The 55,817-nt window shown below is 59.0% G+C and carries 54 protein-coding genes, 1 tRNA gene, 1 other RNA gene and 2 pseudogenes (1 of these 58 running past the window's edge); 25 read left to right on the forward strand and 33 right to left on the reverse strand.

Going from position 1 to position 55,817, the window contains the following annotated elements; genetic code table 11:
- The first annotated feature begins 22 nt into the window (after nucleotides 1-22).
- Nucleotides 23-98 (forward strand) — tRNA-Ala (locus DESLA_RS0106990).
- Between the two features lie 189 nt (nucleotides 99-287).
- Nucleotides 288-1,115, forward strand: a complete 828-nt coding sequence (locus DESLA_RS0106995) for a tRNA1(Val) (adenine(37)-N6)-methyltransferase (protein ID WP_028571892.1) — start codon at nucleotides 288-290, stop codon at nucleotides 1,113-1,115.
- Between the two features lie 300 nt (nucleotides 1,116-1,415).
- Here the strand turns inward: DESLA_RS0106995 and DESLA_RS23775 are convergent.
- Nucleotides 1,416-1,922 (reverse strand): annotated as a pseudogene (locus DESLA_RS23775) (CBS domain-containing protein); the annotation flags it as partial.
- A 26-nt stretch (nucleotides 1,923-1,948) separates the two neighbouring features.
- Here DESLA_RS23775 and larC point away from each other — a divergent pair.
- Nucleotides 1,949-3,208, forward strand: a complete 1,260-nt coding sequence (gene larC / locus DESLA_RS19245; protein ID WP_084031947.1) for a nickel pincer cofactor biosynthesis protein LarC — start codon at nucleotides 1,949-1,951, stop codon at nucleotides 3,206-3,208.
- Here the strand turns inward: larC and thyX are convergent, their stop codons facing one another.
- From thyX to DESLA_RS0107035, 6 genes are all read right to left on the reverse strand, one after another.
- On the reverse strand, nucleotides 3,209-3,958 hold the full coding sequence (gene thyX / locus DESLA_RS0107010) for an FAD-dependent thymidylate synthase (RefSeq protein WP_028571894.1): 750 nt from the start codon (nucleotides 3,956-3,958) through the stop codon (nucleotides 3,209-3,211).
- A 9-nt stretch (nucleotides 3,959-3,967) separates the two neighbouring features.
- A complete protein-coding gene (gene ruvB, locus DESLA_RS19250; RefSeq protein WP_051434467.1) occupies nucleotides 3,968-4,993 on the reverse strand; it encodes a Holliday junction branch migration DNA helicase RuvB in 1,026 nt (341 codons plus the stop codon).
- 100 nt (nucleotides 4,994-5,093) lie between these two features.
- The gene (gene ruvA, locus DESLA_RS0107020) at nucleotides 5,094-5,699 is read right to left on the reverse strand and encodes a Holliday junction branch migration protein RuvA (protein WP_028571895.1); all 606 of its coding nucleotides are present in this window, start codon (nucleotides 5,697-5,699) and stop codon (nucleotides 5,094-5,096) included.
- 134 nt (nucleotides 5,700-5,833) lie between these two features.
- A complete protein-coding gene (gene ruvC, locus DESLA_RS0107025; RefSeq protein WP_028571896.1) occupies nucleotides 5,834-6,346 on the reverse strand; it encodes a crossover junction endodeoxyribonuclease RuvC in 513 nt (170 codons plus the stop codon).
- 36 nt (nucleotides 6,347-6,382) lie between these two features.
- On the reverse strand, nucleotides 6,383-7,126 hold the full coding sequence (locus DESLA_RS0107030; RefSeq protein WP_028571897.1) for a YebC/PmpR family DNA-binding transcriptional regulator: 744 nt from the start codon (nucleotides 7,124-7,126) through the stop codon (nucleotides 6,383-6,385).
- A gap of 295 nt (nucleotides 7,127-7,421) precedes the next feature.
- Nucleotides 7,422-8,009, reverse strand: a complete 588-nt coding sequence (locus DESLA_RS0107035; RefSeq protein ID WP_028571898.1) for an RlmE family RNA methyltransferase — start codon at nucleotides 8,007-8,009, stop codon at nucleotides 7,422-7,424.
- A gap of 64 nt (nucleotides 8,010-8,073) precedes the next feature.
- Between DESLA_RS0107035 and DESLA_RS19255 the strand changes: the two genes are divergently transcribed.
- Nucleotides 8,074-9,672: a glycosyltransferase family protein gene (locus tag DESLA_RS19255; protein ID WP_051434468.1), complete on the forward strand. Its 1,599-nt coding sequence runs from the start codon at nucleotides 8,074-8,076 to the stop codon at nucleotides 9,670-9,672.
- On the opposite strand, the gene DESLA_RS0107045 is transcribed toward DESLA_RS19255, so the two are convergent.
- A complete protein-coding gene (locus tag DESLA_RS0107045; protein ID WP_028571899.1) occupies nucleotides 9,667-10,719 on the reverse strand; it encodes a hemolysin family protein in 1,053 nt (350 codons plus the stop codon). The genes DESLA_RS19255 and DESLA_RS0107045 overlap by 6 nt on opposite strands.
- A gap of 149 nt (nucleotides 10,720-10,868) precedes the next feature.
- Between DESLA_RS0107045 and DESLA_RS19260 the strand changes: the two genes are divergently transcribed.
- Nucleotides 10,869-11,471 carry an HAD-IIIA family hydrolase gene (locus DESLA_RS19260; protein WP_035261487.1) on the forward strand — a complete coding sequence of 201 codons (603 nt, stop codon included), beginning with the start codon at nucleotides 10,869-10,871 and terminating at the stop codon, nucleotides 11,469-11,471.
- Nucleotides 11,472-11,490: 19 nt separating this feature from the next.
- Here DESLA_RS19260 and dapB read toward each other — a convergent pair whose 3' ends face one another.
- The 3 genes from dapB to galE form a co-directional block, all read right to left on the reverse strand.
- Complete coding sequence (gene dapB, locus DESLA_RS0107055) at nucleotides 11,491-12,285, reverse strand: 4-hydroxy-tetrahydrodipicolinate reductase (RefSeq protein ID WP_028571900.1); 795 nt, start codon at nucleotides 12,283-12,285, stop codon at nucleotides 11,491-11,493.
- 229 nt (nucleotides 12,286-12,514) lie between these two features.
- Nucleotides 12,515-13,006: a GNAT family N-acetyltransferase gene (locus DESLA_RS0107060; RefSeq protein ID WP_028571901.1), complete on the reverse strand. Its 492-nt coding sequence runs from the start codon at nucleotides 13,004-13,006 to the stop codon at nucleotides 12,515-12,517.
- Nucleotides 13,007-13,058: 52 nt separating this feature from the next.
- On the reverse strand, nucleotides 13,059-14,036 hold the full coding sequence (gene galE / locus DESLA_RS0107065; protein ID WP_028571902.1) for a UDP-glucose 4-epimerase GalE: 978 nt from the start codon (nucleotides 14,034-14,036) through the stop codon (nucleotides 13,059-13,061).
- Between the two features lie 213 nt (nucleotides 14,037-14,249).
- On the opposite strand from galE, the gene DESLA_RS19265 reads away from it, so the two are divergent.
- The 3 genes from DESLA_RS19265 (at nucleotide 14,250) to DESLA_RS19275 (ending at nucleotide 16,955) form a co-directional block, all read left to right on the forward strand.
- On the forward strand, nucleotides 14,250-15,071 hold the full coding sequence (locus tag DESLA_RS19265; protein WP_051434469.1) for a tetratricopeptide repeat protein: 822 nt from the start codon (nucleotides 14,250-14,252) through the stop codon (nucleotides 15,069-15,071).
- Complete coding sequence (locus DESLA_RS21600; RefSeq protein WP_028571903.1) at nucleotides 15,068-15,997, forward strand: cyclic di-GMP-binding domain-containing protein, MshE-related; 930 nt, start codon at nucleotides 15,068-15,070, stop codon at nucleotides 15,995-15,997. Before DESLA_RS19265 ends, DESLA_RS21600 begins: the two co-directional genes overlap by 4 nt.
- 106 nt (nucleotides 15,998-16,103) lie before the next feature.
- Entirely contained in the window at nucleotides 16,104-16,955 is an 852-nt protein-coding gene (locus DESLA_RS19275) for a glycosyltransferase family 2 protein (RefSeq protein ID WP_051434860.1), read from the forward strand.
- On the opposite strand, the gene DESLA_RS0107085 is transcribed toward DESLA_RS19275, so the two are convergent.
- Entirely contained in the window at nucleotides 16,924-17,292 is a 369-nt protein-coding gene (locus DESLA_RS0107085; protein ID WP_028571904.1) for a molybdenum cofactor biosynthesis protein MoaE, read from the reverse strand. The genes DESLA_RS19275 and DESLA_RS0107085 overlap by 32 nt on opposite strands.
- A 253-nt stretch (nucleotides 17,293-17,545) precedes the next feature.
- Here DESLA_RS0107085 and DESLA_RS0107090 point away from each other — a divergent pair, with 253 nt between their 5' ends.
- The 5 genes from DESLA_RS0107090 to DESLA_RS0107115 all read left to right on the forward strand — a co-directional run bounded on the left by DESLA_RS0107090 (nucleotide 17,546) and on the right by DESLA_RS0107115 (nucleotide 22,928).
- A complete protein-coding gene (locus DESLA_RS0107090; protein ID WP_028571905.1) occupies nucleotides 17,546-20,164 on the forward strand; it encodes a tetratricopeptide repeat protein in 2,619 nt (872 codons plus the stop codon).
- A 288-nt stretch (nucleotides 20,165-20,452) separates the two neighbouring features.
- Nucleotides 20,453-21,178, forward strand: coding sequence for a pyridoxine 5'-phosphate synthase (locus DESLA_RS0107100; RefSeq protein ID WP_028571906.1), 726 nt, complete (start codon nucleotides 20,453-20,455; stop codon nucleotides 21,176-21,178).
- Nucleotides 21,179-21,224: 46 nt separating this feature from the next.
- Nucleotides 21,225-21,626, forward strand: coding sequence for a holo-[acyl-carrier-protein] synthase (locus tag DESLA_RS0107105; protein WP_028571907.1), 402 nt, complete (start codon nucleotides 21,225-21,227; stop codon nucleotides 21,624-21,626).
- 13 nt (nucleotides 21,627-21,639) lie between these two features.
- Nucleotides 21,640-22,230 (forward strand): TrmH family RNA methyltransferase, encoded by a 591-nt coding sequence (locus DESLA_RS0107110; RefSeq protein ID WP_028571908.1) that lies wholly within the window; start codon nucleotides 21,640-21,642, stop codon nucleotides 22,228-22,230.
- A complete protein-coding gene (locus tag DESLA_RS0107115) occupies nucleotides 22,227-22,928 on the forward strand; it encodes an L-threonylcarbamoyladenylate synthase (RefSeq protein ID WP_051434861.1) in 702 nt (233 codons plus the stop codon). The genes DESLA_RS0107110 and DESLA_RS0107115 overlap by 4 nt, the downstream gene beginning before the upstream one ends.
- Nucleotides 22,929-23,271: 343 nt before the next feature.
- Here DESLA_RS0107115 and DESLA_RS19280 read toward each other — a convergent pair whose 3' ends face one another.
- From DESLA_RS19280 to DESLA_RS0107155, 8 genes are all read right to left on the reverse strand, one after another.
- Complete coding sequence (locus DESLA_RS19280; protein ID WP_035261489.1) at nucleotides 23,272-24,192, reverse strand: glycosyltransferase family 9 protein; 921 nt, start codon at nucleotides 24,190-24,192, stop codon at nucleotides 23,272-23,274.
- Nucleotides 24,189-24,491 carry a hypothetical protein gene (locus tag DESLA_RS0107125; RefSeq protein WP_028571910.1) on the reverse strand — a complete coding sequence of 101 codons (303 nt, stop codon included), beginning with the start codon at nucleotides 24,489-24,491 and terminating at the stop codon, nucleotides 24,189-24,191. The genes DESLA_RS19280 and DESLA_RS0107125 overlap by 4 nt, the downstream gene beginning before the upstream one ends.
- A gap of 119 nt (nucleotides 24,492-24,610) precedes the next feature.
- Complete coding sequence (locus DESLA_RS0107130; protein WP_028571911.1) at nucleotides 24,611-26,926, reverse strand: CehA/McbA family metallohydrolase; 2,316 nt, start codon at nucleotides 26,924-26,926, stop codon at nucleotides 24,611-24,613.
- Between the two features lie 14 nt (nucleotides 26,927-26,940).
- Complete coding sequence (locus tag DESLA_RS0107135; RefSeq protein WP_028571912.1) at nucleotides 26,941-28,827, reverse strand: aldehyde ferredoxin oxidoreductase family protein; 1,887 nt, start codon at nucleotides 28,825-28,827, stop codon at nucleotides 26,941-26,943.
- Nucleotides 28,824-29,285 (reverse strand): 4Fe-4S dicluster domain-containing protein, encoded by a 462-nt coding sequence (locus tag DESLA_RS0107140; protein WP_051434470.1) that lies wholly within the window; start codon nucleotides 29,283-29,285, stop codon nucleotides 28,824-28,826. The genes DESLA_RS0107135 and DESLA_RS0107140 overlap by 4 nt, the downstream gene beginning before the upstream one ends.
- A gap of 6 nt (nucleotides 29,286-29,291) precedes the next feature.
- Entirely contained in the window at nucleotides 29,292-30,236 is a 945-nt protein-coding gene (locus tag DESLA_RS0107145) for an ABC transporter substrate-binding protein (protein WP_028571914.1), read from the reverse strand.
- A 208-nt stretch (nucleotides 30,237-30,444) separates the two neighbouring features.
- Complete coding sequence (gene betA, locus DESLA_RS0107150; RefSeq protein WP_028571915.1) at nucleotides 30,445-32,100, reverse strand: choline dehydrogenase; 1,656 nt, start codon at nucleotides 32,098-32,100, stop codon at nucleotides 30,445-30,447.
- 35 nt (nucleotides 32,101-32,135) lie between these two features.
- Nucleotides 32,136-32,909, reverse strand: coding sequence for a FadR/GntR family transcriptional regulator (locus tag DESLA_RS0107155; RefSeq protein WP_051434471.1), 774 nt, complete (start codon nucleotides 32,907-32,909; stop codon nucleotides 32,136-32,138).
- A 288-nt stretch (nucleotides 32,910-33,197) separates the two neighbouring features.
- Between DESLA_RS0107155 and DESLA_RS19285 the strand changes: the two genes are divergently transcribed.
- From DESLA_RS19285 to DESLA_RS0107175, 4 genes are all read left to right on the forward strand, one after another.
- Nucleotides 33,198-33,716: a YeeE/YedE thiosulfate transporter family protein gene (locus DESLA_RS19285; RefSeq protein WP_156932900.1), complete on the forward strand. Its 519-nt coding sequence runs from the start codon at nucleotides 33,198-33,200 to the stop codon at nucleotides 33,714-33,716.
- Nucleotides 33,713-34,240 (forward strand): YeeE/YedE thiosulfate transporter family protein, encoded by a 528-nt coding sequence (locus DESLA_RS0107165; protein WP_028571917.1) that lies wholly within the window; start codon nucleotides 33,713-33,715, stop codon nucleotides 34,238-34,240. Before DESLA_RS19285 ends, DESLA_RS0107165 begins: the two co-directional genes overlap by 4 nt.
- 124 nt (nucleotides 34,241-34,364) lie before the next feature.
- Nucleotides 34,365-35,426, forward strand: coding sequence for an adenine nucleotide alpha hydrolase family protein (locus DESLA_RS0107170; protein ID WP_028571918.1), 1,062 nt, complete (start codon nucleotides 34,365-34,367; stop codon nucleotides 35,424-35,426).
- An 11-nt stretch (nucleotides 35,427-35,437) separates the two neighbouring features.
- On the forward strand, nucleotides 35,438-36,415 hold the full coding sequence (locus DESLA_RS0107175; RefSeq protein ID WP_028571919.1) for a calcium/sodium antiporter: 978 nt from the start codon (nucleotides 35,438-35,440) through the stop codon (nucleotides 36,413-36,415).
- A 210-nt stretch (nucleotides 36,416-36,625) separates the two neighbouring features.
- On the opposite strand, the gene DESLA_RS0107180 is transcribed toward DESLA_RS0107175, so the two are convergent.
- From DESLA_RS0107180 to DESLA_RS0107190, 3 genes are all read right to left on the reverse strand, one after another.
- Nucleotides 36,626-37,963, reverse strand: a complete 1,338-nt coding sequence (locus DESLA_RS0107180; RefSeq protein WP_028571920.1) for a type II toxin-antitoxin system HipA family toxin — start codon at nucleotides 37,961-37,963, stop codon at nucleotides 36,626-36,628.
- Complete coding sequence (locus DESLA_RS23295; RefSeq protein WP_211239040.1) at nucleotides 37,963-38,502, reverse strand: helix-turn-helix domain-containing protein; 540 nt, start codon at nucleotides 38,500-38,502, stop codon at nucleotides 37,963-37,965. Before DESLA_RS23295 ends, DESLA_RS0107180 begins: the two co-directional genes overlap by 1 nt.
- A 181-nt stretch (nucleotides 38,503-38,683) precedes the next feature.
- On the reverse strand, nucleotides 38,684-39,844 hold the full coding sequence (locus tag DESLA_RS0107190; RefSeq protein WP_211239041.1) for an aminotransferase-like domain-containing protein: 1,161 nt from the start codon (nucleotides 39,842-39,844) through the stop codon (nucleotides 38,684-38,686).
- A 164-nt stretch (nucleotides 39,845-40,008) separates the two neighbouring features.
- Here DESLA_RS0107190 and DESLA_RS19290 point away from each other — a divergent pair, with 164 nt between their 5' ends.
- Nucleotides 40,009-41,457 (forward strand): aminotransferase-like domain-containing protein, encoded by a 1,449-nt coding sequence (locus DESLA_RS19290; RefSeq protein WP_169732605.1) that lies wholly within the window; start codon nucleotides 40,009-40,011, stop codon nucleotides 41,455-41,457.
- A 203-nt stretch (nucleotides 41,458-41,660) separates the two neighbouring features.
- Here DESLA_RS19290 and DESLA_RS0107200 read toward each other — a convergent pair whose 3' ends face one another.
- On the reverse strand, nucleotides 41,661-42,671 hold the full coding sequence (locus tag DESLA_RS0107200; RefSeq protein WP_435050749.1) for a calcium/sodium antiporter: 1,011 nt from the start codon (nucleotides 42,669-42,671) through the stop codon (nucleotides 41,661-41,663).
- Nucleotides 42,672-42,774: 103 nt separating this feature from the next.
- Nucleotides 42,775-43,308, reverse strand: coding sequence for a DUF2087 domain-containing protein (locus DESLA_RS0107205; protein ID WP_028571924.1), 534 nt, complete (start codon nucleotides 43,306-43,308; stop codon nucleotides 42,775-42,777).
- Between the two features lie 542 nt (nucleotides 43,309-43,850).
- Between DESLA_RS0107205 and DESLA_RS22850 the strand changes: the two genes are divergently transcribed.
- Complete coding sequence (locus DESLA_RS22850) at nucleotides 43,851-44,075, forward strand: hypothetical protein (RefSeq protein ID WP_156932901.1); 225 nt, start codon at nucleotides 43,851-43,853, stop codon at nucleotides 44,073-44,075.
- On the forward strand, nucleotides 44,072-44,245 hold the full coding sequence (locus DESLA_RS22855; RefSeq protein WP_156932902.1) for a hypothetical protein: 174 nt from the start codon (nucleotides 44,072-44,074) through the stop codon (nucleotides 44,243-44,245). Before DESLA_RS22850 ends, DESLA_RS22855 begins: the two co-directional genes overlap by 4 nt.
- 386 nt (nucleotides 44,246-44,631) lie before the next feature.
- Here the strand turns inward: DESLA_RS22855 and DESLA_RS0107220 are convergent, their stop codons facing one another.
- Together DESLA_RS0107220 and DESLA_RS22335 are read right to left on the reverse strand one after the other, a co-directional pair.
- Nucleotides 44,632-44,985: a hypothetical protein gene (locus tag DESLA_RS0107220; RefSeq protein WP_028571925.1), complete on the reverse strand. Its 354-nt coding sequence runs from the start codon at nucleotides 44,983-44,985 to the stop codon at nucleotides 44,632-44,634.
- Nucleotides 44,986-45,073: 88 nt separating this feature from the next.
- Nucleotides 45,074-45,325, reverse strand: a pseudogene (locus tag DESLA_RS22335) (type I restriction-modification system subunit M N-terminal domain-containing protein); the annotation flags it as partial.
- A gap of 354 nt (nucleotides 45,326-45,679) precedes the next feature.
- On the opposite strand from DESLA_RS22335, the gene DESLA_RS0107230 reads away from it, so the two are divergent.
- The gene (locus DESLA_RS0107230) at nucleotides 45,680-46,819 is read left to right on the forward strand and encodes an ATP-binding protein (RefSeq protein WP_028571927.1); all 1,140 of its coding nucleotides are present in this window, start codon (nucleotides 45,680-45,682) and stop codon (nucleotides 46,817-46,819) included.
- Nucleotides 46,820-47,078: 259 nt separating this feature from the next.
- Here DESLA_RS0107230 and DESLA_RS0107235 read toward each other — a convergent pair whose 3' ends face one another.
- The gene (locus tag DESLA_RS0107235; protein ID WP_211239042.1) at nucleotides 47,079-47,312 is read right to left on the reverse strand and encodes a ribbon-helix-helix protein, CopG family; all 234 of its coding nucleotides are present in this window, start codon (nucleotides 47,310-47,312) and stop codon (nucleotides 47,079-47,081) included.
- Complete coding sequence (locus DESLA_RS0107240) at nucleotides 47,309-47,719, reverse strand: PIN domain-containing protein (protein WP_211239043.1); 411 nt, start codon at nucleotides 47,717-47,719, stop codon at nucleotides 47,309-47,311. Before DESLA_RS0107240 ends, DESLA_RS0107235 begins: the two co-directional genes overlap by 4 nt.
- A 324-nt stretch (nucleotides 47,720-48,043) precedes the next feature.
- Here DESLA_RS0107240 and DESLA_RS22340 point away from each other — a divergent pair, with 324 nt between their 5' ends.
- A complete protein-coding gene (locus DESLA_RS22340) occupies nucleotides 48,044-48,475 on the forward strand; it encodes an Lcl C-terminal domain-containing protein (RefSeq protein ID WP_084031950.1) in 432 nt (143 codons plus the stop codon).
- 291 nt (nucleotides 48,476-48,766) lie between these two features.
- Here DESLA_RS22340 and ssrA read toward each other — a convergent pair.
- Nucleotides 48,767-49,125, reverse strand: a transfer-messenger RNA (tmRNA) gene (gene ssrA, locus DESLA_RS22345).
- 202 nt (nucleotides 49,126-49,327) lie between these two features.
- Between ssrA and DESLA_RS0107245 the strand changes: the two genes are divergently transcribed.
- The 3 genes from DESLA_RS0107245 (at nucleotide 49,328) to DESLA_RS0107255 (ending at nucleotide 53,291) form a co-directional block, all read left to right on the forward strand.
- Nucleotides 49,328-51,586, forward strand: a complete 2,259-nt coding sequence (locus DESLA_RS0107245) for an SLC26A/SulP transporter family protein (RefSeq protein WP_028571930.1) — start codon at nucleotides 49,328-49,330, stop codon at nucleotides 51,584-51,586.
- A 110-nt stretch (nucleotides 51,587-51,696) separates the two neighbouring features.
- Nucleotides 51,697-52,593, forward strand: a complete 897-nt coding sequence (locus DESLA_RS0107250) for a DUF2156 domain-containing protein (protein WP_028571931.1) — start codon at nucleotides 51,697-51,699, stop codon at nucleotides 52,591-52,593.
- Between the two features lie 20 nt (nucleotides 52,594-52,613).
- Nucleotides 52,614-53,291 carry a Crp/Fnr family transcriptional regulator gene (locus tag DESLA_RS0107255; RefSeq protein ID WP_028571932.1) on the forward strand — a complete coding sequence of 226 codons (678 nt, stop codon included), beginning with the start codon at nucleotides 52,614-52,616 and terminating at the stop codon, nucleotides 53,289-53,291.
- Nucleotides 53,292-53,306: 15 nt separating this feature from the next.
- Here DESLA_RS0107255 and DESLA_RS0107260 read toward each other — a convergent pair whose 3' ends face one another.
- The 3 genes from DESLA_RS0107260 to DESLA_RS0107270 form a co-directional block, all read right to left on the reverse strand.
- Nucleotides 53,307-53,861, reverse strand: coding sequence for a WbuC family cupin fold metalloprotein (locus DESLA_RS0107260; protein WP_028571933.1), 555 nt, complete (start codon nucleotides 53,859-53,861; stop codon nucleotides 53,307-53,309).
- Entirely contained in the window at nucleotides 53,858-55,150 is a 1,293-nt protein-coding gene (locus DESLA_RS19295; protein ID WP_051434472.1) for a peptidase U32 family protein, read from the reverse strand. Before DESLA_RS19295 ends, DESLA_RS0107260 begins: the two co-directional genes overlap by 4 nt.
- A gap of 115 nt (nucleotides 55,151-55,265) precedes the next feature.
- Nucleotides 55,266-55,817 carry the 3' portion of a PHP domain-containing protein gene (locus DESLA_RS0107270; protein WP_028571934.1) on the reverse strand. The gene runs 309 nt beyond the window's last position, so 552 of the gene's 861 nt are visible here — the last part of the coding sequence; its start codon lies off the right edge, out of view; the stop codon is at nucleotides 55,266-55,268.

Below are 55,817 nucleotides of genomic sequence, written 5' to 3' on the forward strand. Positions count from 1 at the left end.
TAGGCTACTCTTCTTTCGAACAGGGGGCGTGGCTCAGTTGGGAGAGCGCTGCCTTCGCAAGGCAGAGGCCGGGGGTTCGAATCCCCCCGTCTCCACCAGAACTTCAAGGGGCAGAGGAGCTATCTTCTCTGCCCTTTTTGATTTTCGCCGGACGCACTCAGCAGACATACTCACCAGGCACACTCATAGGACACGCTCACCCAAGCTGTTCCTAGCATTACCGTGGTTCTTGAATACCGATCCAGCGAGCCGCCCATTTCGATTTCGCGGAAAGCAGGCAAGACTCCATGAGCTTCCAAGACGACCCCAATCCGCATCGTCGCTCCTTTCCGCGAGGACTGGTCCAGCCGAAGCAAGGCTTTCGATTTTCCATCGACGCCCTTTTGCTTGCCTGTTTCGCGGCCGGTCGCCAACATCGAAAGGTCATCGACCTGGGGACCGGGTGCGGCGTGATCAGCCTGGGCCTCCTCCTTATTGATCCGAAAGAGCGTTCCCCAGGGGAATCGTTTCATGTTCTCGGGGTAGACAGCAACCGAGAGATGGTCGCCGCGGCCCAAGCCAATACCGAGAAGCTCGATTTCGGGACCCGCTTCACTCCGGTTATCGGCAACGTCGCGGCCATGAACGAAATTCCGGGATTCCGACCCGGCAGCTTTGACGCAGCGCTCTGCAATCCTCCATATCGGCCGGTCGGCCATGGACGCATGCCGTCCAACCCGGCAAAACAATCCGCGATGTTTGAAACCGGCACACGCATTGAGGACTTCCTTAAAGCGGCGTCACTGGCCTTGGCGACCAGGGGGCGGCTCTACATGGTCCATCTGCCGGAGCATCTCCCACGGCTCCTCGGCCATCTCGCGGCCGCCAAGCTCGCACCGAAACGCCTGCGCCTGGTCCATCCCCACCAAAACAAACCGGCTTCCTTGCTTTTGCTGGAAACCAGAAAAGGGGGCAACCCTGGTTTGTCCGTCGAGGCCCCCTTGATTTTGTATCACCGCGACCGCTCTCCAGCTGGACACGTCGTCCATCGAACCACCGCCGAGGCGCTGGAGTTTTGCCCTTTCCTGGCCTCCAACAACTCACGCCCCGCATCAAAGCCGTCGGAGCGCCCGTGATCTCCGCATCTATTTTACGGGATGCAGATTTTCCCTAGCCCAGTACAACAATTCGAATTGTTTCAATTTCTCCAACAAGGCGTCCAGGACGTTCTTTTCAAGGTCTTGAATCCGGACGTACACCTGTCGATAGCCTTCTTCCTCCTGCTGACCGTAAGAGGTCAGGATGCTGATGATCCGAGCCTGTTCGTGGCGCAACGCTTCGAGCACTTCCTTGAGACTGCCCTCAGTGTTGGGCAGCTTGAACGCCAGCAGAACTCCACCGAAATGCGCTCCGGTTATGGCAATCAGCACCTTGAAGATGTCGCTCTCCGTAATGATCCCGGCAATCTTGCCCTGAGCGTCGACCACGGGTAGGCCGCCGACCCTTTTTTCCATCATGACCAGGGCCGCTCGTTCGATGGTGTCCTCCGGCAGGACGGTGAAGGGCTTTTTGGTCATGATGTCTTTGACCTTGATCTCCGAAAGGAGATAGTACAGCTCGTGGATGTCAAGGGTGGTGGCCTTGGACGGCGAGGCTTCCTTGATATCCCGGTCCGTGACGATGCCGAGCAATTTCTTGTCGGCATCCACCACGGGAAGGCGTCGGATGCGCTTTTCCTTCATGATCTTGGAAACCTTCATCATAGAGACGTCCGGTTCCACGGAAATGACCTCCCTGGTCATCCAGTCACTGATCAGCATGGATAGTTCCTCCTTGGAAGATGAGACATTGAGATCCGTGTCGTCGGGACGCCGTTGTTTCACGGACTGCGCGTCGCGCCCGCCACGGGCCGAAAGACCGACATCAACCGCATGAAAAGACATACCAGTTCAGCCTTGGAAAGGAAACCATGAAAGCACTGTATTTAGACTGCCCCAGCGGGATCAGCGGTGATATGCTGCTCGCCGGTTTGATTGATCTTGGATTGGGCATCACCGACCTGGAACGGATTTTTCACCAGGCCGGAATGGACGTAGACCTGCGCACGGTGCACGATGTCCGGTGCGGACTTGCCGGGAAACGATTGGAAATACGGTCGAATGCCACGCAGCCGTTGCGCCGTCTCCCGGAAATCCTGGAGCTTCTGGACGGCTTGGCCCTGCCTCCGGATGTGGGCCGACGCGCCAGGCGGGCCTTTGAGCGGCTGGCCGAAGTGGAGGCCAAGGTTCACGGCGTTGATCCGTCGGTCATCCATTTTCATGAAGTCGGCGCCGTGGATACCGTGGTCGATGTTGTCGGGACCTTCTGGGGACTGCACGAGTTGGAAATAACCACCGTTCATGCCGGACCGCTGCCCTGGTTTCGAGGCCAGGTGCGCTGCGCCCACGGCCTCTTGCCTTTGCCCGCCCCGGCGGTGGTGGAATTGCTCCACGGTAAACCCGTTTTCAGCACGGACCACACAATGGAGTTGATCACCCCCACCGGGGCGTTGCTTGTGGACCAACTGGTGGACGAATTTCGTCCCGGGCCTCAGGGCACACTGCTGCAATGCGGCATCGGGCTCGGCACCATGGACTTGCCCGCCCAGCCCAACGCTTTGCGCTGCCTGCTCTACTCCCCTTCCCTTTCAGGCAATGGGAAAGGATTGCCGAACGCGGGATTGGAGCGCACGGAAGAGATCGTCCAGTTCTCCACGAACATCGACCATCTGACCGGAGAGGAATTGGGGGGCTGTTTCGAGGCGTTATTCCAGGCCGGTGCGCTGGATGTTCTGTTTCTTCCGGGAATGATGAAGAAAAATCGTCCAGGCGGGCAGCTTCAGGTGCTCTGCCGACCAAAACACGCCGCCGCCGTGCAGCAAGCCGTTTTTCGGCAGACACTAACCCTGGGCGTACGTCGCCAACGCCTGGAACGGGTCGTCCTGGCCCGGCGCGAGGTCGTTGCCGAGACGCCCATGGGCGCGTTGCCGGTCAAGCAAGTGGGAATGGAAGGTGAACGATACGAACGGCCGGAATTCGAAGCTCTCCAGGAACTGGCTAGGCGGACGGGACGATCCGTAGCCCAGTTGCGCTACTTGCTGGGACCGGTCAACGCCGTGGATCAACACTGCGCGGAAAAAACTCTCGCAGGGAAGGACGATCGGAACGAAGGCGAAGAACGAGGGGAGTGATTATCCGCCGGATTGAGACGGCTTCGGCTGCAACGGGTAGCGGCCGCAGGTAAAGCGCTCCCCTTCAGGACAGTATCCCAGACCGACGCAGCGTGCCCCGGCGTGCTGGAACACGACCGGCAACTGCTCTTGGCAAATGACCAGCATTTTCTTGGCCATGGCCCGAATTTCCCACTGAGCGCGCTCGCAGCACCGCAGGGCGAAGAAGTGCAGCAGGCTGCGGCAGTTCATGGTCAGGACGATTTTGCTCTCCGCGGCCTGGGGCAGAACGAACCGGGCATCCTCGTTGGCCTTGGCCCCCTTGCGGCCATGGGCCTGGAGCAGTTCCCGCAAGCGCCCGTAGGTCTGGGCGGTCCGGGCCATGAATTCCTCGAACAATTCCCTGGCTTCCGGAATCTTGGCGATCTGGGGCGGCAGAACGTATTCGAACCCGCTCTCGTTCACGTAGCGCTGGCTTTGCTGGGAATAGGAGGCCAGCCGGTGACGCACCAGTTGGTGGGTCAAGGCCCGGGAAACCCCTTCCACGGCAAAGGTGAAGCTGACGTGCTCCACCGGGCTGTGATGGCCGGACTCCATCACGTCCGCGACGAAACGGGCCTGCTCCGCGACATCCACCTCCCCACCCACCAGCCTCGGCCAAAGCTCACCCACATACCCAGGGCTGTAACACTGCCGAAACGCGGCGTAGATCACGGACAACGCGTCGGGGGTCATGGACAGTAGGCGGACGTTAAGTCGGGCTTGAGACATGAATTTCCTTTATTCAAAATCCAGCGTTCCCTGCTCACGAGCGGCGAAGGCTTGAGGGACGCGTTCCTTGAGGTGGGCGAAAGCCTGGGCCGTGGCTACGCGGCCGCGGGCCGTGCGTTTGATGAACCCGCATTGGATCAGGTACGGCTCGTAGATGTCCTCGATGGTCCGGACCTCTTCGGAGCAGGCCACGGCCAGGGTCTTGACCCCCACCGGACCGCCCTGGAACTGCTTGATCAGAGCGCTGAGGATGCGCCGGTCCATCTGATCCAGGCCATGGGCGTCCACGTCCATCCGGCCCAGGGCCTCCTGGGCTAACCGGGCGTCGATTTGAATGCCGCCCTGCACCGAAGCGAAATCCCAAACCCGACGCAGCAGGCGGTTGGCGATCCGGGGCGTACCCCGGGCGCGGCGGCCGATCTCCAATGCGCCGTCGTCGGTGATCGTCGCGGACAGCAGGGCCGCGGCCCGCCGGATGATGGTTGCCAGCTCCGCCTCGTTGTAAAAATTCAGCCGGGAAATCACGCCGAAGCGATCCCGCAGCGGAGAGGTCAGTAATCCGAGGCGGGTCGTGGCCCCGACCAGGGTGAAGGGTTCCAGATCGATCTTCACGGTACGCGCGCCCGGCCCTTGACCGATGATCAGATCCAGCTTGAAATCCTCCATGGCCGGATAGAGAATCTCCTCCACGCTGGCCGGCATGCGGTGAATTTCATCGATGAACAGCAGATCCTGACGCCCCAGATTGGTCACGATGGCGGCCAAGTCCCCACTGCGCTCCAGAACCGGACCGGATGTGGTCACAAGATTCACCCCCAGTTCGTTGGCCATGATCTGGGCCAGGGTGGTCTTGCCAAGCCCCGGAGGACCGTAAAACAAAGTGTGGTCCAAGGCCTGTCCGCGATCCCGGGCCGCCTGCAGGAAAACCCGCAAATTAGCCCGCAGATCGTCCTGCCCAATGAAGTCATCCAGTCGCTTCGGACGGATGGTCTCTTCAACGGGCAACGTTTGGGGCAAGGCTTGAGCCTGGGTCATAGTGCTTCTTTGCGCGTCTGCCGCGCCTCTCCATAGTCGCCCCGGAACCATTGCAAAACGGTTCGGGAGCCTTCACCGTTGTTTCGGGTTGATCTCGAATTCATTTCTTGGACGCCATCCCTTTCAGCACAACCCGAATCACCTCGCCGGGAGCCAGGTCCGGTTCGTCCCGCAAGGCCGCGTCCACCAGCGGAGCGACTTCGGCTTCGCAGTAGCCAAGGTTGACCAACCCGGCCAGGATGTCGCCCCGAACCCAGGATGGGCCGGAAGCCGCTTCGGCTTGGCGCGGAGCCGCGGGCAGGATCTTCAGTTTGTCTTGCAGTTCCAGGAGAATGCGCTGAGCGGTCTTCTGGCCGATGCCCGGAACCTTGGCCAGGGAATAGCCGTCCTGCTTGGCCACGGTTTCCCGCAGGGAGGCCAGGTCGAAGTGGGAGAGGATCGCCAGAGCGGTTTTCGGACCCAGCTTGGAAATGCTCAGCATGACCTCAAAGGCGGCCCGCTCTTCCCAGGTCGCGAAGCCATACAGTTCCAGGGCGTCCTCACGGACCAGCGTGTAGACGAAATAGGCGGCCTCGTCTCCAGGGGCGGGTAGATTTTGAATCTCCCGCACCGGCAAAACCAGGGCGTATCCCACCCCTCCGGAGGTGGCCAGAATGCAGCCCTTAGGAACTTTTTGCAGAACCCGGCCTTGCAGGTATCCGATCATGAATGCCTCGAACGGGTGAAAAGAAGAAAAAAATGACGAAGAAACCGCCGAGGGAGGCGGCAACCGCGAACTGCTCAGTAGCCGGGCAAGCATGATCTGGATGCCCGCCTTCGCGGGGATGAAGAGTATGGGATTCAGCCATGAACTCGACTCCCGTCGGCCAGACGCAAAAAGCGCTGCTGGTTGACGTGACAGATGGCCACGGCCAGGGCGTCGCTGGCGTCCACGGCCCAGTCCGGCTTGGACACTCCCAGAAGCCGCGCCACCATGAAGGCCACCTGGGATTTTTCCGCCCGGCCCACGCCCACGATGCTCTTCTTGATCATGGTCGGCTCGTAACTGAACACCGGAACCCGTCCCTGGGCGCAGGCCGCGATGGCCACGCCCCTGGCCTGACCGAGCTTGAGCGCGGAAGACGGGTTGCGGGCCTGGAACACGTTCTCAATGGCGCTGTTGGCGGGCCGGTGCTGGGAGATAATCTCCACGAGTCCAAAAAAAATCTGGCCCAGGCGAACATCCATCCCAGCGTCCGCGATGGTCCGGATAGTCCCGGCGTCGACCAGGGAAAGCCGGCCGGAAACCTCGCGGATCAATCCGTACCCGGTGATCCGCGATCCGGGATCGATCCCCAGGACGATCAATCCCATTCCTCCTGATCCGACACGGGAATCGCCCTTGGTCGGCTATTCATCCTGCATTAATTCTTCCGGAAAGTCACAGTTGACGTGGACGTTCTGAACGTCGTCGTAGTCTTCCAGGAGATCCATCAGCCGGATGACCTTGCGTCCGGTCTCCACGTCCACCGGAACCAGATTCTGCGGGACCATGGTCACTTCTTCGCTGAGCGGGGTCAGTCCGGCCGCGGCAAAAGCCTCCTGCACGGCCTGAAAATGCTCCTGAGACGTGCTGACCTCCCAGACGTCGCCATCTTCGCGGATGTCCTCCACCCCGGCTTCCAGCCCGATCTCCAGCAGCTGTTCGTCGGTATGGTCGGCCCGGTTGAAGGTGAACAGGCCCTTCTTGTCGAACATCCAGCCCACACAGCCGGATTCGCCCAGGTTCCCGCCGTTCTTGGAAAAGATGTGCCGCACGTCCGCCACGGTCCGGTTGCGGTTGTCCGTGGCCGCGTCCACGAGAATAGCTACCCCGCCCGGCCCGTAGCCCTCGTAGGTGATCTCGTCCAGGGCCTCGCCGCCCAGTTCGCCGGTTCCTTTTTTCAAGGCCGTGTCGATCTTGTCCTTGGGCAGGTTAACGGCCTTGGCCGCGGAAATGGCCGTTCGCAACCGGGCGTTGCTGTCCGGATCACCGCCGCCCTGCCTGGCCGCGAGCATGATTTCCTTGGTCACCTTGGTGAATACCTTGCCCCGCTTCTTGTCCTGCACGGACTTGCGGGCCTGGATGTTCTTCCACTTGCTGTGTCCTGCCATGGAGTATCCTTCTCTAATCGATTGATTTGTGGAATGAAGTCTGCCGGGTAGCTGCCAAGCCCGCTTTGCTCTCTGCAAAACCTCTATAATTTCAAAGCTGTAGATTGCAGCATGTTCAAAGAAAACATCCAAGGGGGGCCAGCAATCATCCAAATCGAAATCACTATCGAAATCGGAAAGTTACCAGAAATCGATTTCAATCACGATTTCGATCACGATTCAGAGCGCCCGTAGTGAAAGGACAAAAATGCCCTGGGATAGCTGCAAAAAATCTTGAGATGTCACGAAAGGCCGCCTACTTCTTCCCGGTGGCAATGTAGAACATTTCCTTGCTTTCCGCCCGGGAGCTTTTGGGTTTGAAGCCTTGCACCCGCGAAAAGACGGTCCGCATTTCATCCAACAATTGCTTGGCTTCCTGGGCTTCGAAGAACTTGACCACGAACGAGCCGCCCTTTATCAGGCAAGCTTTACACAGTGCAAGGGCCTGATCGGCCAGGTCCAGGGAGCGGGCCTGGTCCGCGAACTTGACGCCCGTGGTGCGGGGCGCCATGTCGCTGAGCACCACGTCGAACGGGGCCGTTTCCAGGATCAGGCGATAGCCGTCCCCGGACTCGTCGAAAACGTCGCCCTGCATGAACAGCGCCTGTTCGGGCAGGTCGATGGTCAGCGGGTTCAGGTCCAGGGCCAGCAAACGGCCCGAGGGACCGACTTTCCCGGCGGCGTACAGCGACCACGACCCCGGCGACGCGCCCAGATCCAGCACCTTTTGACCGGGACGCAACAGCTTGAACCGTTTGTCCGCTTCCTTGAGCTTGTACACCGAACGGGCCGGGTAGTTGTCCTGCTTGGCCCGTTGAAAGTAGTGATCCCGATACGTTTTCATCCTGCCCACCTCTGTTTCCGCCGGGCAGCCTACCCGAAACCCGCTCCGGAGCCAAGCGCCCCCAATGACCGGCAAACCGACGCAAGACCGAAAGACACGCCCTCAACGCATTCAGGTCCTGGACCAGTTCGGACGCCGCAAATCCCTTCCCGGTGATCCAAAGCAGTATCGGATACTCTACGCTGGAGACGGGGCCGCAAACTCCGGCGTTCTCCTGCTGGGCATCGGGCCGGACCCGGACGTTGTCGTGGACATGCTTCGAGATCAAGGCGACGTGGCCTACCTGGAGTGCCCGGAGCTGCAACGCCAAATGCAACACCAGGCGCCCTCCGGTCACCGAGCCGCCCTACCCGCCCGGTGGCGGCCCGTCACCCTCCACGACCTGGACGATCCGGACCTGATCTCCAGGACCATCCTGTTCTACGGGCCGGGACTGACCCTTTTCCCGGATTTCTGGTCCCCGGCCCTGGCCCGGATCGCCCTGCGACGCCTTTCGCCTCCGACCGCCCAGGACAAAAACCTCGCCTGGCTGCCCGCTTCCGAGCACAGGTTGTTGGCCCGCGAACTGACCCGGGCCTTCACCTCCCAGGGCTTGACCGTACGGTTGGTACCGGAATCCATGTCGCCTCGGGAAACGCTCGGACGACTGAAGGAGGAGCGGCCGGACCTGTTCTTCAGCGTCAATTTCCAGGGGCTGGACCCTCAGGGCCAAAACCACGCCCTGCTTCGGCACGCCGGGGTTCAGGTCTGCGTCTGGTGCGTGGACAATCCGTTTCACCTGCTGACCGGGCTGCGCTCGGCCTATTGGAAACAATGCCGGTTGTTCGTCACGGACGACTGGTTCATTCCCCGCCTGCTGGAACAAGGCGCGACCCAAGTCGCTCATTTACCTCTGGCCGCGGCCGAACATTTTCTCCATCCGGCAACACCTTCTCCTTCGAAGGAAGACTGGTCCGAACTCCACCGAAGGGTCGTGTTCGTCGGACGCTCGGCCTTTCCGGGAAAAGAGCGCTTTTTCGCCGGTTGCGCGGTTCCGGAAAATCTGGAGCCAAGGGCCGCGGCCTTTATGGCCCAGGGCGGGCGTCCGGACTTTTCCTGGTGGTGGAAACAATTGCGCTTCCCGGCCTTATGGCCGGGACAAGCGGCGCGCCAGGTGGGGTTCGCCGCCGAGGAGTTCAGCCGACGTCGCCGCGCGGCTTATCTTCAGGCAGCGGGCCGGGATGGAAATCTGACCGTATTCGGAGACGCGGGCTGGAACGACCTGCTTGAAAAGAGCGACGTCCGCCCGGAAGTGGACTACTACGGCCCCCTGGCTCAAATCTATCGCCAGGCCCGTGTCACCCTGAACCTGACCAGCCTGCTCCTGCCCCACGGCCTGACCCAGCGCAACTTCGACGTCTGGGCCGCGGGAGGCTTCCTGCTCACGGACCACACCCCCGGCTTGGCGATCTTCGACCCGGAGCTAATTCGGGAAGTCACCTTCACGACTCAAACGTCCCTGCACGATCGTATTCGTCGCTTGGACGACGATCCGCCCCTGGCCGGCCACCTCAAACACGCATGGCGCGACCACATCCTGACAAAACACCTCTACACCCAACGGATCGTCACGGTGCTGGAAGCCGCCGCAAGCCGCGAAGCTCGGGCGTTCCTCCCATCATGACGCCTGGGACGTCGTCTTTTTCGCCACCAGTTGACTGCGTCGCTGCCGGGCCAGCTCGCGCATGTCCACGACCTGGTCGGTCTCGTCCACGATCTCGCTGCCCAGGATCTCCTCCAGCACATCTTCCAGGGTTACCAGTCCGACCAAGCCTCCATATTCATCCAGGACAATGAACAGGTGCATCCGAGACTCCAGAAAGCGCACCAACAGCTTGTCCAGGGTAATGGATTCCAGAACGAACTGAACCGGCTTCATCAACCTGCCCAGCACCAGATCGTCCTGGTCATTGGCCAGGGCTTCCAGTAATTCACGCCGATACACGATTCCCACGATATCTTCCTGGTCCTCGTCCTCGTAGACCGGAATACGACTGTGCGGCCACACGGTCTTCAACGTTCTGGCCTCGCCCACGCTCAGTTCAACCGGAAAGGAGAAAATCACCGTGCGCGGGGTCATGATATCCTTGACCATCTTGGTGTCCAGGGACAAGATGTTGCGGATGGACATCTCCTCATAATGTTTGATGACCCCGGCCTTTCGGGTCAGGCTGATCACGGCCCGCAGGTCGTCTTCCGTGGCCTCTGGTCCGGCTTTTTTCCGCCCGATCAATCGGGTTATCCGGTCCATCAGCCAGATCACCGGGCTGAACAGCACCACCAGAAAACATAAAGGCTGGGCCAGGAAACCGGCAAGTTGCCGATTGTACATCACGCCCATGGTTTTAGGAAGGATCTCGGCGAAGACCAGGATGATCATCGTGAAGACGGCGGAAAAATAGATCAGACTCTCCGTGCCGAAGAGCGCGGCGGCGAAAGCCCCGGCCACAGCCGCCCCGGCCGTATTGGCCACGGTGTTCAGGGTCAGGATCGCGGCGATGGGCCGCTCGACATTATTCCGGAGGTCAAAGAGCAGCACGCCGCTCTTTTTTCCGCTCTTGCGCATCTGCTCCAGATGGCTCCAGGGAACGGAATAGAGCACGGCCTCGGACAACGAGCACAGCCCCGAAACCAAGGTCGCCAGACCGACCACCAACAGCAACTCGAACATCGCGCCATCCTGACGTGAGCGAAGCGCAAAACAGCGTTTTGCGTCCCGCTCGTTGAAGATTGACGGTTGATCGTTGATGGGTGATCAACGAAACATCCGCATTCCAAATTACCAAACCCGACGCACTACAACCAATGAAGCGACAATCCATGTACGAACAAATCCACAACATCCTTCTGGACCGCGACGGCACGGTCATCGAAGAGCGCCATTATCTGGCCGCCCCGGACGGCGTCCAACTCATTCCCGGAGCCGGTCCGGCCCTGCGCGCCCTGATGGACTCCGGACGACGCCTTTTTCTGGTCACCAACCAATCCGGCATCGGGCGGGGCTATTTTTCCCTTGCCCAATATGAAGCCGTGCAGGGGCGCTTGCTCCAACTTCTGAGCGAAGAGGGCGTGGAACTCACGGCCACCGTGATGTGCCCCCACGGCCCGGATGACGGCTGCGTCTGCCGCAAGCCTCTGCCCGGCCTGTGGGAGGAACTGCGGGCCACGCACGGTCTCGACCCGGCCCGGACCATCATGATCGGCGACAAGGTGGCGGACATCCGCTTCGCGCGATCCGCGGGCCTGGCCGCCGCGGCCCTGGTACTCACGGGCCACGGCCGACAAACGGCGATAGACCAGGACCTGGGCCTGCCGCATCCGCTCGCAAAGGCCGTGGCCCTGCACCCGCTGACAATCCCGGACCATCCGGACATTCTGGCACCGGACTTGGGCGCCGTGGCGGATCTGCTTCTGAAAACCTGACGCTTCCTGATGCCAAGTCCTACAACGCCGTATCCAGCATGTCCGCGATGGCGTAGAGCTTGCCGGGCTGTTGACCGGACAACCACTTGGCGGCCCGCAGCGCGCCCTGGGCGAAGGTTTCTCGGGAATGGGCGCGGTGGGTGATCTCGATCCGCTCCCCGGGGCCGAAAAAATAGACCGTGTGATCTCCGACCACATCCCCGCCGCGCAAGGTCTGCACGCCGATCTCCTCGGCCGGACGAGCGCCGATGATGCCCTCCCGGCAGCACTGCTTGACCGTGTCGTACTCCCAGCCTTTGGCCTCGGCCAGACACTGGGCCAATTTGACCGCGGTGCCGCTGGGCGCGTCCTTCTTGGCCTTGTGGTGAATTTCCATCAGTTCCAGGTCGTAGGCCGGACCCAGCAGGGCCACGAGCTGGGGCAGGATGCGCAACAGCACGTTCACACCCACGCTCATGTTCGGGGCCCAGAGCACCGGCGCGGCCTTGGCCGCCTCACGCAGTTCCTCGGTTTGCTCCCGGGTCATGCCCGTGGTCCCGATCACGGCCCGATGCCCGGTCTTGGCCACGGTCTTGGCCGTAACCACCGAGGCTTCCGGCGCGGTAAAGTCGATGACCACCGCGTCTCCCAGCCCGTCCAGCACCTGCTCCAGACTGTCGCCATGCACGCAACCGTGCGCTTCCAAGCCCTGCTCATGTCCCGGACGTTCCACCACTCCGGCCAGAGTCAGTTCCGAATCCTCTCGCGCCAACCGGGCCAACGTCGCGCCCATCCTGCCGTTGGCTCCCATAATAACCACGGAACATACACTCATGATTGTCTCCTGTTTTGTCTGTTATCCCATTTCCAATTCAAAGCTTCTCTTTCGGTATCAGAATCGAGGTCCGAATCGGGGTCGGCGTCGGTATCGGTATCGGTATCGGGATCGATACTGTTTGTTCGCCAATAATTCTCATTCGATCCCGATTCGGATACCGATACCGACCCCGATATCTGCATTCTCTCAAGTAAATAACGCATTGCCCAAGTAGAACTGGCAGTACTTATGACGGACTGCCCGGGGCGCGCAGTCGCATATGAATCAGCGCGACCCGGCTCCCACTCTTATCACGTCGTTCCTCCACGGCATAGGGTTGGAATTCCAGCCGGGGATACAGCAACAACCCGGCAACGTTGCGGTTGAAGCACGATACCGTCACCTCGGCCGCCCTGTATTTCGTGAAAGCAAGGTCAATCATTCGCTCAACGAGGTACCGACCCACGCCCTTTCCTCGCGCCGTCGGGGAGACGATGACGTTGCCGATGGAACAGCATCCTTCCGTTTCCCAGCGATAAAAATTGGCGAACGCGACGACGTTTCCGTTATCCTCCACCACCGTGGAATCCGAGCGTTGACGGACGGCCTCCAGCAGTTGAGGCGGCGTCAACGGATACGTGGCCTTGGGATACGCGAAGAACAGCTCGTCCTCGTTGCGTGGGAATGAGCAAATGGCGTGGAGGTCGCTTTCAGCGGCGGGGCGGTGGGTCAGGATCATGATTCGACGGCATTCCCAAAGGAGGACGGTTCCCGGCCCGAACGGCGTGCAATCATCGTGGTCCGGCGTGCCAGTCCCAGGCCGTCCGGACAATGTCCTCCAATCGAGGAAGGCTCGGTTCCCATCCCAAAACGGCCCGGGCCTTGTCCGCCACGGCCACCAGGGCCGGAGGGTCTCCGGCCCGCCGGGGGGCGTCCAGAGTCGGCACCTCTCGTCCGCCCACTTCCCGGACCATGTCCACGACCTGACGTACACTGTGCCCCGAGCCGGTTCCCAGATTGAACGCCTCGCTGCGATCCTCGTCCAGCAGGAATCGCAACGCGGCCACATGGGCCCGAGCCAGATCGGCGACATGGATATAATCCCGAATCGCCGTCCCGTCCGGAGTCGGATAATCCCGGCCAAAAACGGACAACGGCCCGCGCTTGCCCTGGGCCGCGAGCACGGCCAGCGGGATCAGGTGGGTCTCCGGATCGTGCTCCTCACCCAGTTCACCGTCCGGATCGGCTCCGGCCGCGTTAAAGTAGCGCAGGGCCACGTGACGCAGACCATAGGCCGCGTCGAAGTCCCGGAGCATTTGTTCGATCATCAGCTTGCTCCAGCCATAGGGGTTGACCGGATGCTGGGGATGGGACTCGGGAATGGGAATCTCCAATGGTTCGCCGTAGGTGGCGCAGGTGCTGGAAAAGACGATCCGCCGACAACCATGTCGGAGCATGGCCTCCAGCAAGCTGAGCGACCCGGCAACGTTGTTGCGGTAATATTTTTGGGGATCGGTCACGGACTCGCCCACATAGGCATAGGCCGCGAAGTGGATCACCGCCTTGGGCGCATGAGTCGCGAACAACGCGTCAAGAACGGCCCCGTCCAGGATGTCCCCCTTGACCAGTTCTCCCCAGCGCACGGCCCACTCATGGCCGTAAACCAGGTTGTCCAAGGTCACCGGTCGATATCCGGCCGCGGCCAGGGCCTTGCAGGTCTGGCTGCCGATATACCCGGCCCCGCCGGTTACCAGGATGACGTCGCTCATATCCTCGCCCCTTTTTGACTATCGCTTGGCTGCTTTTTATCGAAATCGCAATCAAAACCGCATTCGATTCCGATCAATCTTCGACTCAGTGGCCATTAAGACCAAATCCACCCTGCTTTCCTTCTCCGACCGCTTGCGTCCCCCGCTGTTGCCAACTACAAAAAGAAACCCGTGCGAGGCGACACATCAACTTTTTTCCTATTTCCTTCAGCAATGCAATACCATCCGACACCAGTCACCCCTCCCCCTTCTCAGGACGTCCGCATCAAGGGGGTCTTTTCCACCACCTCCCGCATCACCGTGGGTTTTGGGCACACCAAAAAGAAAATCAGTCAAAACGTTCTGGTCTTTGCCGTTGAGGAAGAAGACGGCAATATTTCCATCCAATCCCTGAACGCCCATTTCGTTCCCACGGGAACGGCCAAGGTGATCACCCGAGAGAATCTGCTCAAAAACTACCTGCCCGAGCCGGACGTCTACCTTTCCAAGGTCTTCCCCATGATGCGCACCGTGGAAAAGTCCGTGGCCCGCGGCGAACGGCATCTGCGCAACAACGAAACCTTCAGCGCGGAAATGGAGTTCAAGACCGCCCTGCGCATCGACGAGGAAAACATCCGGGCCACCTTCGGACTCGGCCTGTCCTATCTGGCCCGAGGCGACACCCAGCGAGGGGCCATCGTGTTTCGTCGCCTGGTTCGCCTGGAGGCGGCCTTTGAACCGCGACACAAGCACATGTTCAACCAGTTCGGCATCTCCCTGCGCAAGAACAAGATGTACCCCCAGGCCCTGAAGTACTACGCCAAAGCCAGGATCATCAGCGGCGAGGACGAAAACCTGATCTTCAACATGGCTCGCACGTTTTATGAAAAAGATCGCCCGACCTTGGCCTTAAAATTCGTCGACAAGGCTCTGGCCATGAACCCAAACCTGACCGAAGCCCGAAAATTCAAGACGTTTCTGGAAAAACGCATCGGCTCGTCCTCTCCAAAAGCTTCGAACACCCCCAAACCTACCAAAACTTACAAATTTCTATGACCCGAACACCGGCGGCGAACCCAAACCCCATTTTCTTCGGCCAGTACCTGCTTCAGGCCGGGATCATCACCGAGGCCCAACTCCAAGAGGCCCTGGCTTTGCAGGAACGGCACAACCAGTTGCTTGGCGAACTGGCCCTTTCTCGGGGTTATCTGAGTGAAGATCAGATTCAGGAGACGACCAGAGAACAAAAACTCTTGGACTTGCCCTTCGGCGTGATCGCTTTGCGGAAAAATTTCCTGACCCCGAAGCAATTGGACGACCTTCTTTTTTCTCAAATCGTGGCCACCACCCATATCGGCGAAGCCCTGGTGGAACTGGGCCACCTGACCGCTTCCGACCTGGGGCGATTGCTGAACGCATATAATCTCCATGCAGAGGACCGCCAACGCAAAATCGAGGCCGGGTTGCGCTCTCTGCCTCAATCCTCAGTGATCGTCGCTGGAATTGAGGCCCTGCACCGGACTTTTCTGCGATTCGCCCACTCCCCCACGACCATCGCGGGCCTTAACAAGCCGCCTCTCACCGATCTCTCCTGGACGTTTCTGGTCTGGCTGGAGACCATCGACGGAACCTGGGTCGCCATGGCCACCAGCCTCAGCGAACGCAACGCCCTGAAAATCGCGGCGAAACTGGCGGTTTCCGAAGCGGATGTTCATTGTGATCTGCGCTGCCAGGGCCGAAACAGGCTCTTCTTCACCATTGTCAAACGCTACTTCGTTCACCTGCTGAACAAGCAGGGCATCCAGGTCGCCCAGGCCGGGATGCGCAAGGGCGACATCGACGCCTCCCCTCGCTTGTCCTCGACCCTCCCCCCGGAAGGCCGACAGGACGTCAGAGTCCAACTGGTCTCTCCCGTAGGCCCCATCGAAGCGCGCTTCTTCCTCTCCGGCTGGAAGCAGCCGGTTGCTGACGCAGAGCCCTGAGGTCAACCGCCGAACTCCATGCGCTGCCCCCACTTCCAGCCCTCGGGCCAAAACTCGACTGACCAAGACTCGGCTTCCCGCCCGCGCTGAGTCCGGTGAAGGCGTCGTGCTGGTTTCCATCGTCATTCCGGTCTTCAACCGCTCGGAGCAGATCCTCCGGGCGGTCCGCTCCGTACTGGCCCAGCGCGGCCGTCACAGCCCCTGGAGGGGATTGGAAGTATTGGTGGTGGACGACGGGAGTACGGAAGGAATCCCGACGGCGCTGCGCGAAATCCGGGATCCGAGAGTGCGGATTCTGCGCCACGATCAAAACCAAGGCGTTTCCGCTGCTCGCAACACGGGGCTGACGGTGGCCCAGGGCGAATACCTGGCGCTGCTGGATTCGGATGACTGGTGGTTGCCGGAAAAACTGGCGACCCACCTTGCCTACCATGAAGCCGGAGGCTGGCGCATTTCCCAGACCGACGAAATCTGGATTCGCCGAGGACGTCGGGTCAACCCCATGGTCAAACATGCCAAACCCGAAGGCTGGTTTTTTGAAGACGCCCTGAAGCTGTGCCTGATCAGCCCGTCCTGCGTACTGTTCGACCGCCGGTTCTGGGAAGAGGTCGGGCCCTTCGACCCTGCACTCCCGGCCTGTGAGGATTACGATCTCTGGCTACGTACGCTGATCCGCCATCCCGTGGGCTTCTGCCCTGAAAAGCTGGTCCACAAGACCGGCGGCCATCCGGACCAACTCTCCAGAAAAATCATCGGCCTGGATCTCTTCCGGATCCAGGCTCTGGTCAAGCTGCTGCGAACCCAGGTCCTCTCCTCGCTGCAACGCTTGGCCACGATCCGGGAACTCCGAGCAAAGGCACGGGTCTACATCAGCGGCTGCCTCAAGCACGACAAGCCTGAGGAGGCTGAACGGATCAAGCTGTGGCTCAGCCCGTGGCTGGAATCTCCCGCTTGCTGACGCCCTCGGCCTTGATTCGCTCCAAAAGCTCTGAAAGAACGGGCTTGACGTGCTCGCGCACGTCCCCGGCCACGATAATGAACAGCAGATCGTCGCCGGGCTGGAACAGTCCGGACCTGGCCTCCACCACGATTCGAAAAATGCCCGGTTTGGCGGAAAATTCCCGGACCAGTTCCTGAATTTTTTCCTGATCCGGGGTTACTTCCAAGGCCTGGACCTGTTGCTTGTCCTTTCTGGACCAGCTACGAACAGTACCGTTATGCACGAGCACCATGCCGACGTTGTCCACGAATCCGGGTTCCTGTTTCAATTGCCCGATGGCCTTGCTGATATCCATGCTCCCATCCTTCATTTATGAGTTGACGACAACGGCTCCGCCCATCTGTTTTGCCTTCAAATGGCGGTATCAGGTCTTGGCTCTGGAATCGAAATCGGTATAGAAATCGAAATCGAAATCGAGAAGAACAAGCGCGTCATTGAATGACGGCGATACCGATTTCGATATCGATTTCGATCCCGGGCATGCCCGGGCTGCTTCTGTCATCTGAACATAAAGCGGAATCAAAACCGCCGATTCTCCCGAGGAAGTCATGTATCTGCTTTCCGATATCTTGAAAAGTCTGCCCAAAGTAACCAACCCTCGTCTGGTGCTGTCTGGGTTCGGCGTCTGGGTGCTCTGGCGTAACAAGGCCGGCAGCACCACTCACCAGACCTTGACGCGCTTCGGCGGAATCAAGATCAGCATCGGCTCCAATCAAAGTCTGTGGTACTTTCCAAACTCCCAGGTTTTTCCGGCTCTGGCGCGAATGCTGCTCTGGACCAAGGTCCACCCCGAACCGGTACTGAGCCAGGTATTGCCGGCCAAACTGATCTTGGGAGAATCAAACAGCGAACTCTCGTTAAGCATCTCCAACCAACTCGCGGAGCAAAAAATCACTCCAGGGGAGTCCTTCGACGTCTGGGTCCATCCGGACTTGATCAGTCACGTTTCCACCTTCCCCGGTCTGGGAGTCGAACAACGCCCGCCGATGTTCGGGATGACGCCCATCAACTGGCATGCCATCAAGGTTGATCCCGGCTTTTCCTTGGACGCGGATCTTGGATGGTTTTTTTTCATCAAGCCCATGCAGGACAAGGAAAGCGAAAACTACGTTCTGCGTTGGAAAAATTTCTACATGCGCCTGAAGACCATTCTGGACCGTCTGGGCATCCGCTACATCTATCAAGACAACTTGCTCTTCTTTAAAATCGACGGGCTGAACCAACTCTCTTCCTGGATTCGAGAAATTCTGGCGACCATCGCGCATCACAAATCCGACGAACCGGACGCCTACTGGCCTTGCCTTTACTGCGCCGTTCAGTCCCAAGGCCTGAACTTCAACGACGAACTGCCGACCAAAATCCCGATCACTTGGGACCGCCTCGCCCCGGACACCCCTCATCTCCCCCTCAGCACGGGACTTCTGCTGCGCGACGAATTCGCGATTACTTTCTTGGATGCGGCGGGCGACCTGCCTCTGGATTCTCTTTGCCAACTCGGTCTTTCCGACCACGATTCCCCTGAACGACGCAGGGTGGATTTTCCGGCCTCAGCTTCCCTGTCCGCCGGAAAAAAAGCGCCCTGCTTTTATTGCGGCATGAAATCTCACGAATCGTCAAATTGCCCCAGTCGACAGATCTTCAACGCGGAACCGGGAGTCTGGGACAAAGTCGGGGTCATGGACATCAAGGAGCTGGCCAAGGCCGTCAAAACCCTAGACAAAACCGTCGGCAACGGAGAGCTTGCCGCCATGCCGGAACTGCTGCTGGCCGAGGGACCGGAACATACTTTTCTCAAAGCTGTTTTTGAAATCAATTGCCCGACTCAGCACCGGATGATGCGCATGGTTTGGCGCAGCCGCGGCAAGGAATTGCCTGACGGACTGCGCCAACTCTCCCCGCCTGAGGGCGAATACGTCTGGTCGGCCTTGGAAAACACCCGCTCACGCAACTATTCCCAAGCCGAGCGCATGATGCAGCAGGCCATCCTGCGAACGTCGAAAAACTACCAACCTCATGTTCTGCTGGGATTCATCGCCTTGGAGACGGGAAATCCACGCCAGGCCGAGGGACATTGGAAAAATGCTCGGAACCTGTGCTATACCCCGTTGCAACAAGGGTACTTGCTGTTTCTCAAGGCACGGCTGCTCGAGATCCAAGGGACATACGACCAAGCCCATGAAACATATTCAGACTCCCTGCGCTATTCCCCAAAATGGCTGGAGCCCCGCTATCGCCAGGCGGTTTGCCTCACGAAAAAAGGCTTCCTGGATCAAGCCTGGACAATTTTCGTCGACCTGATCATCCAGGAGCCGCACATTTTCAACCGCATTCTCTTCGACCACGAGCTTGAGCGTGGGCGCTCCTTCTTGCTTTCGGCCCTGGCCGGTCCATGGACGGCGACCATACAAAAAGCCGAAAAAGAGCAGGACGCGCTCAAGCAACTTTGCTCGAAACTGGAGACGTGGTTCGGACCGGATAACCAGTTTCGCAAGGATACTGAGGAACGTGCCGCGACCCTTCAGAAAAACAGCCAAGTGGAAAACTATGTGTCCTTCACCAAACTAGCCGAAGTCACCGAAAAACTGCATAAGGAAACTGACCGTGAGATCAAGGAGGCCGTAGCTTCCTTAAAAAAGGAAGCCCAGAACAATATTGAACGGGCTGGCGCCATTTTTGATGAAATCGCCTATTTCCCTTTTCCAAAACTGATCAGCAAAATCAACCGCGATTATAACCAGGCAGGCCGTATTCTTCAGCGCATTGCCAAGTCGGATCTGAGCAACGGCAGTTCCTTTCGGCAAGCCACCATGGAAATGAAAGAGGCGGGCGACATCCTGGACAGGATGGGCAAGCGCATGAGAAGTTTGGTAATCCTCAGAGAAGGGGCACTCTTTTTCTTGTTTTTAAGTAAAACGTTCCTTTGGCTGGCCATGTTCGGATTGCTGGCTTCAATCATCGCGGTTCCGGCCCTGTTGTACGCGATCCAGGAGTCCGGCTCCGTCTGGGCCACGGAGTGGATGACGACTCAACGATGGCAGGTCCAACGTACCGTAAGCATGCTCATGATTCTCATCAGCGGAGTCGTCGCCGCGCTCTGGACCACCGCACGGTATGCCAAGACGAAACAAAAATATTTGGCAAAGGCAAGGCAGAAGCGAAAAAAATGACCCCTGACCGCGGTTACCTCATCAAAATCCAAATCGCGATCGAAATCGAAATCGGAATTATGCTGTGCATCACCTTGTGATTACGATGTTCGATTACGATTTCGATTTCGATTCAGTTAGCGGGTGGGGATCGAGAACAAATCTGCCCTGAGGTTTGGTATCCTGCCACTTTACCAACCATGTCCTTTTGGACTAAATTGCAATACCCCCTGGCATATCGACAACCATGGACACGGCGTTTTTTTTCGCCCCATTTCAAAATAGCACCAGATAAGGAGACCACGATCCATGCCCGTTCTCGTCGTCAACGTCGACCATGTCGCCACCCTGCGCCAAGCCCGGATGGGCCGCGAACCCGACCCGGTCACCGCCGCCCATTTGGCTGAATTGGGCGGAGCCCACGGGATCATCGTCCATCTGCGCGAGGACCGTCGGCACATCCAGGACCGGGATCTGGCCCTGCTCAAGGAAACCGTGCAGACCAACCTGCACCTGGAAATGGCCGCCACCAAGGAAATGCATGCCATTGCCCTGGCCACTCATCCCCACATGGTCTGCCTCGTCCCGGAAAAACGGGAAGAACTGACCACAGAGGGCGGACTGAACCTGATCGGTCGAGAACAGAACCTCCGGGACTACCTGACGGACATCCACGCCGCCGGGATTCTCTCCAGCCTGTTCATCGACGCGGACCCGGAACAGATCCAGGCCGCCAAGGCTATTGGCGCGGAGTACATTGAAATCCATACCGGCCATTACGCGGATGCGCCGAACCGGGGACAACGCGAAGCCGAACTGACCAAAATCCTCCACGGCATCCAACTCGCCCAGGACATCGGGCTGAAGGTCAACCTCGGCCACGGCCTGAACTACACCAATGTCCTGCCCTTTGCCCAAGCGCCCGGCATCAAGGAATACTCCATCGGTCACAGCATCATGGCCAGGGCTATTCATGTCGGCCTGCGCCAAGCGGTTCGCGAAATGACGGACATCATCCAGACCTTTTCCGCCTGAAAACCGGAACCATGCCGTCTTCACAAAACAAGCCGCGGAAAGCCCCATGCCCATAGTCGGCCTGGGGCTGGACGTGGTGGAACTGGACCGGATCCGAAGAATCTGGGAACGTTTCGGCGAAACGTTTTCCCGGCGCGTGCTTACGGAAACCGAACAAACCCATCTATCAAGGGCCCATGCCGGACCACCGGTTCCCTATCTGGCGTCCCGGTTCGCGGCCAAGGAGGCCGCGGTCAAGGCCCTGGGCACCGGATTCCGTCACGGCATCACGTTCCAACAAATCGAAGTTTCCTCACGCTCTTCCGGTCAACCGGAGCTGAAATTCTCCGGCGCGGCCCAAGACGCCGCCGCCAGGCTCGGGGCGCATCGCGTCCACCTCAGCCTGACCCACGGTCGGGACACCGCCGCGGCGGTGGTCATTCTGGAAGGCGACACGCAGCCCTGGTGAACTAACCACGACCATGAGAACCTCCATCACTGAACAACGCGTCCACAGGATCCGGGAAGTCCTGGCCAAACGACAGAAAGATCTGACCCTGATCCTGAACAACATTCACGACCCGCACAACGTCTCCGCCATCCTGCGCAGTTGCGACGCTTTCGGGGTGCACGGCGTGCAGTTGTACTATACCCGCGAATCTTTTCCCCTGGTGGGCAAGCGCTCCTCGGCCTCAGCCAAGAAATGGGTGGACCGGGTTCGGCACCATGACGCCGCGACCATGATCAACGGACTCCGCGCCCAGGGCTACCAGATCATCGGCACCAACCTGACCGTTGACGCCAAACCGCTCCCGGAGTGGGACTTCACCGGCCCCACGGCCATTCTCCTGGGCAACGAGCACCGCGGCCAGGACCCGGCCCTGGACGCCCTGATCCCGGACAACCTGTTCATCCCCATGCAGGGCATGATCCAGAGTCTGAACGTCTCCGTGGCCGCGGCCGTGATCCTCTACGAGGCTTGGCGGCAGCGCCAAGCCCGTGGCTGTTACGACCGGCCCAGTTTTGATTCCGAGGAAATGGAGGAGTTGGTTTGCTCCTGGATGACCCGATGAACTCGAAAGTGAACGGGCAACACCGTCAGCGGGAACTCATCCTGGCGGCAAAAGCCATCACCCAAGGGGAACTGGTCGTCTATCCCACCGAAACCCTCTACGCCCTGGGCGCGGACATTCGATCCGAGGACGCCGTCCAGCGGGTCTTCCGAGCCAAGGGTCGGCCCCAGGGCAAGCCGTTGCCCGTGCTCATCGGCGCACCGGAGCAATTGGCCATGGTCACGGACCATCGCGACGCCCTTCTTGACCGACTGATCCGCGATTTCTGGCCCGGTCCCTTGAGTATTCTTGTTCCGGCCCGGGTCGGACTGTCGCCGCTTTTGCAGGACCACAACGGCTTCATCGCCGTGCGCTGGACCTCCCACCCCACGGCCCAGGCCCTGGCCGTCCAGAGCTCCACCCCGCTGACGGCCACCAGCGCCAACACCAGCGGCCAATCCGCGGCCTCCCGCCCGGAGCACCTGGATCCGAAACTGACAGCGACCCTCTTCCTCGAAGCATGTTCCTCGCCGTCACCACCATCAAGCCAAGACGAGTCGAATTCCATCAAAGGCATGATCCTCAAGCAACCACCCTATCCGGCCGGAGGAGCGCCTTCCACCGTTGTCCGTATTCTGCCCGACGGACGCTTGAAGATTTTTCGCTTGGGAGCAATCAGTTTGGAGCAGCTTCAACAGGTCGGCTGGGAGGTCGGTTGAATTTTTTGAACCAGAATTTACCGGAAACCGCGCCGTTCAATTCTAGGGTATAATTTTTTGTACGCCTTTGACCAAATTTTTCGATCCGCGACCTGACTCCAAGGGGTCGAAGGGACGAAGCGTTGATCCGGGAGAAGGAGGCCAGGACAGGGTTTTCGGCTCGAAGAGCTTGTTCGCTTAACCCAAAATTGCCGAAAATATGAGTTTGGCATCCTGCTTGCTATAACTCAATCACCTTCCTCCTTTTGCAAAAGCCGGTTTTGTTTTTGGGCAGCCCACCCTGAAGCAAAACCGGTTTTTTTGTGCCCGCTATTCGGATAAAGCAAACAAACTCTTGGCCTACTCACCGAGCCAGGAGAGCGCCCACTTCCCGGCGAACCATATTCTGGGGAATCTCTAGCATGCACCGGGGATCGGCGCAGGCTATCCGTCCGGTTCGCGTGCATGGGCGACAAGCCAAGTCCAGACCGATGGTCCGCAATCCCACGGGGCCCCACTGCGTTTCCAGAGCCGGCCCGAACAAGGCCAGACCCGGCACGCCCAGCATGCCCGCCAGATGCACCGGCCCGCTGTCGTTGCCCACCACCAGACGTGCGCCCAAAAGCAGCTCTTGCAAGACATCCAATGAATGCGGCCAACTGACGGGATAATCCCTGATTTCCATCCCCCGATCCCGCTCCGCCGGGCCGAGCACGAACCGAACGCTTCGGCCCTGCCCCTGGAGCCACCGGGCCAGTTCAAAAAATTGTACAAGCGGCCACTGCTTGGCCGGATGCCCGGCTCCGGGAAAGAGCAGAATCTCGGCATCCCCCTTCCTCCCCTGTCCGCTCCCCCACGCCCCGAAAAGCCCTCGCCAACCAGCCGGCCAGTCGGGGTTCCAACCGATACCGAGTTCGCGCAGCCCCTGGGCATACGCATCCCTGGGCGACGTGGTCGGAACGCTCCCGGAACCGACAATGCCGCGCAACACATGCAACCGGGAGTGCGCCGGAACCGGCGGGTCCGTATCCAGCACGAACCAGAAAACCCGCGCGTCCGCCAACTCCACCGGCCACGGCTCACGAAGGAACAAGGCATCCATGCCCCGTCGCATCTCCAAAGGGCAGGGCTCCACGCCCAAAGGCCGCAACCAGGGTAAACGGGTGGCGGAACCAGCCCAAAACACGGCCTGATCCGCAAACCGTTCGCGGATGGCCAGCATGGACGGCCAAGCCATCAGGAAATCCCCCAATGCACCGCGATGAACCAGGAGAATGGAACTCACAGCTTCTTCATTTTCTGGAACATGTTCAGAAGCCCTGGGTCCGCGTGGCAAAACCCGCAGATGGCCTCGGAGAGGGAAATATACTGGTTGTGACGCAAAAGGGCATGTAATCCTTTGGAGTCGCCATACAGGGGCTCCAGGGATTCCACCAAAGGGGCAACGGGTACGAATCGCCGCTCGCACAACCCGCAGGTCCCCAGGCAATTGACCACGGCGGCCACGTCGAGCAGAGACTCCGGATTCTCGTCAAGGAGTTCCCGCAAGGCGTCCAGGTCGGAGGGCAGGATGAGATGCAGCATGGATTTCCCGTGTGGCAAAGCAAGACAGAGTGCGTACGCATCAACGCAGAAAACGCGGTACTTCAGCTTGTCCGGCTGAAGTACCGCGTTTTCATTACACAGAGCAAGAGGTTGTCCAGCTACAGGACATTCACCCAAATGGGGTTGCTCATGGCCCAATTCCCTTGACCATCTTCAATGATCAAAGCGTACCAGGTATTCTTTTTCGGCGTGAGAGGCACGGAGACATATTGTTCGTCAACACCGTCATAGTTTTGCTGGAAGGCAAATCCTTCGATTTCACCGTCGTCGTTGAATCTGGCCCCTTCGGTCACGACCGTGATCGTATCAACTCCATGAACGGAGACCGTCTTGAAGTTCAGATCAAACCCACTGGCGGGAACATGGATGGTTTGGCCGAAGGCATGCTCGGGATAAACCAGCGGACCGAAGGAAACATAGGAATTGCCCTGTTTCAAAGCCTGGTAATACTTCTCCAGGGTGAAGTCGCCGTCGACCCGCGCGATGGTCCTGGCATTGCCGGACCGGTATCGCCACACGTCATGGACGTCGCTTCCACCGGCAAGATAGTATTTTTCCTGATTATTCCAAAACTCCCAGGTTCGCTGCAGAGCCTTGTGGTTATCCTTGGTGGAGATGGCGCCGTTGATTTCGATCAAATCGAAATCCGCGTCCCAGCCTCCGGGAACCATGTCGCGTTCCGCGCTGTGGAAATACCCGTACGTGATGTAGGGATGCGCGACCATCACCAAAGCGTCCAGTTCTCTGGCCCTGGCAAAAATCTCTCCCGCCGTGGCGCCGGGATCAATGGACACGTCCCGCCCATCCAAGGGAATCGGCAAAACATTGATGTGTCCCCAGTTCGGAGAAACCTCGATCCCGGAGATGAAGGAAACGGACCTGGACTTGGCCATTTCAGCGATCTGTTCATTGTTGGCAATGGAGTCGTGATCGCTGACAAAGACGATATCCAATCCGCCGGCGAGCTGCGAGCGAACAAGATAATCCGGGGGCGTCACACCGTCCAGAATATCGGAATGGTGGTGCAAGTCCGCCGCATACCAGCCTGAACCGGGCAGGTCGATCAACTGCTCGATGGCTTGAACCAGTTCGTGACGTCCTTCGGACACAACGGACAGGTTGACCATCTCCTCTCTGGCCGTAAAATCGGCGCCACTGGAAACAGACAGGGTGTACTCGCCCTGAGCCAACTGGAAGCCGGCCATGCCCGGTTTTTCCAACTCCGTGAAAAAGGTCCTGGCCCCAACGTACTCCACGAGGATTTCCGGCCCCTCTACCACTTCGATCCGGGCGTCAACGGGTTGTTGCGTCTTCTTGTCCACAACGGAGAGGACAACCTCCCCTCCCGTACTGATGTCATTGAAATCAAGGGGGGTATTCTCCCCCGCGGAGACGCTGATTCGCTGCTTGGCGGTCAGCGAATACCCCTTGGCCACGGCATGGACGGCATATTCCCCCTCTTCCAGGGCGATCTCATAGGCGCCGTTTTCCCCGACGGTCCAGGCGAAAAGCATGTCCCGGGCCTCCGGCGTGGCCTTTTCGAATATCACGACAGGTACGTCAACGGCATTGCCCTCGGTGGATCGCACAACGCCGGAAACCGTCCCAAAAGGCTTTTCGTTCAGCGCAAGGTTGTGGCGCATCACTTCTGCGGTGCTGCCGATATCATCAAACTGGATCCAGGCCGCCAGATCCACGGTATCCCCGGGAGCCAGAGTCTGCTTCCTGTAAAGATCGCGCCATCCGGTTCCCCAGGCAAAATCCGTGAATCCGGGGTAATGCACGGCCATGGCGAAGTGTTCGTCATATCCGAGAACATAGTCCCCAAACCACTCTTCGGCCACCTGGTCGTAGCCTCTTTCCACCGTGCCCCAGGGACCGAACATGTATCCGCTAAGCGTACACAAGGAGTATCCCGCCAGAAGATCTTCGTAAGTTTTCTCTCCGCGATTCGTCATCCGCGTGGAAACATCCAGGATATTGCTTCCAGATGTAACCGTATACGTCGTGATCAGTTCAATGTTCGCGTCGTAGTCCCTGGTGATCTGGATGACGACCCGGTCAGGGCTCTGCTCCACGATACGCGTCTGCTGGGATTCACTGGGCCAGGCGGACCAGCCGTGGGGCAGGAAATCGATCAATGCGGTTCGATTGTCGGTCCATTCTCCGTCCACGAAAAGAGCGGAGTCCACGATGGAGCCATGCGGAACGCCCCAGGGCGGGGTGGTTCCAACGGCAAAGGCTATTTTAAAGAACTCGTTGGAAATGGTGATGTCTTCGTCAGCCAGGGCGATGCCGTTGACGATGTCCGTCGGCCCTGTGCGCACCTGAACCCCTGGCTCGGCGGCCTGGAGGTTCAGGGAAAAAACAACACTCAACAAAAACGACCAGAAAACGATCCTTGCATATTTCACTTAGACCTCTTTTGTTACGGTTTCTGAACCGCGGACACCGTCATCACGAATCGACGATCCGTCACGACACCGGTCCGCTCCAAACATTCCTCAGATGGACGACCCCGCTCGTCCCAACCTCTGACCCGGTAGTAGTCCGTCAGCAGGGTTTGCATATCCTGTTTGGTAATTCGGTGTCCCTTGTGGGGGCCGCTGGGCAGAGATTCCTCCACGAAACGTCGGGGCAGGCGCTCCTGGGACACGTCCATTCCTTCACGCAGGTTGAACAGCCGGGTGGTATTCCAGATCCGGCGGCCCAATTCGTCGAAAAAGCCCGACTCCACCTCGCGGCCCGTGGCCGCGTTCAGCAGTTCGGCATAGGTTTCCGGCGTCACGCCCATGGCTCCGAAGTCGCATTTCACCAGACAATCCGTGCCCGCCAGGTAGTCCTGCAAGGCCACCACCAGCTCGGCCTTGCCCTCCAGGTCCAACGCCCGGACCGGCTTGCCCCGCCACTCCATGCCCGTGGCCTCGTAGCCCACGGGAAAGCCGCGCTGGTGGCAGGCTCCCCGGTCCGCGGTCATGTAGGCCAGCCCCATGCCCGGCGCACCGCGTGGCCCCCAGGCGGGCATTTCCAGGCCCTTGACGTGCTGGGCCAGACTTTCCGCCTCCGGTCCCAGGGCCGCTGCCGCGGCCTTGACGCCTCGGGACAGAAGACCTCCCAGCTTGCCCTGCCGACCGGCGATCATCCGGATCAGCCGCTCCGCCGCCGCGACGCCGCCAAACTCCAGGTCCGCGATGTCTTCGGGAGCTTCCAAGTCGGCCAGAAGCCCCTTTACCTTGGCCTCCATGGCAAAACTCACACACGCACCGGTGGAGATGGAATCCAGACCCAGCAGATCGCAAAGCTTGGTCAGATGGGCCACGGCCCGCGGGTCGCCGATGCCCAGGTTGGTGCCGAGCATGGCCGCGGACTCGTACTCCACGATGTCCGTGACCATCTGGGCGTGGGCCCCGGTCCGGACCGCGCCCATCTGGGTGCAGGCGATGGGGCACCCGAAACAGGCCGCCCGGCTCAGCCACAAGGCCCGGGACTGGCCGCCCTCCCCCAGTTTTTTGGCCAGGGGCGACGTCCCGTCGCTGAAGTTGTTGGCCGGGATCAACCCGGCCTCGTTGGCGAATTCCACCGAGGCCGCGGTGCCGGAAGCCATCAAGGCCCGGCATTCCGCGCTGTCTTGGATCTCCTGGTTGGCCCGGTCCAGGGCGCGATCGAATCCGGCCTGGTCATGAACCCGGACCAGGCGGTCCCCCTTCAGGGCCAGGGCCTTCAGATTCTTGGACCCCATCACCGCGCCCGCCCCGCCCCGCCCGGCCTGACGGTTGAATTCGCAGCAGATCAGGGCATAGGGAACGTGCTGCTCCCCGGCCGGCCCGATGGTCGCGATTTTGAATCCCTCGTCGCCCAGAGTTTCCTTGACCCGCTGAGTGGCGTCCATGGTGTCCAGGCCCCAAAGCTCTCCTGCCGACCGCAACCTGGGACCGTCCCGGTCCAAGACCAGAATCACCGGTTCCGAGGCACGGCCGGTAATCACCAGCCCGTCGTATCCGGCGTACTTGATTTCCGGGCCGAACATTCCGCCGAAATAGGAGTCCAGGAACAGATTGGTCAGCGGAGACTTGGTCGCCACGCAGGCCCGCATGGCCGGGGCCGGGGTTCCGGTGAGCGGACCGGGCAGGAAGAGCAGGACATTGTCCGGCCCCAGGGGATCAGCCCGTTCCGGAACCAGGTCCAAAAGCAGCTTGGCCGCATACCCCTTGCCGCCCAGGTATCCCTCCTGGAGCCAGTCCGGAAGAAGCACATCCTGAAACGTGCCCGTGGTCAGATCCGCATGGAGCATCACGCCCCAGGCCGCACTGCTCATGATCGGCCCTCCCCATCGCTTGTCGGCATTTCCGACGATGCAAACAATTCCAGAGCCCCCGTGGGGCAGGCCTTCACGCAATTGGGAGTGCCGTCACACAGGTCGCACTTGAAGGCCTTGCCGCTTTCCGCATCCAGATGGATCATGCCCAAGGGGCAGTACCGACCGCACAACCCGCAGGAAATGCACGTCTCCCGGTCAATGGCCACGACTCCGGTCTGCTCGTCCCGGGAAATAGCCTTCACCGGACAGGCCCGCAGACACATCGGATTTGCGCACTGCTCGCAGACCACCGGAATATGGGCCATATTCTCCCACATTCGCCGAATGGTCAGCATGGATCTACGCGGATTGTACCCGCCGAACACATGCAGGGAACAGGCGGCCTGACAGAGCTGGCATCCGGTGCAGGCATCGAAATGGGTCCGGATGAATATGGGGGGACGGGTCTGTTGCATGGGAGGCTACTTTGCCATCACCGCTTCGATCACCGGCAGGGCGGGCTGGCCGTCAGCCGTGGTCACGCCGTCCATCCAGCCGCGATAGATTTCCGGGTTGGCGCGCAGCCAGGCCAGGCCGGCTTCCAGGGGTTCCATTGCGTTGTCTTCATGAAGCATGTTCATGGCCTCGTTGACCATCGCGATGGGCACCAGGTAGTTGTTCAAGAATGTGGCTACGTTGGGCTGCTCCTGGTCGAATCCGGTGCGGATGTTGATGTACACCGTGGCCGTGCCGTCGTTTTCGCCGAAGGTGGTTTCATCGCTGCCCGTGAGGTAGGACATGTCGATGATCTTGTTCATCCAGTGCGGAGACCAGCCCAGAAAAACAATCCACTGCTGGTTGCGGGCAAAATTCTGGACCTGGGTCAACATGGCCGTCTCGCTGGAGGGAATCAGTTCGAAATTCCCCAGGTTGAACATGTTTTCATTGATCATCAGCTCGATGACTTCGTTGCCGTCGTTGCCTTCCTCGATGCCGTAGATCTTGTACTCCAGCTTTTCCCCGAACCTGGCGATGTCCGAAAAGTCGCGCAAGCCGCCCTCGTAGGCATAGGTGGGCACGGCCAGAGTGTATTTGGCGTTCTCCATGATCACGGAAAACGACTCCACCTTGCCGCTCTCAAAATGGGGCTCGGCGATGCTCTGCATGGTGGGCATCCAGTTGCCCAGAAAGACGTCCGCCTGGTCCGAGGCAATGGCCTGATAGGCGATGGGCACGGAAAGCAGCATGCTGGTCGCATCGTAGCCCAGCTCATTCAGAAAGTACTGCGCCACCTCGGTCTTCACCGTGACGCAGGTCCAGGGCACGTACACGAACCGGACTTCCTTGGAAGCCAGGGCGTTGCCGGCCAGACTGATCACCACGGCCATAACCATGGCCGCCATCATGTTGCGCATTGTCTTGTCCATCGTTCCTCTCCTTGGTTGGATGGTTTGAATATCCTGTTATACCATTTCTAATTCAAAGCTTCTCTTTCGGTATCGGTATCGATATCGGCATCGGGGTCACATTAGGATTATTGGCGAACAAACTGTATCGATCCCGATCCCGATACCGACGCCGACCCCGATAACTGCATTTCCAAGCGAAGAAAGCATTGCCGAAGTAGAATTGGTATTATTGCTTGACTGTCGGCACATGCCGATAAAAGTCCACGCTGGACGGCGGCAGGGGCGTGTTGCCCAGGATCGCGTCCGCGGCCTTTTCCGCGATCATCAGCACCGGGGCGCAGATGTTGCCGTTGGTGATTTCCGGCATCACCGAGGCGTCCACCACGCGCAGATTCTTCAGGCCGTGGACCTTCAAATCCTTGTCCACCACGGCCATGTCGTCGTAGCCCATCTTGCAGGTGCAGCTGGGGTGATACGCGCTCTCCCCTTCCCGGGCCACGAAGTCCAGGACCTCTTCTTCCGTGGAGACGTGCTCCCCGGGGGAAAGCTCCTTGGCCTTGAACTCGGCGAAAGCCGGCTGATTGAAGATCCGGCGGGCGCATGCAATGGCCTCGACCCACTCCTTGCGGTCCTTTTCCGTGGACAGATAGTTGAACCGGATTCGCGGCGCGGTGCTGGGGTCATTGGACAGCAGCCGGACAGAGCCCTTGGCGTCGCTGTACATCGGGCCGACATGGAGCTGGTACCCGTGGCCCTCGCTGGGCGCGGTGCCATCGTAGCGGATGGCGATGGGCAGAAAATGGAACTGCAAATTCGGGTACGCGACCTCGTCGTTGCTCCGGACAAAGCCCCCGGCCTCAAAATGGTTGCTGGCCCCGATGCCCGTGCGCCGAAACAGCCATTCCAGACCGATCTTGGGCATGTTCCAGGGCTTGAGTGCCGGATAGAGGCTCACCGGCCGCTTGGACGCGCACTGGATGTAGACCTCCAGGTGGTCCTGCAGATTCTCGCCCACGCCCGGCAGGTCCGCGACCACGGAAACGCCCTTGGATAAAAGGTGCTCCGAATTGCCGACCCCGGAAAGCTGAAGCAGTTGCGGCGAGTTGATCGCCCCGCCGCAGCAGATGACCTCCCCGGCGTAAACTTTGTGCAGCTTGTCGCCCTTGCGGTATTCCACGCCCACGGCGGTGCGCCCGTCGAAAAGAATCCGGGTGGTCAGGGCCTTGCAGATCAGTTTCAGATTGGAGCGGTGCAAAGCCGGGTGCAGATATCCGCGAGCCGTGCTCCAGCGATTGCCGCGATAGGTGGTGCTTTCGAACTTGCCGAAGCCTTCCTGCTGAAAACCGTTCACGTCCGAGGTGATGGGATACCCGGCCTGCTGGACCGCGGCGAAAAAAGCGTCGAACAGCGGGTTCTCGCATTTCGGGGTGGTCAGGTACTGCCCGCCGGTCCTGCCCTGATAAGCGTCCGCGCCCTTCAGCCGGTATTCCATCTTTTGAAAATACGGCAGGCAGTGGGCGTAGTCCCAGTTCTCCAGGCCCTTGATCGCGCCCCATTTCTCGTAGTCCATGGCGTTGCCGCGAATGTGGATCATCCCGTTGATGGAGCTGGAACCGCCCAGAACCTTGCCCCGGGGCTGGGCGATCCGGCGGTTGTGCATGTGCTGTTCCGGCTCGGACTCGTAAGCCCAGTTGTAGAAGGTGTTGGTCAGATTGAAGGACAGGGCCGAGGGCATGTGGATCCGGAAATCCATCTTGTGGTCCCAGCGGCCGGCCTCCAGGACCAGCACCCGTCGATCAGGATCCGCGCTCAGCCGATTGGCCAGGATGCTTCCCGCGGTTCCCGCGCCGATGATAATCACGTCGTATGTTGTGTTGGACATATCTTGTTTCTCCTTGGGGTTTGAATTCAGAGTTCTCAGAGTTCATTGGTTCGAAGCGTTTTCTGAAACGCCTCCACCTTCCTGCGCAAAATCATATAGTGAAAGCTGATGTAGGACTTGGCTTTAATGGGGTCGTGACGGGCGATCTCCAGGGCGGTGTGCCGCCAATTGTCCACGATGCACTGCCGGTATTCCGCGTCCTCGTACAGGGCGTTGTCCATGGAACTGAAACCGATCTGAACGGCCTGCATGATCCATTCAAAAATCGGATTATCGGCCATTTTGGCAAATAACAGGTTCAGTTCCCGGTCCAGTTCGGCAAGCAGCTCCATGTTCGCCTCGTCCGCCACGCCCGCAAGGGCATCGGCCTTGTCCTGGAGCCGTTGCTTCTGCTCCACGCTGCCGCGGGCAATGGCCAGGTCCGTGATCACGGAGTCCATGCTTTCCCGAAATTCGATCAGATGCATGGGATCGGTCTGGTTCTGCTTCAGGAACAAGGCGAAGGATTCGCTGATGCTGACCACCTCGATGTTTTTGACGTACGCCCCGCCCTTGGCCCCTTTGCGGATATCGATCAATCCCTTGTGCTTGAGCACCTGCAACGCTTCGCGAATTACGCCGCGCCCGGTCTTGAACAGGACTTGCAGCTCCCGCTCGCTGGGCAGCCGCTCACCGGGCTTGACCTTGCCGCCAAGCACCGCGGCTTGAATCTGCAAAGCGATGTCCTCGCCGGCACGTCCAGCCTTGATGGGAGCCGAGCAGACTTCCTCCAGCCCTTCGGCTTTACCGGCACTAAATGGACGGTCCATTAAGCTGTCCTCCTGACAAGATTTGTCGGTGTCGAAAAGGCAAAACTGAACAAAATCAAGAATAAATCTCCAAAAGGCGCCACCAAATGGCCAGACCAATCTACATGCCAGCGTATGAATGTCAACCCCAAAAGAATCCGAAAACCTCGCTTGTCCATCAGCTCACAAGAGGCCGGACCGTGATCGGACTGGACCTGATTCCGGAATGTGATAAGAACAAACCCAAAAGCATTCGGCTTTCGCGAAACGCCAAACAGCGTGCTTGGCAAACATCAAGGAGGCAGCGTCATGAACAAAGGTGACGGCGGATGGAGCCCGTATTTGGCCGGAGGGCTCAGCGGCCTGGTCGGGGTGATGTCGGTCTGGCTGGCCGGACAGTTTTTCGGTGCGTCCACGTCCTTCGTGCGCACGGCGGGGATGATCGAGCAATGGTTCAGTCCGGAGCGGGTCGGCCAGCTGGAGTACTTCATCCGGGTGGTCCCGCGCATCGACTGGCAGTGGATGTTCGTGATCGGGATCGTCCTCGGCTCCCTGGTCTCGGCCTGGACTTCAGGATCGTTCCGCTGGCAGTCCGTTCCGGACATGTGGCGGGAACGCTTCGGCCACACCCCGGTCAAGCGGGCCGTGGTCGCCTTTTCCGGCGGCGTGGTGGCCATGTTCGGGGCCAGATTGGCTGACGGCTGACCCAGCGGTCATGGGTTGAGCGGTTCGCTTCAACTGGCTGTCAGCGGTTTTGTGGCTTTGGTCTGCTTTTTTATCGGCGGGATGATCATGGCCCGCATCGTCTATGGAGGTGGCAAGTCATGAACATCCTGATCTACGGACTGATCACCGGTTTCCTGTTCGGCTTCCTGCTCCAGAAGGGCCGCGTGCTGCGCTATGACAAGCAGCTCGGCGCGCTGCGATTGATGGACATGACCATCGTCAAGTTCATGCTTTCCAGCGTGATCGTGGGCATGGTCGGGGTGTACCTGCTTCAGGATCTGGGAGTGGCCAAGCTCTCGGTCAAACCCCTGATGCTCGGACCGATCATCATCGGCGGCCTGCTTTTCGGACTGGGCTGGGGTCTGCTGGGTTACTGCCCGGGCACCTCCATGGGAGCCCTGGGCGAGGGGCGCTGGGACGCGCTGTGGGGTATTCTGGGGATGATCGTGGGCGGGGGACTCTTTGCCGAAGCCTATCCCTGGCTGCGCTCCACGGTCTATAACTGGGGCGACTACGGACGTCTGACCCTGCCGGAAATGCTCGGCGTCAATCACTGGCTGATCATTCCGGTATTCATCGTCGGCGCGATCTTGCTTTTTCGTTGGTTTGAACGCAAGGGGCTTTAGCCCTTTCCTTCCCTTCCGGGTGCGCCTCCCCAATTTTGCGCCCGGAAGGGAAAAGGGGTAGGCTCATGCTTCAACACGGCAGATCCCCTTCCACTCAACGTTCGCCCCATTCTTCCCAACACGCATGACCCAATCCTACCACGCCCTGGCCCTCTACTCCGGAGGCCTGGACAGCATCCTGGCCATGAAGACCGTGCTCGACCAGGGACTGCGGGTCCTTGGCCTGCATTTCTGTTCCCCGTTTTTCGGCCATCCGGATAAAATCGAACATTGGCAACGCATTTATGGGCTGGAAATCCACCCCGTGGACGTGCACCAAACGTTTATCGACATTTTGCGCCAAGGCCCGCGCTTCGGCTACGGCAAGGTGCTCAACCCCTGCGTGGACTGCAAGATCACCATGCTCTCCCATGCCAGGTCGTTGATGGACCAGTACGGCGCCCGGTTTCTGATCAGCGGCGAAGTCCTGGGCCAGCGGCCCATGTCCCAGCGCCGGGACACCTTGAACCTGATCAGCAAGCAGGCCGAGGTCCGCGACCTGTTGCTGCGTCCGCTTTGCGCCGGGCATATGCCCTCCACGCCCATGGAGGAGGAAGGCCTGGTGGACCGCACCCGGCTGCATTCCATTTCCGGCCGCGGACGCAAGGACCAGCTCCGTCTGGCCGAATCTTACGGACTGGCCGAAATCCCCACTCCGGCCGGCGGCTGCCTGCTGGCGGAACAGGAATCCGCCAAACGATTCTGGCCGGTCCTGACCCGCATTCCCGAGCCGTCCCCGCACGACTTCGCCCTGGCCAACATGTCCCGGCAATACTGGAACGACGGACTTTGGATGATGGTCGGCCGCAACAAGTCGAATAACGATGCCCTGGCGCGCATGGCCCAGGCCGAGGATCTGCTGTTCAAGACCGCGGACGTCCAAGGCCCCCTGGCCCTGGGCCGTCGCAAGCCGGGCATAATCTGGACCGAGGAGGATATCCGCCGGGCCGCGACCTTCGTGGCCGGCTTCACCGCGAAAAAACGCCCCCCTGGACAAACTCCCCTGATTCGCGTCACCAGTTCCGGCCAATCCTCCACCCTGGAATGCCCCGCCGAATCCCCGTCCGAAACCGGCTGGGCGGAGTTCACCTGGGATCGGACCAAACGAGAAAAGCAGGACTGGATCGACGCCAATTCCCCGTCCTAACACGGCCATCCATGGACACCCTCCTCAACATCGGCCTGATCGTGATCAGCGCCGCGCTGCTCTGGAAAGGGGCGGAGCTGATCGTGGACAGCGCCGCGGCCATTGCCCGGCGCTGGGGCATTTCCGAGCTGGTCATCGGCCTGACCATCGTCGCCGCCGGAACCTCGGCTCCGGAATTCCTGGTCACCGTGACCGCCGCGTATCAGGGCTTGCCCGCCATTGCCCTTTCCAACGTCCTGGGGTCCAACATTTTCAACCTGGGCCTGATCCTCGGCCTAGTGGCCATGATCCGCCCCATTCCAACCCACCCTACCCTGCTCTACCGGGACGGAGGCCTGTTGCTGGGCCTGACCATTGCGATCATGACCATGATTTACCTGGATATTCTGGGAAGGTGGTCGGGCATGATCCTGCTGGGCGGCCTTGTCGGCTACACAACGCTGCTCTTCGTCCGCGCACCGAAGGAGATTGCCCGGATCGCGATGGATTCCGGAACCCAGGCTGGGGAAGGAACGAGTGGAGAGAACGGCCAAGAGAAAAAGGTCGCCTGGCGAACCTACCTGCTGCTTCTGACGGGCTTCATCGGCGTGGCCCTGGGCGGCAGGATCATGGTCCAGGCGGCCACGGAACTGGCCCTGGTCCTGGGAGTGAGTCAATGGACCATCGGCGTGACCATCGTCGCCGCCGGAACCTCCCTGCCGGAGCTGGCCACCTGTCTGGCCGCCTCGCTCAAGGGCCGCAACGACATGATCCTGGGGAACCTGCTGGGCAGCGACATTTTCAACTTCGCCGGAGTCCTGGGCCTGACCATGCTCCTGCGCCCCCTCCATGCCCCGGAAAACGCCCTGCTCTCCATGCTCCTGCTCAACGCCATGATGCTCCTGGTCCTGCTCTTCATCCGCAGCAACTGGGGCATCTCCAGAACAGAGGGAGCGCTACTGATCTGCATGGCCCTGGCCCGCTGGGGCGTGGATATTTCAGGCGCGTGAGCATGCGTCTTCGCGTGGTCCATCACTCGGGTCAATCTTCAATTCCTGGTATCTACTCAGCACATTTTGTATCCGCCCTTGCTCCGGCAATCGGAGTCGGGGTCGCTATCGGAATCGGAATCGGAACAGAAAAAATTTTGAACGCTTCCCAGCGTTTTCGATCCCGATCCCGATACCGATCCCGACTCCGACCCCGACAACGGCATTACTCTATGCTGAATAGTTACAATTTCTGTTTCGAATGAACCTGTCCCGGGCGTGCAGCAGTCCGTTGAATATTGGTTCCGCCACACTGCTCGGGAAATCGGTTGGTACTTGCCGAGCAACACTTGCAATCACGCCATCCAGTCGTTGGAGTATTTCCGAGATGATTGCTTCCATCTCATCCGTGGGAAAGTGGCAGGTTTTAGCTGTACTGATCCAATGCCTGTTCAGAATTTTGAACCAATGATACTGGCGATTTGCTCCGCGCACAGCCATGGCCATTTTTATTTTGCGTTCCTCCAGATTCCGTTTCGCAAGACAGGGATACGCGGAAATGATGTCGTAGAGTGGAGTGAGGTGGTAAATCCCTCCCGTCTGAATATAAATGCTGAAATTTTTGGCATGCCCATCGATCGCGGCCAACAACCAGAAGAGGAAATTCGCCGTGAGGAATGTTTTTCTGTCCGCAAAACTTCTGGATGATCCGAGGAGCAGCTTCATGATGTTTTCAATACCCGGCCCGCCGTCGCTTTCGTATTTGAGAGCTGGAGCGACGCCCAGCGCCTGACACATGTCCTCCTGAGGCAACCGGACGATCCAGGACTGATCCTCTGACGCCCTCCTGTCGAACCGTTTGATGACAAGAGCGTTTACGCCCGCAAACTGCCTCATGCTTGCTTCGGCAACCGGGAGCCCGAATTCCTTGATGATTTGATGGCAAAGCCATTCATTTTCCACACTGTCGGACAAGTCGATGTTTTGATGTTCGAGGCGGCCGATCGGCAGCTTCAGGATATGGGTGGTCGGAGTTGAGCCATGGGGACGATGCCATTTTCCATCGTGATGGAGCAACGCTGTTTTATCCTGCGCTCCAGCCAGTGATATCCGGAAATCATCCTCGCCGGAAATGCCGAGCGGCATGATCCGGCTGTTGCTGAGTATCCCGGCTATCTGATCATCGGTGACAGGAGTGGCGTCAATGTCATGGACTGGTGGAGGGTCTCTTTCGATCGGACAGAGTTGGACCGCACCGATACAGTCACGCCCGATATGCGACAGCAGATCAAAGCTGTTGTCCGAGGGAGTCTGGAATTTCCGTTGGAGATGACGCCTGACGGCCTGGTTGTCCGGGAGGAGATTGTCATAATAATTTTCCACCACTTCCCCGGAATACGGCTCTGCTCGCAACGGCATTGAAAGCGACAGGGGCCGTGCTGAATTTTCGCGCATCCAGTGTTCATGATAGGCAAATTCGAGCTTGCCGCTCGAATGACGCCTGAGCGTCCCCACCCGGAGACCATTCATCCAGACGGAGAGTTCCCTCGAAAGCTTGCGGCGCCCCATCACCATGCATCCTCATCCGGCTTTGCCCTCGGCTGAATCACCAGCTCCAGATCGAGGGCTGCAAGAAGTCGAAAAAGCGTATCCACCCTGGTCGGAATTCCTCGTTCGATGCTCGACACGGTGACTTGATTCACGCCCGCCGGTTTCCCGGCTTCAGTCTGGTTCAGCCCCTTGCCCTTGCGCAGGGCTCTGAGCGATGCTCCAAGAGACTCTGCCGAGGTGACCTTGATTCGTGTTTGCATGGCTGTTGAATAGTGTTTCAAGTTATAAATAAAATTTATTCTTTTTTTGATATAAATATAAAATATTGTCAATGCTGTTAAGAAATGAAGTGGAGATCCGTTGGATCCGGAGCAGGCCCGTCCCGGCGTGCACCGCCCGCGACCCGCAGCGAAGGATTTGGCACGTGGACGCCCTGAAACTGGAGGACTTGGCTCCTCCGGCAGGAAGCGTGAGGCAAAATCCAGAAAGGCGACTCCCGTGATAAGAACGGTGGCGAGCCTTAGAGCGATGATTTTTTGACTCGAGGGTGATCCCAAGGGGTGATGGCACCTCAACAAGTACGGGTGGGAAATCACGCCCCGCAACAGGAGAGGGTATCATTGATCAAGCAGGAGGCCGGTTGTGCGGCCTCCTGCTGTTGTTTCGACGCGTTCCGCGCGGGTTGGCTATTTGCGGAGCTGTTCAAACAGGGCCGCGGCTTCGGCAGGCGGTCTTTGCTCAACACTCAGTTGGATCGGAAGCGGTTCGTGCTGCGTCGGCCAGGATGGCGACGGCTTTTTCCAGCGTGGTTTCGTCAGAATTGGTGAAGTTCAGACGCATGGCGTGCGCGCCTTGATCGGGGTCGGCAAAGAAGAATTTTCCGGGGACGAACGCCACGTTTCGAGCAATGGTCTGTTCGTTGAGCTTCTCGGTATCGATCCCGCAAGGCCCTTGCAGCCAGACGAACATGCCCCCCTCGGGCCGTGTCCAGTGGTATCCGTCGGGCATGTGTCGCGAAAGGGCGGCGAGCATGGCGGTCTGTCGGGGGTGGTACAGGTCGATGATGCGCGGCAGGTGGCGCGTCATATGCCCGCCGACGATATACTCGGCGGCCAGCGCCTGACAAAACGTGCTCGTGTGCAGGTCGATTCCCTGTTTCGCCACGACCAGCCATTGTTGTATCGGCTTGGGGGCCGCGCAGTAGCCGATGCGCAAGCCGGGAGAAAAGACTTTCGAAAAGGTGCCGGCGTAGACGACTTTCTCGGGCGCCAGGCTTTTGATCGAAGGCACGTCCGTTCCCTGGTAGCGCAGCGCGCTGTAGGGATCGTCCTCGACCAATACGACATCATATTTGCGGATCAGACGCGCGATCTCCAGGCGTCGAGCAAAAGGAAGCGTACGACCGCTCGGGTTCTGGAACGTGGGCACCAGATAGATGAACTTGATTTTGGTGCGTTGCAGTGTTTCTTCAAGCGCTTCAGGGATCAAGCCTTCATCGTCGCTTTCCATGGTCACGAACCGGGGTGCGTAGGGCCGGAAAGCCTGCAGCGCACCCAGATAGGTCGGCGATTCGACCGCTATCGCATCACCCTCCGAAATCAGGATCATCCCGATCATGTCCAGCAAGCCCTGGGAACCGCTGGTCACCAGGATGTCGTCGGCATCAGCGTCGATGTGCATTGTTTTGAGCAGGACGCTCAAGTTTTCGCGCAGCGGTCCGAAGCCCTCGGTGGTTCCGTACTGCAGGGCCGACGCGCCGTAGCGGGACAAGACCGCTTCCGTCAACCGAGGCATCAGATGGATCGGAAAACTCTCCGGAGCCGGAATGCCGCCGGCCAGGGAGATCATCCCCGGCTGGGAGACCACCTTGAGGATCTCGCGAATGGCGCTGGCGGTCATATGACGGGTACGCTCGGCAAATACTAACATCATCTTTCCCTGCCTTTATTGAATAGGTTCCGGGTGTGTCGAAATATGTTGCGGAACCATAGCTTGTTCAGATAAACAGGGGCAGATACAAAAAATCATAAATAAATGCAGTACAGATGGAATGGGAGCAAGCTGTGCCGGAATTTCGCTATCTGACGCTGGCAGATGAAATCGAACACAGCATCCGCTGCGGGACCTATCACGCCGGCGAACGGCTGCCCTCAATTCGAAAGTGGCGCGCCAAAACGCAGCTGAGCATTTCCACCATCTGCCAGGCTTTGCTCGAACTGGAGCGGCGCGGCATGATCGCCTCTCGCCCCAAATCCGGGTACTTCATCCGACCGCTACGCGAGCAGATCCTGCCGCCGCCGCAGACACGCCAGACGGAAACCAAACCCGGCAGCGTGACCATCAACAATTTGGCGTTCGCCATCCTGGAAGCGATGGGCGATCCGGAGATCCTGCAACTGGGGGGATCGGTGATGTCGCCCGAGCTGATGCCGGGCAAAGCCCTGGCCCGATGCGTGAAATCCGTCTCCCAGGACCGTTTGGCAGGTTTGATCGCGGTCTACGAACACCCCATGGGGCACCTGGGATTGAGGCGATGCCTGGCGCAATGCTATACGGCCCTGGTCAACGGTATTCAGGCCGAAGACATCCTGATCACCAACGGGTGTTTCGAAGCAGTGGCCACCTGCCTGCGGGCGGTGGCCGAAAAAGGGGACGTCATCGTCGTTGAATCGCCGACATTCCCCTGGTACCTGCAACTGATCGAGGATTTGGGCATGCTGGCCCTGGAGATTCCTACGGATCCCACCGATGGAATTGATCTTTCGGCCCTGAAATCGGCGCTGGACCACAACTCCGTAAAAGCCGCCGTCTTCAACAGCAATTTCCAGAATCCACTGGGGTTCGTGCCGCCGGACGACAAAAAACGCGCGCTGGTGCGTCTGTTCAACGAGCGGCAAATCCCCATTATCGAGGATGACATTTACGGGGAACTCTACTTTGGCCGGTCGCGACCGTCGACCTTGAAGTCCTTCGACACCAGGGGACTGGTGCTCTACTGCAGCTCGTTCTCCAAGACTCTGGCCCCGGGCCTACGCGTGGGCTGGTGCATGCCGGGCCGATTTCTGGAAAAAGTGCGGCGTCTGAAACTGTACCTTTCCATCTCGTCGCCGACCCTCACCCAGGAAGCGGTCTACCGCTATCTGAGTCAAGACGTCTTTGAACGACATCTGCGCAAGCTGCGGACCAAGCTGCAGCGCCAGATGGCCGACATGACTCTCGCCGTGGCGCGCCATTTCCCAAAGGGAACCCGCATCTCCGCGCCGCAAGGGGGCCTGACCATCTGGGTGCAGCTCGACAGAAGGGTCGACAGCCTCGAACTCTTCCGCCGGGCGTTGAAAACCGGCATCGCCGTTCTGCCCGGCATCATCTGCGCCAACACCGATGCCTACCGCCACTGCATCCGCATCAGTTGCGGACTGCCTTTCGATGAATATCTCGACAACGGCGTGCGCAACCTGGGAACGATCATCGCGGAAACCATCAGCGTGAAGCCCGCATCCGTCGGTTCATGACAACCAGCAATAAGGCTGAAAAGACCTGTGGCCGAAAGCCTCGGAGCAGATGCATCCGATTTCCTGGTCAAACCCTTTGATGGGAAGGCTCTCAGCTTCGATCAAGCAAAACTCGCGAAATCGGTATTTGGATCTCAACCGCGACAACTTCGTATCCGGATTTCGGACGCCGGTTCGGTCCCCAAAACAAGAATCGAACCGCACTATGCCTGCTGGCTGAAAATCGTATTCACCAGGTAGGCCGTATAGCCCACGTAACAGGCCAGCAGCACCGCGCCTTCGATGCGGTTTATACGACCCTGCCCCCGCCGCCGGAACCCGTAGCCGATAACGAACAGCGACAGGGTCAGCGCGGCCATGACCAGCATGTCCCGATTGAAGACTTCCGGACCCACCGCCAGCGGATGAATCGCGCCGGCGATCCCCACCACGGCCAGGGTGTTGAACAGGTTGGACCCCAGGATGTTGCCGAGAGCGATATCATGTTCGCCCTTCCCGGCTGCAATGAGTGACGAAGCCAGTTCCGGCAGCGAGGTGCCCACCGCGACGATGGTCAGGCCGATGATCAGGTCGCTGACTCCGAATCCATGAGCGATCTCCACCGCGCCCCAGACCAGGACGCGGGAGCTGACAATCAGCAGCACCAGCCCGACAACAAGCCGGAAGACGGCCCGGCGGAGTGGCATGGCGCTGACTTCAAGCTCCTGCTCCATCTCACTTCCCAACGAATCCTCTTTTTTTCGCAGCCCCTGCCAAATCGTCCAGGTCATCAGCCCACCGAATACCGCAAGCAGCACAACCGCATCGAACCGGGTGATCTCTCCATCCCAAATCTGCCATGCGGCCAGGGCGGTCACGATGGTGAGAGTGGGCAGTTGCTTGCGCAAGACCTGCGAATGGACGGCAATGGGGCTGATGAGAGCCGTGAGCCCCAGAATCAGAGCGATATTGGTGATATTCGAGCCATAGGCATTGCCAAGCGCAATCCCCGGGTTGCCCTGCGAGGCAGCCAGTGCCGAAACCACCATCTCCGGCGCGGAGGTGCCGAAACCGACGATCACCATGCCGATCAACAGCGGCGGCATGCCGAAATGGCGGGCGGTGGAGGCCGAGCCCTCCACAAAACGGTTGGCGCTCCAAAGCAGAAGCGCCAAGCCGGAAACTACAGCGAGTATGGCTGGCATCAACGAACCAAGCCCTCCGGTTCCTTTCAATGTCGAATCCAGGGGCCCGCAACAGGAGAGGGTATCATTGATCAAGCAGGAGGCCGGTTGTGCGGCCTCCTGCTGTTGTTTCGACGCGTTCCGCGCGGGTTGGCTATTTGCGGAGCTGTTCAAACAGGGCCGCGGCTTCGGCAGGAGGTCTTTGCTCGATCCGTGTATACACCCGGCCGTCCGGGGTGCGGGTCACCAACCTCCGATCCACGAGTTCGCGCCTGAGCAGGGCGTGGTCGCCGAAGCAGTGGCGCTCCTGCAGCCAGTCGCTGATCTCCCGCTCGGTCATGGAGGTCCTGGCCGGAAAGCGCGACCAGAGCGCCCACAGGCAGAACATGCGAAGGGTGAACTTCTTGGGCCAGCGGACGAGGCGCCCGTTGTCGTCGAACAGGCGCACCAGTTGCTTGACGAGCCGGTAGTCGACCTCGGCCTGGACAGGAGGAAAGGTTTGCAGGCTCGTGCCGGCCTCGTGCCGGGCCTTGAAGTGCTGGAAGTTGCGAAAGCCCCCAGCCCTGGCGAGCAGGTTCAGCATCTCCACGTGGCTCGGAGAACGTTCCAAACCGTCCAGGGACTTGCGCACAGAGCGGGCGAACGCACCAATGTCGTTCACCCCGAAAGGCAATGGATTTTTTGACATGACATCCTCGCTGACGCGCCTTGCTCAACGTCTTGAGTGCCGGTGGTCGCCGACTTCCGACTCGGCGCGCTGCATAGGTGTCGAGTTTTTGGAAGGATGGATGGCGGGTTTAGCTCCCCAAAAGGGGCGGCGACGCCTGGGTGAACCGCCGACCAGTGGGGAGAAGTACACCCATCCACCATGCCACGCAAGAGCAGGGCCGAACAGGCAATCATATGGGACGATGCCGCCGACGAAGCTCTTGATATGTACTTCAAACGTCGCAACTCCTGATAGACGAACGTTTCCAGAATCCTCCCGAACAGTGAACGGTCCGCCCACAGCGCATCCCCGCTCAAACCCAGCAGTGCGCAGGACAGGCCCAACTTGTCGTCTGATTGTCGATATCCTCATTGGTGGCTATGAATGGGCAACGAAGGGGAGTGTGACCTTACTGCAGAGCCTTTCTCATCATCGAGTTCGAATCAAGTTGACATGGATATGACTCAGAGTACATCAAGCCGAAAAGGGATTGATCCTCACATGCGACAAACACGAGGAATATGACAAAAGCAGAGAGACCGAACGGGTCAGAGAAAAAAATCATCATTATCGCAGGCCCCAATGGAGCGGGAAAGGGTGGCCACAATATTCCGGAAGCTATAATCCGTCGTCGTTATGAAGCAGGCTGGCGGTATTTTCGCGATTTATACCGTGACCGCGTAGACTTCTGGCAGTTTTTTGATCATTCCAGAGATGTGCCGGTCTTGTTGGAGGAAAAAATATGACGGAGCAACAAGCCCCTCGGGACCAGGATATGCTGCATACGGCTGCAGCACTGAAACGGGCTGCGAAAAAAGCTCGTGAACTGGCGCTGCGGACACAAACCCCTTTGGTTGTCTATCGTGACGGCAAGGTGGAAAAACAGATGATTGTTCGGGAGGAGCCGCCATCATGAGAAGGCAATCGGGGGATTGGTCAGGTCTGAAGTTCCTTTGACACCGGCAGGAGAGGCAATAGGGGACATCCTTGGTAAGAAAGTCAAGGGGGAAGACGGAGTTTCCCCGATCATCCCGGGTTGAGTAAACCGCGTGGTAGGGGTCAGGTCTTGTAATTTAATATTTTGACAACACGAGGCGCGTTGGTGCGCTTGTCGGCAGGCAAGTCGCGGCGGGCGGGACGGCGAGGGCGCTGCGCCGTATCGTCGGGCAAACGGCTCGTCAATGTCCTCCTCATGGCCATTCCTCCAAACATTACGCAGGCGTCAGGATGCGCAGCGAGCCGGGGTGCAACTCGCCACAGCCAACAATCCCGCGCATTATGCGTAACCGCCTCAACGGACTGCTAACGTCCATAGCCCGCCCCCGTTACGGATTGATCGGCCTGTTGTTGATATGTCACGCCGAAGATGGTGTCGCCCAGCCATTTCTTGAACGACGGGTTGTCGCTGAACTGTTTGAACAGTTCGGTGTGGTCGGACAAGAGGTCGATCATGACGCGTTGCAGCGCGGCGTCGTGTTCGATCCGGGCGGTCTTCTTGTCGTTGTTCTTCATGGCGTTCTGGTAGGCCGAATCCGCGGCTACCTTGGCCGGGATCTCCTCGGCGATGACCTTGCGGATCTTGTCGCCGTCCTTCCAATCGATATTGCCGAACTGGTCGTTGAACGTCTTGATGATGTTGCTCAGTTGGTCCAGCACCGGTTCCGGCTTGCGGCTTGAGCAGCAGGTCGGCCTTGAGCTGCTGCTGCCTGGCGCGGTTTTTCAGGTCGCGCAGCGTAAATGGCGAGACGTTGTAAAAGGCCTCGCCGGAAGCCTGGCAAAGCGCGGCGTGTTGGTTGGCGATTCCGGCTCCGTCGAGCTGTTTCTTCATGCCGAGGACTTTTTCCTTGCTCGGCTCCAAAAGCGCGTCGAGACGGCGGATGACCGTCATCGGCAGGATCACGTCACGGTACTTGCCGCGCACATAGACATCGCGCAACACGTCGTCGGCGATGCCCCAGATAAAATTCACGATGCTGTTATGGATCACATGGTTCATGGCCCGTCGTTGCTCCTTCGGGTTTTTTGAACAGCCTGCAGAATCTGGCTTTTCAACACACTGTCATGCTCCACGGACGCTTTGCTTGTTGCCACGTTCGCCAGAGGCGAAACGGGAGAGACTGGACGAATCTCTCCCAGGCTAAAAATTTTCTCATTTACAAAGGGATTACGCACGAAGTCAAACGATTTTGCCGATTTGAGCCAAATATACTCGAAACCACTCGACAAACCAGAAGAACTAAGCGACAGGTTCGATATGGTTGACAGGACGCGATACGGCGCTCCTGGATTCCCCATTTGACTTTTTCATTGAAAAATCATACTTGCACTATGAAATTTCAAGGATAACTAGATGATCCAGCGAACCACTGATTCCCAGCGACTGGAACAGATGATGGCGTTGTTTCCTGTCTCCGCCATTCTCGGGGCCCGCCAATGCGGCAAAACGACGCTGGCGAGGACCTTCGCTTCCGACCACTTCTTTGATCTCGAGAATCCCCGCCATCTTGCGCGCCTCGAGACACCGCAACTCACGCTTGAAGGGTTGAAGGGGCTGATCGTGATCGACGAAATCCAACGTCGGCCGAATCTATTCCCTCTGCTCCGCGTCCTTGTCGATTACCAAACCGATCAGCGATACCTGATCCTGGGCAGCGCATCACGTGATCTGATGCAGCAGAGCAGTGAAAGCCTTGCGGGCCGGATCGGGTACTATCATCTTGGGGGATTCCAACTTCAGGATGTTGATGACATGGAAACCCTTTGGCTGCGAGGAGGATACCCTCGGGCCTTTCTCGCTCCGGGTGACCATGAGGCCTTCCTCTGGATCGAACACTATGTCTCCACCTTTCTGGAGCGCGACATCCCGCAACTGGGCATCTCCATCCCCGCACCGACATTGCGCCGTTTCTGGACCATGATCAGCCACTACCACGGCCAGGAACTCAATTACTCCGAACTGGCCCGGTCCTTCGGCATTTCCGATATGACCGTGCGCAAGTATCTGGAGATTCTTGCCGGAACGTTCATGGTCCGTCTTCTTGCACCATGGAGCGAGAACCTTTCCAAACGCCTTGTGAAACGACCAAAGATCTACCTGCGGGATTCGGGACTGTTCCATGGCTTCATGACGATTTTCTCCCATGAACAGTTGCACACGCACCCAAAGCTAGGCGCTTCCTGGGAAGGATTCGCCCTTGAAAACATTGCTTTCGCCCTGAACAAGCGGAACGAGGAGCTTTTCTTCTACCGCACCCACGGGGGAACCGAACTCGATCTCTTCTGGCAGCATGGAGGGCGGAACTGGGGGATTGAGTTCAAGTATGCGGATGCTCCTGGAAGGACCAAAAGCCTGACCACCGCTATGAAGGACCTGAACTTGTCTCATGCCTGGATTATCTACCCGGGGAGAGAATCCTATTCCCTGGCCAAGGACATCACCGTGTGCTCCTTCAAGGACATCCCGGTTCCCTGGAAGTATCCGGATCTTTAGCAGTCCGTTGAAAGGGTGAGCATTCCCGGCTATCTGATCATCGGTGATGGGAGTGGCGTCAATGTCATGGACTGTGGGGGAGGGTCTCTTTCGATCGGACAGAGTTGGACCGCACCGACACAGTCACGCCCGATATGCGACAGCAGATCAAAGCTGTTGTCCGAGGGGTCAGGTCTTGCATTTTATATTTGACAACACGAGGCGCGTTGGTGCTTGTCGGCAGGCAAGTCGCGGCGGGCGGGACAGCGAGGCAGGCGCGCTATGCACCTGCCTGATTATCCTCGGCGTCCAGCCGCTCCAGAATCTCCAGCGCCCGGTTCACATCACCCGTCGCCGCCAAGGCCCGAAAATGGTTTTCCGTATCCCAGGCCGCCAGCGCATGCGCGCTCAACTCCTCAATCAGCTTGTTCGTGCTCAAGCCACGGCTCTTGGCAAGCGCCTTCAGGCGCTGCGCCGTATCGTCGGGCAAACGGATCGTCAATGTACTGCTCATGGCCATTCCTCCAAACATTGCGCGGGCGTCAGGATGCGCAGCGAGCCGAGGCGCAACTCGCCACAGCCAACATCCCGCACATTATGCGTAACAATCGCCTCGGCATTAGCCGCCAAGGCCAACTCGATCAGGTGATTGTCGGCCTCGTCCGGCAAGCTTGGCCGCCAGCCGTAATAAATTGTGACCCAACGGCCGCGTTGCGCCAGAGCCGCCAAAACCCCAAGACGCTCCGTCGCCGAAGTTGCGTCGCCCCACACCGGGCGATCCAGCAAAACGCGATACTCAAGCCACAGCGCGTTGCCGAACAAAGGCTCATAACGCCCCGTCAACGCACGTCGCAACACCTCACGCGAAGCGCCCCGTGCCGAACGCAAACCCGCCACGAAAACATTCGTGTCAATCACCATGGGAATCATGGTGACAGCATAATGCCATCAACTTGTATTGCAAGGAGATCGAGGAAGTTGTCACTGCCAACAAATTTTGCGCAACCAAAGTTGTCGAAGCGAATTGGTGTTTTGACAAGACATTGAAATTATATTGTTTCTATTATGGCATAAAATGTGCTAGATATGCTTTTAAAGCAATCACAAGTAAACGAATAAGGGGGGAAGTTCTGAGAAAAAATGTAGAACGAAGGTGGTGAGTTGTTGAGAACTTTTTTATTTCGGATTTTTTGGAATACTCAAATAGTGTACGAAAAATCTATTAACCAATAAAAGGGAATTATTATGAAAACAATGTCCAGGAATATCTTTGGAACAGCGGCAGTGGCGCTCATTTTCTGTCTGGCAATGCTGTTTATCTCTTCCACATCTTTTGCCGAGCAGTGCGTGGACAACGGAGATGGAACCGTGACGGACAACAATATAGGGCTTATGTGGCAACAAGGTCTATCTGCTGGTGAATGGACTCGTGCAATGCATACTGCTGATATTAAAATTGGTGGTCATTCTGACTGGCGACTACCAAGCAAAGGAGAATTAATCAATCTTTACAATTCAGCTTGTAAATCTATGATGGTTGTAAGAAATGAAGGTTATTGGTCATCTGCGCCATATAAAAATGCTTCTGCATGGGTCATTGATTTCAGCAATGGCAGCATGCGCTATGAAATGGCTTATAAATATCATTTTATACGATATGTTCGTAATGCACGCTAACTCATCAAATATTAATATGCTCAACATGCGCATATTTTCACGAAGACAACTGATACTCATGTAAAAATAAAAAACACACAATTCTTCATAAAAAAGCCTGTCGAATAACAGACAGGCTTTTTTGTAATCCAAATTTCAACAAACGCAGGAACAGAAATTTTGTATTTGAACTTTTGCAGCGACGCAGCACTTGGGATTATCAACGGACTGCTAACCAGCTGGTAATTTCACGGAAAAAAGAAAACCCATCCCCCCGCATGACGCGGAGTGATGGGTTGGCTTTTGGTGAGATGGTGGAGGCGGGGGGAATCGAACCCCCGTCCGAGAACGGTCCGCCAGCGACGTCTACAGGCTTAGGACAGGTTTAAGTTCTCGCCTTGGGGAGTGCCCCTGTCCGGGCGGCCCCGCGGCCAGTTCGTCTGTGTCTCGCTTTGACTCCCGACGAACAAAGGAATCAACGCCAGCCTGAAGTGTCGTCGCTTCTATCGGCTTACCAGGCGATGGGCCGGAGAAACGCTGGCTGTCTTAAGCAGCCAGGGCGTATTCGTGATCGTTGGCAGTTGAATGCCTGCTGCGTGTTTTACGAGGCCTCGCAGCACCTCGGCCTGCAGCCGTGGTTTCATCATCCCCGTCGAAACCAGGGCGCCCCCGAAAGGGAAACAATACTATAGTGATCGCCGTGGATTTAGCAAGGGGAAGAATGGAGACTCGAAAACCACGCCGTGATGATCCACCAGGCGCAGCCTTGCGCAATCCGTGATTCGGGCCTAATTACACGTTCATGCGGCTCTAACGAGTTTTTCAAGCCAAAGACCGCACTCCTCAGCCCACAACCTCTTTACGTCGCATCCAATGGCCAAACCATCGTTCTTACCAAGGGATATTCTAACTGACCTGGGATCGCCCAAGGCCCTGGCCGGCATCAGCATCGGGCTGGTCATCAGCCTGATGGCGATCGTGATCCAAATTTCCTTGGCCGCGATGATCTTTTCCGGCCCATTGGAATCCCACGCCCAGCGCGGCATGGGGTTGACTCTGGCCGGGGGCGCGGTGCTGCTCGCGGTAACGGCCCTGTTCAGCGGTTTTCGTCCCAACGTCAACCTGCCGCAAGATGCTCCGGTGGCCATATTTACCGGAGCGGCGGCGGGGATCGCCGCCACCTTGGGCGCGGGACACACGGAAGAGGCCTTCATCACCGTGGTGGCGGCCCTGATGCTTTCCACCCTGGCCACGGCCGCCTTTTTCTTCCTGGCCGCGAAAAAAAGGCTGGCCGACTACGTTCGGTTCATCCCTTACCCGGTGGTGGCCGGCTTTCTCGCCGGGACCGGATGGCTGCTGACCAAGGGCAGCCTGGAGGTGATGACCGGAATCTCCCTGTCGTGGAACGCCCTGCCGTCCTTGTTGTCCCGAGATATCCTCCCGTTTTGGACGCCTGGGGTCGTCTACGCCGGGCTGCTGTTTTTTGGCCTGCGCCGCTGGTCTCACTTCCTGATCCTCCCCGGTTCCATGGTCGTCGCCTTGGTTCTCTACCATGCGGCCCTCCCGCTCCTCGGCCTGGACATGGCCCAAGCCCGGGAACTCGGACTGTTGTTCGCGTCCTTCTCCTCGACCAATATCTGGCCTCCATTCGCCCCGATGGATCTGCAACATGTCCAGTGGGCCGCGCTTGTCCGAGAAATTCCCACCTTGGCCGTCATCCCGTTCATCGCCCTACTCGGTCTGTTGTTGAACACCGGAGGCATCGAGTTGGCCGCCCGTCGCGATCTGGACCTGAACCGGGAGCTGCTGGTCAGCAGCGGGGGCAACGCCCTGGCCGCCCTGACGGGATCCCATGCCGGGTACAGCGCGTTAAGCCTGTCCATGCTCGGTTTCAAAACCGGCGCGGATACACGCATCGTCGGACTGACCGCAGCGCTGGTCCTGACCGGGACGCTGCTCTTCGGCGGGCAGGTCCTGACCATTTTTCCCAAGGCCCTTCTGGGCGGCTTCCTGCTTCTGATCGGGTTGTTCTTCATATCCGACTGGATCGTGGATACCCGAAAGCGGATGCCTCGGGCGGACTACGCCGTGGTGCTCGCCGTCTTCGCGTCCATCGGCGTTTTCGGCTACCTCCATGGCGTCTTGCTGGGCCTTTTGGCCACGGTGGCCCTGTTCACGGCAAAAATCAGCCGCATCCCGGCCATCACGGCCGACTCCACGGTCGCCCGGAGCCGCAGCCGCAAGTCCCGGCCGATTCCTCACCAGCACCTGTTGAGCGTTCATGGGCACGGCGCCCGCCTGTTCAAACTCAACGGCTTTCTCTTTTTCGGCTCGGTGAACTCCTTGACCACGTCCGTCATGCAAGCATTGCACGATGACGCCACGCACTCCATTCTCGTTGATTTCCGGGATGTTTCCGGGTTCGACGTCTCCGCTGTCAACAATTTCGTCCGCTTGGCTCAACGAATGTCCTCCCGGAACGTCGCCTTCCTTCTCGCCGCCCCGCCGGACCTGTTCACGGACCTGCTCAGGCAAATCGGCGGGGAGGAACTGACCCGGTCATACAGAATCTTTCCCGACGCCAACGCGGCGTTGGAATGGTGCGAGGACGACATCATCCACTCCGCTCACGCCGCCATGACCGAACAATCGGATCAGGCCAAGCGCGACCGGGACGAACTCTTCGACACCGTGGCGGACGATCTGTTGTCTGAATTGGACCGTCAGGAACGAATCGAAAACCTGCTCGACACGATCGGCCCATACCTCGAATCTCGAAACTTCGCGCCGGGCCAAACGCTCCTCAACCAAGGCGATCTTGGTCCGGGAATGATGTTCGTGCGCCAAGGCGCGGTCCTGGAGCGAATTACGGACGCTTCGGGAAGCAGCAGCACGTTGCGGACTCTGGGACCGGGCACCTTTTTCAGCGAACCCGCCGCCTACGGCCCCTGGCGTTCTCCCCACGGCTACCAAGCCGAGTCCGCCGCACAAATCGCTCTGCTTACCCCGAAGGCGTTTCTGGAACTGGAAACAATCGCTCCCGAAGCGGCCCGGACAATCCATCGCCTGGTGGTCGCCGCTCTGGTCGCCACCCTCGGCACGGATATCCGGCCCCAGGAGTGGAAGCCCTGACACGCAAAATCGCAACGCGCCCAACTTCGACGTTATCCCGCTCTTTCAGCCGACCGCTCCAAACCATAACCGCCAACGTGCTCATGACGAAACACAAACCCGAGTCCACCATGCCGCTTGAATTTCAGCAGATCACATTGCAAGCCCAGGAGCGCTACCTGGCTCTCCTGGACCGCTGTCCGCAAAAAACGTCGGACCTCAGTTTTGCCAATATTTTCGGATGGGCCGAGGAATACGGCCTGGAATGGTGGTTTGACGAGAATCTCGTCTGGCTGCGCCAACAAAACCCGGAGCCGTTGCTCTGGGCCCCCGTGGGACCCTGGAACGACGTGGACTGGGCCGCCCTCTGGCCGCGTCTGGCCAACGCCTCGTTTCATCGCGTTCCCGAGGAACTGACGGAAATATGGCGCAAGACGTTCGATGAAAAGATGATTTCGAGCGAGGCACGAGGGCAGTGGGACTATGTCTATTCCATCCCGGAACTGATTGAGCTCAAGGGCAATCGCTTTCACAAGAAAAAAAATCTGCTCCACCAGTTTCAGCGCAACTACCGAGCCGTCTACCATCCCCTGGACATGGACTGCGTGGAACGGGTGCTGGAGATGCAGTCCAACTGGTGCACCTGGAAGGAATGCGTCGACTCCGACGCTTTGGAAGCCGAAAACACGGCCATCGAGCGCGTGCTCAAGGAGTGGGACCGGATTCCGGGACTAATGGGCGGGGCTTTGGAGGTGGAAGGCGAGATCGTCGCGTATACCGTGGCCGAAGCGTTGACCGCCGACACCGTGGTCATTCACTTCGAAAAGGGCAATACGAGGTTCAAGGGCGTCTACCAGGCCATCAACAACCTGTTCCTGGCCGACGCGGCGAGCGGATTCGAATACGTCAACCGCGAGCAGGACCTGGACGACGAGGGCCTGCGCAAAGCCAAACTCTCCTACAATCCGATCCGCTTTCTGAAAAAATACGGAGTCCGCTTCGTCGGCGCGGAACAGTCGGCTTCATGAACATCAAGGGGATAAGCGCCATGCCTGACGACACCACCTCATTGCTCAGCCAAAGCCCGGTTTTCCAAGGACTTCCCGAGAGCCAGATTCAGGCTTTGGCCAGAATTGCCGAGCCCATAACCTATCGTCCCGGTGATCTGATCTTTTCGGAAGGCGATGACGCCGCGGGCTTTTTTCTCGTCGTTTCCGGACAGGTGAAGATCTATAAAATGTCCTTCGAGGGCAAGGAGCAGGTGCTCCACTTTGTCGGACCGGGTGAAATTTTTGCCGAAGTGCCGGTCTATTCCGGCGGCGCCTACCCGGCCAACGCGGACGCTCTGCGGGAAACCCGCACGCTTTTTTTCCCGAGGCGGGCCATCCGCCGCCTCCTGGCCAACGACCCGAACCTGGCCATGATCATGCTGGCCGATCTGTCCAGGCGGCTGCGACAGTTGACCAAGCTGGTGGAAAGTTTGTCCCTCAAGGAAAGTCCCGCCAGACTGGCCGCCTACCTGCTGCATGCCGGCGAGGAACTGACGCACGCGGACCAGGTGGAGTTGGACGTGACCAAAGGCCAGTTGGCCACCCTGCTGGGCACCACTCCGGAAACCCTCTCCCGGACCCTCAAAAAAATGTCGGAAACCGGATTGATCGCGGTTCAGGGCCGGACCATCAAGCTGTTGAATAAAACAGGTCTGGAGCAGATGGCCACAAGTTGATCGCGACCGTCTTTCTCACTCAAGTCCCCAAGCGATTCTGAAGCGCCGTTCCAGCCCACGCAGATAGTCGCCCGCAGCGTCGCTGTCCGCCGCCGGGGTCCAAGGCGCGAAATCCTTGTCCGTCACCGGAGAATAAGGTCCGGGTTTGACCTCATACAGCACGGTGTCCGGTTCCAGGGCCAGGATGGTGTGCCAGACGCCGGGCCGGACGTCGGCTATCAGATCCCCCCGCTCCTGATCCAACAGAATATACTCCTCCGATATATCCGCTCCGTGTTCCGCGAACAGCACGATGCCCGCCACACCTTGCAGAATCACGAACCCTTCGGACTTGGGCGGATCGAGATGGCGGTGGGGTCTGGCGTAGGTTCCGGGTTGCAAGGCATTGAGCATCCGGTGCAGAGGATCGGCATCGCCCGCATGCAGGACATGGATTTCGCGCAGACGGGCGCTTTGGGCCGCGTCTTCGGCCTTTTGCTCCAGGATGTGCCGCCCGATGGCTTGAAAGCGATCATGCCCGGAGATCGTGGCCAGGGACGACAGGCGGGCTAGGGCAACCCGGGTGGTCATCGCGGCTGCTTCCTGGTCCGATCTTGGATTTGGCGCAGAAAGATATCCGAACCGCATTCCGGATGCTCACAGCACAGCACCACCCGTTGCCCGGGATGCGCCAAGCACATCGCGTCTCCCCGCTCATTCTCCAGACCGTACTCTCCGGGCCGCAGCACCGGCCGACGCAAGCCAGGCAGGACCAATTCCACGGGGCCGGTCGCTTCCCAACGATCCAGAACCTGCGTCGTCCAGCGTCCGGGTCCATCCTGCCGTAGCAAATGTCCGACCATGGTCATGTCGCCGCCGCACTCCCAACGCTTGGCCGTCATGGCCGGAGCGCCGGGCAGGAAAAAGCCCGAATCCATGGGCCGGTGCAACGCGGCCCCGAGTTCTCGCAGGTAACGGTCCGGGCTATAACTCCCTCGGCCCAAATCCTCCAAAGCCGTACGGTACACGTCGCAGGTCAGCGCAACATACGCCGCGGAACGCATCCGGCCCTCGATCTTCAGGGCATTGACGCCGTTGCGTTGGAGCCAGGGCAAATATTTGACCAGACACAGATCACGGGGGCTGAAAAAAGCCGTGAAGTCCTCCCCCTCCAGCACTTCCCACAAGACATCTCCGGGCCGAAGCTGCTCTTCCACGGTCAAAGCCAGTGCGCGCGGCCTGTAAGCGAAACGGCAGGGCTGGGTGCAGCCGCCCTTGTTCGCCGAACGGGCGTTCAGGTGGGCGCTGAGGGAGCAGCGTCCGGACAGGGCCAGACACATGGCTCCGTGCACGAACATTTCCAGCTCCATGCCCGGTGCTCTCTCGGACACGGCCCGCCGTACACCGCGAATATCCTTCAGGGTCAGCTCCCTAGCCAGATTGACGCGCTTGGCCCCCAAATCCCGCCAGAACCCTACAGCCGCACTGTTGCCGGTATTGGCCTGGGTGCTGACGTGCAGGGGCATGTCCGGCAAAAACTTCCGGGCCAGGGCGAAAACCCCGGGGTCGGCCACGATCAGTCCGTCAACGCGGCTGTCGTGGGGCATACAGCCAAGCATTTCCAGAGTGTTCCGGACCGAATCCAGGTCGGCCTCCAGAGGAAAAGCGTTCAGACAATAATAAACCCGAACGTCTGCGATCCGGGCAAGTTCCACTGCCTGGGCCAAGACCTCTTGGCCAAAGCCTCCGGCACCGGCCCGGAGGTTCAGGGTCGGACCGCCCAGGTAAACGGCGTCCGCGCCGTAACGCAGCGCGACCTTTAGCTTGGAGAGGTTCCCCGCGGGGGCCAACAGTTCCGGACGGAACGGGGATGATGACATGGATGCAAGGAGGAAGGATTGTCAGGAAGCCGCAAGAACAATGTACCGGAAAAAGTTTCCGTGCCCAAATGCAGACGGGGTGATGACCGGACAGAGGACGGGAACTGAACGACCGCTAAACGGGCAGACCCAGCTTGACTCGGTGTTCCTTCATGGTCGCCAGCAGGGAAGCGGGGACACACAACTCGCCGAAACCAGTGCCCAGCCGAACATTCGGCTTGACCGCGCCGTGGAAGTCGGAACCGCCGGTGACCAGAAAGTCCATGTCCCGCGCAATATCGAGATAAAGCCGTGTCTGGTCCGGCCGATGCAGCGTATAGATGGCCTCAATGCCGTCCAGTCCAAATTCCTTGAGCTGCTTCAACACGCCGCGCAGATCCGCCCCCTTCAGCCCGAGCAGGAACGGATGGGCCAGCACCACGGTCGCGCCCACGGATTTCAAGAGTTCGATGGCCCGGCGGGGACCAAGTTTTTCCTTGGGAACGTAGGCTTTGCCCTCGGAACCGAGGTAGTCCTTGAAGGCGTCGCTCAGCTCTCGAACGTAGCCTTTGGCATGCATAACCTGGGCAATGTGCGGACGGCCCACGGCATCCCCACCGGATACGGCCAGAACGTCGTCGTAGGAAATATCCATGCCCAGGGCCTTAAGCTTGGCCATGATCAGATG

Source organism: Desulfonatronum lacustre DSM 10312 (assembly GCF_000519265.1).
Classification (GTDB): Bacteria; Desulfobacterota; Desulfovibrionia; order Desulfovibrionales; family Desulfonatronaceae; genus Desulfonatronum; species Desulfonatronum lacustre.

Excerpts from the sequence above, each read along its gene's own strand:
- DESLA_RS0106995 (WP_028571892.1), top strand. The coding sequence starts at position 288 with ATGAGCTTCCAAGACGACCCCAATCCGCATCGTCGCTCCTTTCCGCGA.
- larC (WP_084031947.1), top strand. The coding sequence starts at position 1,949 with ATGAAAGCACTGTATTTAGACTGCCCCAGCGGGATCAGCGGTGATATG.
- thyX (WP_028571894.1), bottom strand. The coding sequence starts at position 3,958 with ATGTCTCAAGCCCGACTTAACGTCCGCCTACTGTCCATGACCCCCGAC.
- ruvB (WP_051434467.1), bottom strand. The coding sequence starts at position 4,993 with ATGACCCAGGCTCAAGCCTTGCCCCAAACGTTGCCCGTTGAAGAGACC.
- ruvA (WP_028571895.1), bottom strand. The coding sequence starts at position 5,699 with ATGATCGGATACCTGCAAGGCCGGGTTCTGCAAAAAGTTCCTAAGGGC.
- ruvC (WP_028571896.1), bottom strand. The coding sequence starts at position 6,346 with ATGGGATTGATCGTCCTGGGGATCGATCCCGGATCGCGGATCACCGGG.
- DESLA_RS0107030 (WP_028571897.1), bottom strand. The coding sequence starts at position 7,126 with ATGGCAGGACACAGCAAGTGGAAGAACATCCAGGCCCGCAAGTCCGTG.
- DESLA_RS0107035 (WP_028571898.1), bottom strand. The coding sequence starts at position 8,009 with ATGAAAACGTATCGGGATCACTACTTTCAACGGGCCAAGCAGGACAAC.
- DESLA_RS19255 (WP_051434468.1), top strand. The coding sequence starts at position 8,074 with ATGACCGGCAAACCGACGCAAGACCGAAAGACACGCCCTCAACGCATT.
- DESLA_RS0107045 (WP_028571899.1), bottom strand. The coding sequence starts at position 10,719 with ATGTTCGAGTTGCTGTTGGTGGTCGGTCTGGCGACCTTGGTTTCGGGG.
- DESLA_RS19260 (WP_035261487.1), top strand. The coding sequence starts at position 10,869 with ATGTACGAACAAATCCACAACATCCTTCTGGACCGCGACGGCACGGTC.
- dapB (WP_028571900.1), bottom strand. The coding sequence starts at position 12,285 with ATGAGTGTATGTTCCGTGGTTATTATGGGAGCCAACGGCAGGATGGGC.
- DESLA_RS0107060 (WP_028571901.1), bottom strand. The coding sequence starts at position 13,006 with ATGATCCTGACCCACCGCCCCGCCGCTGAAAGCGACCTCCACGCCATT.
- galE (WP_028571902.1), bottom strand. The coding sequence starts at position 14,036 with ATGAGCGACGTCATCCTGGTAACCGGCGGGGCCGGGTATATCGGCAGC.
- DESLA_RS19265 (WP_051434469.1), top strand. The coding sequence starts at position 14,250 with ATGCAATACCATCCGACACCAGTCACCCCTCCCCCTTCTCAGGACGTC.
- DESLA_RS21600 (WP_028571903.1), top strand. The coding sequence starts at position 15,068 with ATGACCCGAACACCGGCGGCGAACCCAAACCCCATTTTCTTCGGCCAG.
- DESLA_RS0107085 (WP_028571904.1), bottom strand. The coding sequence starts at position 17,292 with ATGGATATCAGCAAGGCCATCGGGCAATTGAAACAGGAACCCGGATTC.
- DESLA_RS0107090 (WP_028571905.1), top strand. The coding sequence starts at position 17,546 with ATGTATCTGCTTTCCGATATCTTGAAAAGTCTGCCCAAAGTAACCAAC.
- DESLA_RS0107100 (WP_028571906.1), top strand. The coding sequence starts at position 20,453 with ATGCCCGTTCTCGTCGTCAACGTCGACCATGTCGCCACCCTGCGCCAA.
- DESLA_RS0107105 (WP_028571907.1), top strand. The coding sequence starts at position 21,225 with ATGCCCATAGTCGGCCTGGGGCTGGACGTGGTGGAACTGGACCGGATC.
- DESLA_RS0107110 (WP_028571908.1), top strand. The coding sequence starts at position 21,640 with ATGAGAACCTCCATCACTGAACAACGCGTCCACAGGATCCGGGAAGTC.
- DESLA_RS0107115 (WP_051434861.1), top strand. The coding sequence starts at position 22,227 with ATGAACTCGAAAGTGAACGGGCAACACCGTCAGCGGGAACTCATCCTG.
- DESLA_RS0107125 (WP_028571910.1), bottom strand. The coding sequence starts at position 24,491 with ATGCTGCATCTCATCCTGCCCTCCGACCTGGACGCCTTGCGGGAACTC.
- DESLA_RS0107135 (WP_028571912.1), bottom strand. The coding sequence starts at position 28,827 with ATGAGCAGTGCGGCCTGGGGCGTGATGCTCCATGCGGATCTGACCACG.
- DESLA_RS0107140 (WP_051434470.1), bottom strand. The coding sequence starts at position 29,285 with ATGCAACAGACCCGTCCCCCCATATTCATCCGGACCCATTTCGATGCC.
- DESLA_RS0107145 (WP_028571914.1), bottom strand. The coding sequence starts at position 30,236 with ATGGACAAGACAATGCGCAACATGATGGCGGCCATGGTTATGGCCGTG.
- betA (WP_028571915.1), bottom strand. The coding sequence starts at position 32,100 with ATGTCCAACACAACATACGACGTGATTATCATCGGCGCGGGAACCGCG.
- DESLA_RS0107155 (WP_051434471.1), bottom strand. The coding sequence starts at position 32,909 with ATGGACCGTCCATTTAGTGCCGGTAAAGCCGAAGGGCTGGAGGAAGTC.
- DESLA_RS0107165 (WP_028571917.1), top strand. The coding sequence starts at position 33,713 with ATGAACATCCTGATCTACGGACTGATCACCGGTTTCCTGTTCGGCTTC.
- DESLA_RS0107170 (WP_028571918.1), top strand. The coding sequence starts at position 34,365 with ATGACCCAATCCTACCACGCCCTGGCCCTCTACTCCGGAGGCCTGGAC.
- DESLA_RS0107175 (WP_028571919.1), top strand. The coding sequence starts at position 35,438 with ATGGACACCCTCCTCAACATCGGCCTGATCGTGATCAGCGCCGCGCTG.
- DESLA_RS0107180 (WP_028571920.1), bottom strand. The coding sequence starts at position 37,963 with ATGGGGCGCCGCAAGCTTTCGAGGGAACTCTCCGTCTGGATGAATGGT.
- DESLA_RS0107190 (WP_211239041.1), bottom strand. The coding sequence starts at position 39,844 with ATGACCGCCAGCGCCATTCGCGAGATCCTCAAGGTGGTCTCCCAGCCG.
- DESLA_RS0107205 (WP_028571924.1), bottom strand. The coding sequence starts at position 43,308 with ATGTCAAAAAATCCATTGCCTTTCGGGGTGAACGACATTGGTGCGTTC.
- DESLA_RS22850 (WP_156932901.1), top strand. The coding sequence starts at position 43,851 with ATGACAAAAGCAGAGAGACCGAACGGGTCAGAGAAAAAAATCATCATT.
- DESLA_RS22855 (WP_156932902.1), top strand. The coding sequence starts at position 44,072 with ATGACGGAGCAACAAGCCCCTCGGGACCAGGATATGCTGCATACGGCT.
- DESLA_RS0107230 (WP_028571927.1), top strand. The coding sequence starts at position 45,680 with ATGATCCAGCGAACCACTGATTCCCAGCGACTGGAACAGATGATGGCG.
- DESLA_RS0107235 (WP_211239042.1), bottom strand. The coding sequence starts at position 47,312 with ATGAGCAGTACATTGACGATCCGTTTGCCCGACGATACGGCGCAGCGC.
- DESLA_RS0107240 (WP_211239043.1), bottom strand. The coding sequence starts at position 47,719 with ATGGTGATTGACACGAATGTTTTCGTGGCGGGTTTGCGTTCGGCACGG.
- DESLA_RS22340 (WP_084031950.1), top strand. The coding sequence starts at position 48,044 with ATGAAAACAATGTCCAGGAATATCTTTGGAACAGCGGCAGTGGCGCTC.
- DESLA_RS0107245 (WP_028571930.1), top strand. The coding sequence starts at position 49,328 with ATGGCCAAACCATCGTTCTTACCAAGGGATATTCTAACTGACCTGGGA.
- DESLA_RS0107250 (WP_028571931.1), top strand. The coding sequence starts at position 51,697 with ATGCCGCTTGAATTTCAGCAGATCACATTGCAAGCCCAGGAGCGCTAC.
- DESLA_RS0107255 (WP_028571932.1), top strand. The coding sequence starts at position 52,614 with ATGCCTGACGACACCACCTCATTGCTCAGCCAAAGCCCGGTTTTCCAA.
- DESLA_RS0107260 (WP_028571933.1), bottom strand. The coding sequence starts at position 53,861 with ATGACCACCCGGGTTGCCCTAGCCCGCCTGTCGTCCCTGGCCACGATC.
- DESLA_RS19295 (WP_051434472.1), bottom strand. The coding sequence starts at position 55,150 with ATGTCATCATCCCCGTTCCGTCCGGAACTGTTGGCCCCCGCGGGGAAC.